General features: G+C 72.0%; 57 protein-coding genes and 8 pseudogenes (1 of these 65 cut by a window edge). 24 read left to right on the top strand and 41 right to left on the bottom strand.

Going from position 1 to position 54643, the window contains the following annotated elements; translation table 11 throughout:
* The 4 genes from ACFVWU_RS19245 to ACFVWU_RS19230 form a co-directional block, all read right to left on the bottom strand.
* Positions 1–254, bottom strand: partial view of an LLM class flavin-dependent oxidoreductase gene (locus tag ACFVWU_RS19245; protein WP_387622149.1) — the start only. 787 nt of this gene lie to the left of the window's left edge; the window shows 254 of its 1041 coding nt (coding positions 1–254); its start codon is at positions 252–254; its stop codon lies beyond the left edge, outside the window.
* A gap of 215 nt (positions 255–469) precedes the next feature.
* On the bottom strand, positions 470–859 hold the full coding sequence (locus ACFVWU_RS19240; RefSeq protein WP_387622146.1) for an SCO5389 family protein: 390 nt from the start codon (positions 857–859) through the stop codon (positions 470–472).
* Positions 860–961: 102 nt separating this feature from the next.
* The gene (locus ACFVWU_RS19235) at positions 962–2506 is read right to left on the bottom strand and encodes an MFS transporter (RefSeq protein WP_387622144.1); all 1545 of its coding nucleotides are present in this window, start codon (positions 2504–2506) and stop codon (positions 962–964) included.
* Positions 2507–2608: 102 nt separating this feature from the next.
* On the bottom strand, positions 2609–2773 hold the full coding sequence (locus ACFVWU_RS19230) for a DUF6328 family protein (protein ID WP_387622196.1): 165 nt from the start codon (positions 2771–2773) through the stop codon (positions 2609–2611).
* 915 nt (positions 2774–3688) lie between these two features.
* On the opposite strand from ACFVWU_RS19230, the gene ACFVWU_RS19225 reads away from it, so the two are divergent.
* The 3 genes and pseudogenes from ACFVWU_RS19225 to ACFVWU_RS19215 form a co-directional block, all read left to right on the top strand.
* The gene (locus ACFVWU_RS19225) at positions 3689–8296 is read left to right on the top strand and encodes an HAD-IC family P-type ATPase (protein WP_387622142.1); all 4608 of its coding nucleotides are present in this window, start codon (positions 3689–3691) and stop codon (positions 8294–8296) included.
* Positions 8293–8901: a DNA polymerase ligase N-terminal domain-containing protein gene (locus ACFVWU_RS19220; RefSeq protein WP_387622140.1), complete on the top strand. Its 609-nt coding sequence runs from the start codon at positions 8293–8295 to the stop codon at positions 8899–8901. The genes ACFVWU_RS19225 and ACFVWU_RS19220 overlap by 4 nt, the downstream gene beginning before the upstream one ends.
* Positions 8902–9245: 344 nt before the next feature.
* Positions 9246–9881 (top strand): annotated as a pseudogene (locus tag ACFVWU_RS19215) (DNA primase small subunit domain-containing protein); the annotation flags it as partial.
* A 664-nt stretch (positions 9882–10545) separates the two neighbouring features.
* Here ACFVWU_RS19215 and ACFVWU_RS19210 read toward each other — a convergent pair.
* The 13 genes from ACFVWU_RS19210 to ACFVWU_RS19150 all read right to left on the bottom strand — a co-directional run bounded on the left by ACFVWU_RS19210 (position 10546) and on the right by ACFVWU_RS19150 (position 19831).
* Positions 10546–11325, bottom strand: a complete 780-nt coding sequence (locus ACFVWU_RS19210) for an HAD-IIA family hydrolase (RefSeq protein ID WP_387622137.1) — start codon at positions 11323–11325, stop codon at positions 10546–10548.
* Positions 11326–11849: 524 nt separating this feature from the next.
* A complete protein-coding gene (locus tag ACFVWU_RS19205) occupies positions 11850–13079 on the bottom strand; it encodes an AI-2E family transporter (protein WP_387622135.1) in 1230 nt (409 codons plus the stop codon).
* A 79-nt stretch (positions 13080–13158) separates the two neighbouring features.
* Entirely contained in the window at positions 13159–15003 is a 1845-nt protein-coding gene (locus ACFVWU_RS19200; RefSeq protein WP_387622193.1) for a complex I subunit 5 family protein, read from the bottom strand.
* A gap of 5 nt (positions 15004–15008) precedes the next feature.
* Entirely contained in the window at positions 15009–15350 is a 342-nt protein-coding gene (locus ACFVWU_RS19195) for a sodium:proton antiporter (RefSeq protein ID WP_387622132.1), read from the bottom strand.
* Between the two features lie 64 nt (positions 15351–15414).
* A complete protein-coding gene (locus tag ACFVWU_RS19190) occupies positions 15415–16161 on the bottom strand; it encodes an MnhB domain-containing protein (RefSeq protein ID WP_387622130.1) in 747 nt (248 codons plus the stop codon).
* Positions 16158–16427: a Na(+)/H(+) antiporter subunit B gene (locus tag ACFVWU_RS19185; RefSeq protein ID WP_387622128.1), complete on the bottom strand. Its 270-nt coding sequence runs from the start codon at positions 16425–16427 to the stop codon at positions 16158–16160. The genes ACFVWU_RS19190 and ACFVWU_RS19185 overlap by 4 nt, the downstream gene beginning before the upstream one ends.
* Positions 16424–16720 (bottom strand): monovalent cation/H(+) antiporter subunit G, encoded by a 297-nt coding sequence (locus tag ACFVWU_RS19180; RefSeq protein ID WP_387622125.1) that lies wholly within the window; start codon positions 16718–16720, stop codon positions 16424–16426. The genes ACFVWU_RS19185 and ACFVWU_RS19180 overlap by 4 nt, the downstream gene beginning before the upstream one ends.
* Positions 16717–16974 carry a monovalent cation/H+ antiporter complex subunit F gene (locus ACFVWU_RS19175; protein WP_387622122.1) on the bottom strand — a complete coding sequence of 86 codons (258 nt, stop codon included), beginning with the start codon at positions 16972–16974 and terminating at the stop codon, positions 16717–16719. Before ACFVWU_RS19175 ends, ACFVWU_RS19180 begins: the two co-directional genes overlap by 4 nt.
* Positions 16971–17435, bottom strand: coding sequence for a hypothetical protein (locus ACFVWU_RS19170; RefSeq protein WP_387622119.1), 465 nt, complete (start codon positions 17433–17435; stop codon positions 16971–16973). Before ACFVWU_RS19170 ends, ACFVWU_RS19175 begins: the two co-directional genes overlap by 4 nt.
* A 176-nt stretch (positions 17436–17611) precedes the next feature.
* Entirely contained in the window at positions 17612–17863 is a 252-nt protein-coding gene (locus ACFVWU_RS19165; RefSeq protein ID WP_387622116.1) for a hypothetical protein, read from the bottom strand.
* A gap of 74 nt (positions 17864–17937) precedes the next feature.
* Complete coding sequence (locus tag ACFVWU_RS19160) at positions 17938–18111, bottom strand: CsbD family protein (protein WP_387622113.1); 174 nt, start codon at positions 18109–18111, stop codon at positions 17938–17940.
* 93 nt (positions 18112–18204) lie between these two features.
* Complete coding sequence (locus ACFVWU_RS19155; RefSeq protein WP_387622111.1) at positions 18205–19221, bottom strand: SDR family oxidoreductase; 1017 nt, start codon at positions 19219–19221, stop codon at positions 18205–18207.
* Positions 19222–19276: 55 nt separating this feature from the next.
* Entirely contained in the window at positions 19277–19831 is a 555-nt protein-coding gene (locus ACFVWU_RS19150; protein ID WP_387622109.1) for a DUF6328 family protein, read from the bottom strand.
* A gap of 61 nt (positions 19832–19892) precedes the next feature.
* Here ACFVWU_RS19150 and ACFVWU_RS19145 point away from each other — a divergent pair, with 61 nt between their 5' ends.
* Positions 19893–20180 carry a hypothetical protein gene (locus ACFVWU_RS19145; RefSeq protein WP_387622107.1) on the top strand — a complete coding sequence of 96 codons (288 nt, stop codon included), beginning with the start codon at positions 19893–19895 and terminating at the stop codon, positions 20178–20180.
* Positions 20181–20434: 254 nt separating this feature from the next.
* Positions 20435–20914 carry an ATP-binding protein gene (locus ACFVWU_RS19140; protein ID WP_387622104.1) on the top strand — a complete coding sequence of 160 codons (480 nt, stop codon included), beginning with the start codon at positions 20435–20437 and terminating at the stop codon, positions 20912–20914.
* A 224-nt stretch (positions 20915–21138) separates the two neighbouring features.
* Here ACFVWU_RS19140 and ACFVWU_RS19135 read toward each other — a convergent pair.
* Positions 21139–21507, bottom strand: a pseudogene (locus tag ACFVWU_RS19135) (plasmid stabilization protein).
* A 190-nt stretch (positions 21508–21697) separates the two neighbouring features.
* Between ACFVWU_RS19135 and ACFVWU_RS19130 the strand changes: the two are divergent.
* The gene (locus tag ACFVWU_RS19130) at positions 21698–22621 is read left to right on the top strand and encodes a SigB/SigF/SigG family RNA polymerase sigma factor (protein ID WP_387622102.1); all 924 of its coding nucleotides are present in this window, start codon (positions 21698–21700) and stop codon (positions 22619–22621) included.
* Positions 22622–22918: 297 nt separating this feature from the next.
* On the opposite strand, the gene ACFVWU_RS19125 is transcribed toward ACFVWU_RS19130, so the two are convergent.
* Positions 22919–23074: a DUF6131 family protein gene (locus ACFVWU_RS19125; protein WP_387622099.1), complete on the bottom strand. Its 156-nt coding sequence runs from the start codon at positions 23072–23074 to the stop codon at positions 22919–22921.
* A gap of 526 nt (positions 23075–23600) precedes the next feature.
* Here ACFVWU_RS19125 and ACFVWU_RS19120 point away from each other — a divergent pair.
* Positions 23601–23903 (top strand): helix-turn-helix transcriptional regulator, encoded by a 303-nt coding sequence (locus ACFVWU_RS19120; RefSeq protein ID WP_387622098.1) that lies wholly within the window; start codon positions 23601–23603, stop codon positions 23901–23903.
* Between the two features lie 35 nt (positions 23904–23938).
* Here ACFVWU_RS19120 and ACFVWU_RS19115 read toward each other — a convergent pair whose 3' ends face one another.
* The gene (locus ACFVWU_RS19115) at positions 23939–24715 is read right to left on the bottom strand and encodes a YihY/virulence factor BrkB family protein (RefSeq protein WP_387622095.1); all 777 of its coding nucleotides are present in this window, start codon (positions 24713–24715) and stop codon (positions 23939–23941) included.
* Here ACFVWU_RS19115 and ACFVWU_RS19110 point away from each other — a divergent pair.
* The 5 genes and pseudogenes from ACFVWU_RS19110 to ACFVWU_RS19090 all read left to right on the top strand — a co-directional run.
* Positions 24716–25201: pseudogene (locus ACFVWU_RS19110) on the top strand (metallophosphoesterase); the annotation flags it as partial. It abuts the gene before it with no gap.
* Between the two features lie 67 nt (positions 25202–25268).
* On the top strand, positions 25269–25676 hold the full coding sequence (locus tag ACFVWU_RS19105; protein WP_387622092.1) for a hypothetical protein: 408 nt from the start codon (positions 25269–25271) through the stop codon (positions 25674–25676).
* 191 nt (positions 25677–25867) lie between these two features.
* A complete protein-coding gene (locus tag ACFVWU_RS19100; protein ID WP_387622089.1) occupies positions 25868–25993 on the top strand; it encodes a hypothetical protein in 126 nt (41 codons plus the stop codon).
* Positions 25994–26251: 258 nt separating this feature from the next.
* Complete coding sequence (locus ACFVWU_RS19095) at positions 26252–26443, top strand: hypothetical protein (protein WP_387622086.1); 192 nt, start codon at positions 26252–26254, stop codon at positions 26441–26443.
* A 129-nt stretch (positions 26444–26572) separates the two neighbouring features.
* A complete protein-coding gene (locus ACFVWU_RS19090; protein ID WP_387622083.1) occupies positions 26573–26866 on the top strand; it encodes a hypothetical protein in 294 nt (97 codons plus the stop codon).
* Between the two features lie 349 nt (positions 26867–27215).
* On the opposite strand, the gene ACFVWU_RS19085 is transcribed toward ACFVWU_RS19090, so the two are convergent.
* From ACFVWU_RS19085 to ACFVWU_RS19075, 3 genes and pseudogenes are all read right to left on the bottom strand, one after another.
* Positions 27216–27539 (bottom strand): plasmid stabilization protein, encoded by a 324-nt coding sequence (locus ACFVWU_RS19085; protein ID WP_387622190.1) that lies wholly within the window; start codon positions 27537–27539, stop codon positions 27216–27218.
* Positions 27540–27830: 291 nt separating this feature from the next.
* Positions 27831–28294: pseudogene (locus tag ACFVWU_RS19080) on the bottom strand (SDR family NAD(P)-dependent oxidoreductase); the annotation flags it as partial.
* Positions 28295–28843: 549 nt separating this feature from the next.
* Positions 28844–29230, bottom strand: coding sequence for a hypothetical protein (locus ACFVWU_RS19075; protein ID WP_387622080.1), 387 nt, complete (start codon positions 29228–29230; stop codon positions 28844–28846).
* A gap of 327 nt (positions 29231–29557) precedes the next feature.
* Here ACFVWU_RS19075 and ACFVWU_RS19070 point away from each other — a divergent pair, with 327 nt between their 5' ends.
* Both ACFVWU_RS19070 and ACFVWU_RS19065 read left to right on the top strand, forming a co-directional pair.
* A complete protein-coding gene (locus tag ACFVWU_RS19070) occupies positions 29558–30118 on the top strand; it encodes a hemerythrin domain-containing protein (RefSeq protein WP_387622078.1) in 561 nt (186 codons plus the stop codon).
* 236 nt (positions 30119–30354) lie between these two features.
* Positions 30355–30870, top strand: coding sequence for a hypothetical protein (locus tag ACFVWU_RS19065; RefSeq protein WP_387622075.1), 516 nt, complete (start codon positions 30355–30357; stop codon positions 30868–30870).
* 162 nt (positions 30871–31032) lie between these two features.
* Here ACFVWU_RS19065 and ACFVWU_RS19060 read toward each other — a convergent pair whose 3' ends face one another.
* The 8 genes and pseudogenes from ACFVWU_RS19060 to ACFVWU_RS19025 all read right to left on the bottom strand — a co-directional run bounded on the left by ACFVWU_RS19060 (position 31033) and on the right by ACFVWU_RS19025 (position 41142).
* Entirely contained in the window at positions 31033–31425 is a 393-nt protein-coding gene (locus ACFVWU_RS19060) for an STAS domain-containing protein (RefSeq protein WP_387622072.1), read from the bottom strand.
* Positions 31426–31792: 367 nt separating this feature from the next.
* The gene (locus tag ACFVWU_RS19055; RefSeq protein WP_387622069.1) at positions 31793–33547 is read right to left on the bottom strand and encodes a glycoside hydrolase family 15 protein; all 1755 of its coding nucleotides are present in this window, start codon (positions 33545–33547) and stop codon (positions 31793–31795) included.
* Positions 33548–33768: 221 nt separating this feature from the next.
* Complete coding sequence (locus ACFVWU_RS19050; protein ID WP_387622067.1) at positions 33769–34878, bottom strand: enolase C-terminal domain-like protein; 1110 nt, start codon at positions 34876–34878, stop codon at positions 33769–33771.
* Positions 34875–35393: a DUF1360 domain-containing protein gene (locus tag ACFVWU_RS19045; protein ID WP_387622064.1), complete on the bottom strand. Its 519-nt coding sequence runs from the start codon at positions 35391–35393 to the stop codon at positions 34875–34877. The genes ACFVWU_RS19050 and ACFVWU_RS19045 overlap by 4 nt, the downstream gene beginning before the upstream one ends.
* Entirely contained in the window at positions 35390–38479 is a 3090-nt protein-coding gene (locus ACFVWU_RS19040) for an FAD-binding and (Fe-S)-binding domain-containing protein (protein WP_387622061.1), read from the bottom strand. Before ACFVWU_RS19040 ends, ACFVWU_RS19045 begins: the two co-directional genes overlap by 4 nt.
* A 3-nt stretch (positions 38480–38482) precedes the next feature.
* The gene (locus ACFVWU_RS19035) at positions 38483–40270 is read right to left on the bottom strand and encodes a thiamine pyrophosphate-requiring protein (protein WP_387622188.1); all 1788 of its coding nucleotides are present in this window, start codon (positions 40268–40270) and stop codon (positions 38483–38485) included.
* 360 nt (positions 40271–40630) lie between these two features.
* Positions 40631–40741, bottom strand: a pseudogene (locus ACFVWU_RS19030) (DUF6296 family protein); the annotation flags it as partial.
* A complete protein-coding gene (locus ACFVWU_RS19025) occupies positions 40738–41142 on the bottom strand; it encodes an STAS domain-containing protein (protein WP_387622059.1) in 405 nt (134 codons plus the stop codon). The gene ACFVWU_RS19025 and the pseudogene ACFVWU_RS19030, both read right to left, overlap by 4 nt.
* Before the next feature lie 681 nt (positions 41143–41823).
* Between ACFVWU_RS19025 and ACFVWU_RS19020 the strand changes: the two genes are divergently transcribed.
* Both ACFVWU_RS19020 and ACFVWU_RS19015 read left to right on the top strand, forming a co-directional pair.
* The gene (locus ACFVWU_RS19020) at positions 41824–42396 is read left to right on the top strand and encodes a hypothetical protein (RefSeq protein WP_387622056.1); all 573 of its coding nucleotides are present in this window, start codon (positions 41824–41826) and stop codon (positions 42394–42396) included.
* Between the two features lie 62 nt (positions 42397–42458).
* Entirely contained in the window at positions 42459–43016 is a 558-nt protein-coding gene (locus ACFVWU_RS19015) for a hypothetical protein (RefSeq protein ID WP_387622054.1), read from the top strand.
* 199 nt (positions 43017–43215) lie between these two features.
* On the opposite strand, the gene ACFVWU_RS19010 is transcribed toward ACFVWU_RS19015, so the two are convergent.
* A complete protein-coding gene (locus ACFVWU_RS19010; RefSeq protein WP_387622052.1) occupies positions 43216–43401 on the bottom strand; it encodes a hypothetical protein in 186 nt (61 codons plus the stop codon).
* A gap of 85 nt (positions 43402–43486) precedes the next feature.
* Positions 43487–44086, bottom strand: coding sequence for a hypothetical protein (locus tag ACFVWU_RS19005; protein ID WP_387622049.1), 600 nt, complete (start codon positions 44084–44086; stop codon positions 43487–43489).
* A 187-nt stretch (positions 44087–44273) separates the two neighbouring features.
* Between ACFVWU_RS19005 and ACFVWU_RS19000 the strand changes: the two are divergent.
* Positions 44274–44489, top strand: a pseudogene (locus ACFVWU_RS19000) (DUF6328 family protein); the annotation flags it as partial.
* Here ACFVWU_RS19000 and ACFVWU_RS18995 read toward each other — a convergent pair.
* Together ACFVWU_RS18995 and ACFVWU_RS18990 are read right to left on the bottom strand one after the other, a co-directional pair.
* Positions 44489–44971 carry a hypothetical protein gene (locus tag ACFVWU_RS18995; protein ID WP_387622202.1) on the bottom strand — a complete coding sequence of 161 codons (483 nt, stop codon included), beginning with the start codon at positions 44969–44971 and terminating at the stop codon, positions 44489–44491. The pseudogene ACFVWU_RS19000 and the gene ACFVWU_RS18995 sit on opposite strands and share 1 nt — an antisense overlap.
* Positions 44959–45138 carry a hypothetical protein gene (locus ACFVWU_RS18990; RefSeq protein ID WP_387622199.1) on the bottom strand — a complete coding sequence of 60 codons (180 nt, stop codon included), beginning with the start codon at positions 45136–45138 and terminating at the stop codon, positions 44959–44961. Before ACFVWU_RS18990 ends, ACFVWU_RS18995 begins: the two co-directional genes overlap by 13 nt.
* Here ACFVWU_RS18990 and ACFVWU_RS18985 point away from each other — a divergent pair.
* Complete coding sequence (locus ACFVWU_RS18985; protein ID WP_387622047.1) at positions 45053–45433, top strand: hypothetical protein; 381 nt, start codon at positions 45053–45055, stop codon at positions 45431–45433. The genes ACFVWU_RS18990 and ACFVWU_RS18985 overlap by 86 nt on opposite strands.
* Positions 45434–45462: 29 nt before the next feature.
* On the opposite strand, the gene ACFVWU_RS18980 is transcribed toward ACFVWU_RS18985, so the two are convergent.
* From ACFVWU_RS18980 to ACFVWU_RS18970, 3 genes and pseudogenes are all read right to left on the bottom strand, one after another.
* The gene (locus ACFVWU_RS18980; protein WP_387622044.1) at positions 45463–45921 is read right to left on the bottom strand and encodes an SRPBCC family protein; all 459 of its coding nucleotides are present in this window, start codon (positions 45919–45921) and stop codon (positions 45463–45465) included.
* 119 nt (positions 45922–46040) lie between these two features.
* Positions 46041–46199: pseudogene (locus ACFVWU_RS18975) on the bottom strand (CsbD family protein); the annotation flags it as partial.
* Positions 46200–46307: 108 nt separating this feature from the next.
* Positions 46308–46463: a hydrophobic protein gene (locus ACFVWU_RS18970; protein WP_380616291.1), complete on the bottom strand. Its 156-nt coding sequence runs from the start codon at positions 46461–46463 to the stop codon at positions 46308–46310.
* A gap of 290 nt (positions 46464–46753) precedes the next feature.
* Between ACFVWU_RS18970 and ACFVWU_RS18965 the strand changes: the two genes are divergently transcribed.
* The 3 genes and pseudogenes from ACFVWU_RS18965 to ACFVWU_RS18955 form a co-directional block, all read left to right on the top strand.
* Positions 46754–47671 carry a polyphosphate kinase 2 family protein gene (locus tag ACFVWU_RS18965; protein WP_387622041.1) on the top strand — a complete coding sequence of 306 codons (918 nt, stop codon included), beginning with the start codon at positions 46754–46756 and terminating at the stop codon, positions 47669–47671.
* Positions 47672–47816: 145 nt separating this feature from the next.
* Positions 47817–48056: a DUF6296 family protein gene (locus ACFVWU_RS18960; protein WP_387622038.1), complete on the top strand. Its 240-nt coding sequence runs from the start codon at positions 47817–47819 to the stop codon at positions 48054–48056.
* 124 nt (positions 48057–48180) lie between these two features.
* A pseudogene (locus ACFVWU_RS18955) lies at positions 48181–48589 on the top strand (hypothetical protein); the annotation flags it as partial.
* A gap of 139 nt (positions 48590–48728) precedes the next feature.
* Here ACFVWU_RS18955 and ACFVWU_RS18950 read toward each other — a convergent pair.
* Together ACFVWU_RS18950 and ACFVWU_RS18945 are read right to left on the bottom strand one after the other, a co-directional pair.
* Entirely contained in the window at positions 48729–49151 is a 423-nt protein-coding gene (locus tag ACFVWU_RS18950) for a RidA family protein (RefSeq protein ID WP_387622036.1), read from the bottom strand.
* A 47-nt stretch (positions 49152–49198) separates the two neighbouring features.
* Positions 49199–49873 carry an HD domain-containing protein gene (locus ACFVWU_RS18945; RefSeq protein ID WP_387622033.1) on the bottom strand — a complete coding sequence of 225 codons (675 nt, stop codon included), beginning with the start codon at positions 49871–49873 and terminating at the stop codon, positions 49199–49201.
* A gap of 71 nt (positions 49874–49944) precedes the next feature.
* On the opposite strand from ACFVWU_RS18945, the gene ACFVWU_RS18940 reads away from it, so the two are divergent.
* Both ACFVWU_RS18940 and ACFVWU_RS18935 read left to right on the top strand, forming a co-directional pair.
* Positions 49945–50925, top strand: a complete 981-nt coding sequence (locus ACFVWU_RS18940) for a GlxA family transcriptional regulator (RefSeq protein WP_387622030.1) — start codon at positions 49945–49947, stop codon at positions 50923–50925.
* Positions 50926–51118: 193 nt separating this feature from the next.
* The gene (locus ACFVWU_RS18935; protein WP_387622027.1) at positions 51119–52156 is read left to right on the top strand and encodes a GDP-mannose 4,6-dehydratase; all 1038 of its coding nucleotides are present in this window, start codon (positions 51119–51121) and stop codon (positions 52154–52156) included.
* Positions 52157–52207: 51 nt separating this feature from the next.
* Here the strand turns inward: ACFVWU_RS18935 and ACFVWU_RS18930 are convergent, their stop codons facing one another.
* On the bottom strand, positions 52208–52531 hold the full coding sequence (locus ACFVWU_RS18930) for a hypothetical protein (RefSeq protein ID WP_387622024.1): 324 nt from the start codon (positions 52529–52531) through the stop codon (positions 52208–52210).
* A 272-nt stretch (positions 52532–52803) separates the two neighbouring features.
* On the opposite strand from ACFVWU_RS18930, the gene ACFVWU_RS18925 reads away from it, so the two are divergent.
* The coding region (locus tag ACFVWU_RS18925) for a type I polyketide synthase (protein WP_387622021.1) at positions 52804–54643 on the top strand (1840 nt) is incomplete at its 3' end.

Genomic DNA, 54643 nt, shown 5'->3' with positions numbered 1-54643 from the left:
CAACCGAGCGGGGTGACGGCGGTGCCGAGCTGGATGCGGCTGGTGCGCTGGGTGGCGGCGGCGAGGACGGCGACGGGGGAGGAGATCCCGTACTGGAGGTGGCGGTGGCGCAGCCAGGCGCTGTCGAGGCCGAGCTGCTCGCCGAGGGTGATCAGTTCCAGGGTGGTCTCGTGGCCGCGGCGCGGGTCGGCCTCGTCGAAGAGCCCGATGGTCAGGAAGCCGAGTTTCCGCAGCGGGCGGGGGGAGGGCGGCATGGTGGCGGCTCCGCGTGGGATCGGGCGGCCCCGGGAGGGCCGGTCGGGGGTGGTGCCCGTCGACGGTACGCAGACGGCGCGCGGTGCCACAAGATCGACGCGCGATCCGGCCACCGGACCGCAATGGTCCGCAATCGACCGCAACGGGGCGTAACAGCCGGCCGGCCGCCCCCGGGCGGGCCCCCGCCCGGGGGCCCGCCGGGACCGCCTCGGGTTCAGCAGCTGCGCAGCTCCGGGCTCTGGTTGCGGATCTGGTTGTGCAGCGAGGTGAACTCGCGGTACGCCTCGCTGTCCTCGGCGCCGGGCCGGAAGGCGCCGACGCGGTGGCAGTTGACGAAGGCGAGCTTCACGCCGAAGTGGTCCTCCAGGCTGCCCCGGATGGCGTTGCTGGCCAGCGCGCGCAGCAGCTGGGCGCGCTGCTCGTCACTGGGGGTGGTGTTGTCGGTCGTGAACTCGGCCTCGGTGGCGGCGAGTTCGGTGCTCAGCCCGGCGACGACCTGGTAGGCGTACGGGAGTGAGCTGCGGACGGTGTCGAGGAAGTCGGCCTCGTCCACGCGGCCGTTGCGGGCCTGGTCGAGGAGGGCGGGGGAGACGTCGAGCGACATGGGTGTCCTCTTTCGCGGGGCGCGCGGGTACGCACTCGGGAACGGTTGGCGAAGATGAAAACCATTTGCGTGAAGGACTGTCCTGGACGCCCCGACGATCTGTCAAGTACCGCCCCTCGAAGGACTGACGTGCGGCGGCTCCGGCGGTCGGCGGACCTTGATGACGAGCACCGCGATCACCACCGCGAGCGCCACGAACACCAGCCCCATCTGGAAGGCGCCGGCGATGCCGTGCACCAGCACCCGTGAGGAGTACGGCGCCGGCAGCTTGCCGCTCGCCCTGAACTGGGCGGCCTGCTGCGGGGTGGCGTGCTGGAGGAACGTCCCGACCTGCCGCCGGGCCTCGTGGTGGCCGGCCGTGCCGTACACCGTGACCAGGATCGACAGGCCGAGCGAACCGCCCACCTGCTGGGCGGTGTTGAGCATGCCGGTGGCCGCGCCGGTCTCGTGCGGGGCCACCTGCGAGACGACGGTGAGCAGCACCGGCACGAAGATCGAACCCATCCCGAAGCCGAACAGCAGCGTCGGCCCGAGGATCCCGGCCGCGTAGCCGGTGTGGATGTCGATCCGGGTCGCCCAGAACACGCCGCCGAGCACCAGCGCCGACCCGGTGACCAGGAACGGCTTCGGGCCCCACCGCAGCTGGTTGCGGGCGGCGAACTGGGAGGCCGCGACGGTGGCCGCGCTGATCGGGAGGAAGGCGAAGCCGGCCCGCAGCGGGCTGAAGCCGAGGATCTCCTGGACGAACAGGGTGATGAAGAAGAAGATGCCGAACATCGTCGCGCTCACGCAGAGCATCAGCCCGTACGCGCCGGAGCGGTTGCGCTCGCGCAGGAGGTGCAGGGGCGTGATCGGCTGTTGCGCGCGCTGCTCGTTCACTGCGAACGCCGCCAGCAGCACCACCGCGAGGCTGAACGCGGTCACGGTGACGGCGCCGGTCCAGCCGTGGTCGGAGGCGCGGATGAAGCCGTACACCAGCGAGACCATGCCCGCCGTGGCGGTGAACGCGCCGGTCAGGTCGAAGCGCCCGGGGTGGCGTTCGGACTCGTTGATGTAGAGCGGCGCCAGCAGCACGATCGCGATGCCGATCGGCACGTTGACGAAGAACACCCAACGCCAGGACAGCCAGGAGGTCAGCATGCCGCCGAGCAGCAGGCCGATGGCGCCGCCCGCGCCGGCCACGGCGGAGAACACCCCGAAGGCCCGGTTGCGCTCGGAGCCCTCCTTGAAGTTGGTGGCGATCAGTGCGAGCGCCGTCGGCGAGGCGATCGAGCCGCCGAGGCCCTGCAGGGCCCGCGCGGCCAGCAGCCAGCCGGAGGACTGCGCGACCCCGCCGAGGAGGGAGGCGAGGCTGAAGACCAGGACGCCTAGGACGAACACCCGCCGGCGCCCGAGGATGTCGCCTGCCCGCCCGCCGAGCAGCAGCAGTCCGCCGAAGGTGAGGGCGTAGGCATTGATGACCCAAGACAAGTTGGTGGTGTTGAACTTCAGCGCCTGCTGGATGTGGGGCAGCGCGATGTTCACGATCGTGATGTCGAGAACGACCATGAGCTGGGTGGCCGCAATGACGGTGAGGGCTATCCTCGGGCGCCGGCCGCGTCGTGCAGTCGCGGGCGGTGCGAGCGCCAGGGTGCGCGAGCTTGCCAAGGCAGGTCCCCCAATGGCGTGGGGTCGAACGACGGTGAGTGAACGGAATCCATTCGCTACCACGGACCGTAGTCCCGGGGAGATAAGGAACACAAGCGTTCATTACCGACAACCATCTGTTTTCGGACGATGGCGGGCGGTTGGCGCCTCTGCAACGGGAGGACCGGCGCGCCGATCGTGTCGTTCGCGGGGCATGAAGACCACGCTCAGCAGGAAGCCGAAGAGGATCTGGGAGCCGGTCCGGGCGACCCGTACTTCCTGGAGCAGGTTGCTCCAGCGCCGGTCCGCCGCTCCTCGGGCGACTCTCGTCGGCCGCTACGGCATCGCCTCGCGGAGGCTGTCCTGCCTGGTCATCGTGATCGCCGCCCGCTCCTCATCGGCGCGTGCAGCAGCCGCAGGGCCGGGCAATCGCGGAGCATGGACGCCCGGCCGCTCCGGGGACGGAGCTGCTGACAGCCGTCCGTGCGGGCCGGCGCCGTACGGCACAAACCGCCCACCGTCACCATCCCTGCGCAGTTCCTGACCAGCGCCCGTGTGCTCGCCCGCTTCGTCGAGGAACCGCAGGTCCAGACGGAGCCGAACGTGCCTGCCCGGCCCGGGCCAGGCTTAACGGCCGGTGCGGGATCCGCCTGTTTATCCGGGTCCCGTTGGGTAGACGCTGGCAGGACAAACGTGCCGGTAGGCCTCCAGGGTCGGCCTGTGCGTTCGAGCGCTGATCGGATAACCACCATGAACGAGCACGCATCCACCTCAGCCGGATCATCCGCTTCTTCGCCCGGTACGGCGTTGTTGCTCCGGCCGGTCGACACGGCGGCGTCCGTCGTGCGCCGAGTACCGGGCGCCAGGACCGTCGGCGGAGTGGTCGACGGTGTGCTCGACACTGTGGGACTCGTGTCGCCGCGGGCACGCCGCGTCGCCGCCTACACCGGCGCCGGGTTGCTCGGGGCACTGGGCGCGGTCGACTGGCGGTGGCGGCGGCCGGTGCGGCTGCCGTGTGGCTGACCCAGTCGCGGTCGGCGCGTACCGTGGCTCCGACGCGGGCGCCGAAGGCCGCGCGGCGTAAGCCGGCCGGCAAACCGAGCGCCGGTACGAGTCGCAAGACGGCGGGCAGCCGCCGTACGACTGCCTCCGCCAAGTCCTCTAAACGGAAGGCCGCGTGACGCGGTCGCCCGAGGGTGAGTCATGGTCCTGCGTCTCCTGGCCCGACTGCCGGCGGCTGGTCTCGGACTGACCCTGGCCGTGCCGGTGGTCGTCGCGCGCGCCGCGGTCCCTACGGCCCGTGCCGCCGCCCGGGTGGCGGTCGAGGCCGCCGGGGCCGGCGTCCGCACCACCGCGCACACCGCCACCGCAGCCGCCGTCACGGCACGCCGCGTGGGGCGGGTGACCCGTAACGCGGCTGAGGCGGGCCGGGGCTACTGGCAGGCCGGCTCCCGGGTCCAGCTGTCGCTGCGCCCGCGCGCGGGCACCACCGCCGGCAGAGCGCGGAACCTTGAGGTGGCGGCGCGGAAGGTGGCGCTCGGGCTGGCCAAGCGGCCGGACGTGGTCGCCGCCTACTGGGACGGCGGGCTCGCCCGGCTGGTGGTACAGCTGACCCAGGACGCCGTCACCGAGCGCGTCGTGGACCGCGCCACCGAGCTCGCCGACGATCAGCGCCTGGAGCGGGTGGACGAGGAGGTTCTGGAGACCGCGCACCCCGGCCGGACCGGCAGTGTGCGCGCACAGGCGATCGCCCTCGGCTGTGACGCGGTGGGTTTCGCGACCGCTCTTGGAGCGCGGGCGATCCCGCTGCGGACCGCGCCCCGGCTGGCCACCGCCGTAACCGCTCTGGTCCGCGAGGACCCGGAGGTCCGCACACGGCTCCGCCGCCGCCTCGGCGACACAGGCTCCGACCTGGTGCTGGCAGCGGCCGGGGCGGCGGCGTACGGCGTCGGGCAGTCGCCCACCGCGCTGGCCCTGGACGCGGTACTGCGCACCGGCAGGCTGATGGAGACTATCGCCGGCGCCGCCGCCTTCGACTCCGCGCACGACACGGTCTGCGCGCCCGGACGGCTGAGCGTGGCGGGCGAGGGCACCGCCCGCCCGGCGCTGCGTCCGCTGCCCTGCGACGAGTACGCGGACCAGGCCGTGGGCGGAACCCTGCTCGGCTCCGCCGCGGCCCTGCTGTTCACTCGCGACATCGTGGAGGCGGCCGAGGGGCTGGTGGCGGGCAATCCGAAGGCCGCGCGCTACGGTCCGGCCGCGTTCACCGCCGCGCTGGGCACCGAGCTCGCCCGTGAAGGCGTCCTGGTCCGCAACCCGGAGCGGCTGCGCCGCCTGGAACTGGTCGATACCGTCCTCCTGCACCCCGACTCCCTGCGCGGCAGGGCGAGAACGGTCCTGGAGGTCCACCCCAGCGCACCCGGCTGGGATCACGACCGGCTGTGGCAGGCCGCCGCCGCTGCCCTGGAACCGTCGGCGGTCGAACCGGACCTCGAACTCCGCCCGGTGCCAGACCAGTTGGGCTCCTCGGGCTCCTCGGGCTCCTCGGGCGCCGAGACTGGCCTGATGATCGCTGTCGTCGACGGTGCGGACATCGGCACGGTCCTGGTCAGCCGGGAGATCGCCCCGCTCGCCGAGGCCGCGCTGGACGCCGCCCGTCGCGCCGGACTGCACGTCGTGGTGGCCGACGACGGCACGCTCGGCGACTTCGGTGCTCTCGCCGATGAACGAGTCGGCGCTGAGCGGCCGTTGATTGAGGTCGTGCGTCAACTCCAGCGCAACGGACGGGTGGTGCTCACCATGGCGCGCGTTCCAGCCGGCGATGATTCCGAGTTGACGGACAGCGCCCGGGACCTGCTCGCCGGATTGCTGCGCAGCGACCTCGCGGTCGCGGTCACCGACGAGGACAGCGCGGTGGTGTGGGGCGCGGACCTCCTCCTGCTGAGCGGTCTCGAATCCGCCTGGCGGCTGCTGGCCGCGATTCCCGCCGCGCGCACCGTCGCCCGGCACTCCAGGACCCTGGCCGAGGCGAGCGCCGCGCTGTCCGGGCTCCTGGTCGTCACCCGCGGCCGACGGCCACACGGCACCCTCCCGGTCGGCATCCGCCTCTCGCCCGTCAACGCCGCGACCGCCGCGGCCCTCGTCTCGGGCTGGCGGGCCGCCCTGCGCGTCGGCACCCGCAGCGCCCCCCACCCGCCGCCGCGCGTCCCCTGGCACGCCCTCGCGCCCCGGGAGGCGCTGGCCCGACTCAAGGCCGTCCGCCGCCCGGCGCGCCCCGAGGGCCTGCGGGTCCTGTCGGGCGCCGTCCGGCGGGTGCAGGGGCTGCCGGCGTTCGCCCCGGTGCGTCTGACGGGCCGCCTGATCGGCGCGATGCGCTCCGAGCTCGACGATCCGCTGACACCGGTCCTGCTGGTCGGGGCGACCGCCTCCGCCCTGTTGGGCTCGACCGTGGACGCGCTGCTGGTCACCGGAGCTCTGGCGATGAACGCGCTGATCGGCGCGGTGCAGCGGATGTGCGCCGAACAGGCGCTCTCCGCACTTGAAGTGACTCAGCATCAGAAAATCAAGGTGGTCGACGGGAGCCGGTCCCGCAGGGTCAAGCCCTCCGATCTGGCGCCCGGTCAGGTGATCGAGCTGAACACCGGCGATGTGGTGCCCGCCGACGCCCGGCTGCTCGACGTCGACGACCTGGAGGTCGACGAGTCCTCGCTGACCGGCGAGTCCCTCCCCATCGCGAAGCAGGTGGACGCGACCCCGGAGGCAGCCGTCGCCGACCGCCGCTGCATGGTTTTCGAGGGCACCACCGTCGTGGCCGGCCACGCCCGGGCCGCCGTCGTCGGCACCGGGGACGACACCGAGGCCGGACGGGCCGCGCACCTCGCCGCCCGCACCCCGCCGGCGGCCGGCGTCCAGGCCCGGCTGCGCGAACTGACCAACCGCAGCCTGCCGTTCACCCTGCTCGGCGGAGCCGCCGTCGCGGGCCTGGCCGTGCTGCGCGGGCGCCCGGTGCGCCAGGCCGTCCGGGGCGGGCTCGCGGTCGCGGTGGCCGCCGTGCCGGAGGGCCTGCCGCTGGTGGCGACGGTCGCCCAGCTGGCCGCGGCCCGCCGGCTCAGCCGGCACGGCGTCCTGGTCCGCACCCCGCGCGCCCTGGAGGCGCTCGGCCGGATGGACACCGTTTGCTTCGACAAGACCGGCACCCTGACCGAGAACCGCCTGCGGGTGACCCGTGTCGGCACGACCGACGGCGCTCTGCACCCCGCCGACGACCCAGCCGCGACGCCCGTCCTGCGGATGGCGGCCCGGGCCTGCCCGCCCGCCGACGACACGGCCGTCCACGCCCACTCCACCGACGAGGCGATCCTCGCGGCTGCGCCGGACGAGCTCGGCTGGACGCCCGACCAGGCGCTGCCGTTCGAGGCCAGCCGCGGCTACGCCGCCGCGACCGGGGCCGACGAGGAGGGCCGCGAACTGCTCGTGGTGAAGGGCGCACCCGAGAGCGTCCTGCCGGCCTGCACCGGCGCCGGGAAGGAGGAGGCCGAGACCGTGGCCGTCCTCGGCGCGGAGGGCCTGAGAGTCCTCGCCGTCGCCACCCGGTCCCTCGCCGACGGTGCGGAGGCGGTCGACCTGCCGCTGGAGCGGCTGGAGCTGGTCGGCTTCGTCGCCTTGGCGGACACCCCGCGCGCCAGGTCCGCCGCGCTGATCGAAGGACTGCGGCGGGCCGGGGTGCGGCCGGTCATGCTCACCGGCGACCACCCGGCCACGGCCCGTGCGGTGGCTGTCGCGCTGGGCTGGCCCGAGGAGCTCGAACTGGCCATCGGCGACGACCTGGCCAGCCTCGATCGGACCGGCCGTGCCCGCCGGCTGCGGGGCTGCGACGTCGTCGCCAGGGTCGCACCGGAGCAGAAGGTACTGGTCGTCGAGGCGCTTCGGGAGGCGGGACGGGTCGTGGCGATGGTGGGCGACGGGGCCAACGACGCCGCCGCCATCCGCTCCGCCGACATCGGGATAGGCATCGCCGCCCGCGGCTCGGCGGCGGCCCGCAACGCAGCGGACCTGGTGATCACCGACGACCAGCTGACCGTCCTGACCGACGCCGTCGACGAGGGCCGCGCGCTGTGGCGCAGCGTGGCGGACGCGATCACCATTCTGATCGGCGGCAACGCCGGCGAGATCGGCTTCTCCCTGCTCGGCACCCTGCTGTCGGGACGCGCCCCGATGTCCACCCGCCAGATCCTGCTCGTCAACCTGCTCACCGACATGTTCCCGGCGATGGCCGTCGCCGTCACGCCACGGGACGACCAGCCGGCCGGGGAGAGCGCCCCGCGCGCGGGCACCGCGGCCCTCGACGCGCCGCTGGCCCGCCAGATCCGGCACCGGGGCCTGGTGACCGCCATCGGCGCGACCACCGCCTGGCTCATCGGCACCGCCACCCCCGGCTCCGCCCGGCGCACCAGCACCATGGCCCTGTGCGGCGTCGTCGGCGCCCAGCTCGCCCAGACCCTGACCGGACGGCGGCGCAGCCCCCTGGTCCTGGCGACCGTCCTGGGCTCCGCCGCCGCGCTCGCGGCCGTCATCCAGACGCCGGGCGTCAGCGGGTTCTTCGGGTGCGTCCCGCTCGGCCCGGTGGCCTGGGCGGGCGTCGCCGCGTCGATCGCCGTCGCTGTGGCGGCCCCACCGCTGATCCCGCAGGTCGAGCGCCTCCTGCTGCTGGCCCTCGCCCGGGCCTTGGCAGCCGTGCGGACGGCCGGTCAGCGGTCGTCCGGTCCAGGGTCGTCCGGTCCAGGGTCGTTCGGTCAAAGCAGCACGCCATGAAGGACACCCTCGCCGAGTACCACCGTCGGCGGGACTTCTCGAAGACCGCCGAGCCCGAGGGCGGCCGGACCGATCCCCGCGCGCGCCCCTCGTTCGTCGTGCAGATCCACGACGCGACGGCGATGCACTTCGACGTCCGCCTGGAGATCGACGGCGTCCTCAAGTCCTGGGCCGTGCCCAAGGGCCCATCCCGCGACCCGCACGACAAGCGCCTCGCCATGCCCACCGAGGACCACCCGCTGGAGTACCGCGAGTTCGAGGGCGTCATCGCCGACGGCGAGTACGGCGCGGGCACCGTGATCGTCTGGGACGAGGGCACCTACCGCAACCTCTCCACCGACCGCGCCGGCCACGACCTCCCGCTCGCCGACGGGCTGGAGCACGGGCACGCCTCCTTCCACCTCTACGGGCACAAGCTTCACGGCGGCTACTCCCTCACCCGCATCTGCACGAAGCGTTCGGACGGCCGGGAGGCCTGGCTCCTGGTCAAGCACGCGGACCGCAGCGCCACCACCGACGGCACTCCCGACCCGACCAGGGCACGCTCGGCGCGCACCGGGCACACCCTGAAGCAGATCGCCGAGACAGGCGGCGGCGCGCCATGACGGTCCTCCTCGACCGCCTGCCGGACCGAGAGCAGCACCTGCTCCGCCCGGCCCCGGCCTCACCCGGCACCCCCATGCTCGCCGTGCTCACCGACCGCCGGGACTTCGACGACGACTGGCTCTTCGAACGCAAACTGGACGGGCTCCCGCGCCCTCGCCGCCCACCACGGCCAGGACACCACCCGCCTTCCGCTGCGCACCCGCAAGGCCCTGCTGCGCGACGCCCTCGACTTCCGTGCGCCCCTGCGTTTCACGCCGCACCGCAACCACAACGGCTACGGCCTGCTGGAAGAGGCGTGCGCCCGCGGCTGGGAGGGGCTGATCGCCAAACGCCGCCGACGGCCTGTGACGACACCGCCACCCTGCTCTACCTGGCCGACCAGGCGTGCATCACCCCGCACCGGTTCCTCTCCCGCGCCGACGAGCCGGACCACCCCGACCGGCTGGTCTTCGACCTCGACCCTCCCGAGGAGGACTTCGCCCCGGTTCGCGAGGCCGCCCGCCTGCTCCACGAACTCCTCGACGAGCTCCGGCTGCCGTCCACCGTCATGACGACCGGCTCCCGCGGTCTGCACGTCCTCGTGTCCCTGGACCGGCGCGCCGCCTTCGACGACGTCCGCGCCTTCGCCCGCGACCTGGCCGATCTCCTGGTCGCCCGCCACCCCGACCGATTCACCGCCGAGACCAGGAAGCAGGCCCGCCGAGGCCGGCTCTACCTGGACGTCCAGCGCAACGCCTACGCGCAGACCGCCGTCACGCCCTACGCCGTACGGGCCCGGCCGGGCGCCCCTGTCGCCGCGCCGGTGGCCTGGGCCGAGGTGGACGACCCGGACCTCACCTCGCAGCGCTGGACCCTGGCCACCGTCGACAGGCTCCTCAAGGACGACCCCTGGCGGGACGCCCCGCGCCGGGGCCGCTCGCTCAACCCGGCCCGCCGCCGCCTCGCCGCCCTGCGGCCAGGCGTCGCGAGACCGCCATGAGGTCGAGCCCGGCGATGCCGGTGGACCCCGCGCATACGGCGGCGAAGAGGGCGTACGGGCCCTGGTTCGGCGCCGGACCCGGGTCGGCCGGGGCTGCGAACACCGGGGCTCCGCATACTGCGGCTCACCCGAGCCGCAGGCGTACCGCCAGCTGCGGGCCCTGCTCCTCCCGGTTCTCCTGGCGCCGAGCAGAGGCCGGCGATCGTGTGCACCATCGTCTCGACGTCCTCTGGCGTGCCGAGAAGGTCCGCGGTGATCCCACCGGCTGGTGGGAGGCGGTTCTCCGGCGTCGACGCGCTGTGAACGTCGAACGTCTGCGAGGAGCTCACCCCCGGGCCCGGTACGGGGATCGCCGAGGCGCCGTCGGGGCCCGGCTCGGCCACGGTCCAGATGCCCTCCGATGTCACCGTGGGCGGGTCCTCCCACACATTGCCGATCCGGGTTCGCCCACGGCCGGTGTGCGTCGGAAAGACGGCTTCGAGCGCGTCGAGGAGCGCGTCCGCGGCTTCCCGCGTGCCGTCCGAGAGACGCACGAGCACGTGGCCGGCGGAAAGGGGCAGGCCCATCCGTTCTCCTCCGCCGATCGTTTCCTATCGTTTCCTGTGGTTCGAAGACCAGGGACTCACGATGAGCCGGCCGTCGCATCTCCGGACCGGCCGTGGGCTCACCCCTGCCGGAGCTGGGAGAGCAGCTCCGGCAGGGAAGCCACGGAGTCGAGCTCGTGGTCCGGTTCGGCGCTCCCGCGTTTCGGAGCGCCCGGGGCCGCCTTGCCGGTGTGGACCAGCACGCCGGTGATCCCGTACCTCTGTGCCGCGAGCACGTCGGATTCGATGTCGTCACCGACCATCACGGCTTCGGCCGCGGCGACGCCCAGGCGCGCGAGGGCGCCGGCGAAGAACGCCTCGGCCGGTTTGCCGAGCACCTCGGCCCGCACGCCGGCCGCGTACTCCAATCCGGCGACGAAGGCGCCGCTGTCGAGCTGCAGCCCCTCCGACGTCCGCCAGTAGGCGTTCCGGTGCATCGCGACCAGTCGTGCCCCGCCCCGGAGCGCGGCGAAGGCCCGGTTGAGCGCCGGGTAGTCGAGCTCGGGCCCTGCTCCACCGATCAGGACGATCTCGGCGTCGTCCGGATCATCGACCAGTTCGATTCCGGCCAGGTCCTCTCGGATGTCTCCGCTGTTGAGCAGCAGGCACCGGGACCCCGCGAGGCGGTCGGCGGTCGCGGCGGGCGCGGTGAGTACGCACTCGACGCCGACCGGGAACCCCGCCTCGGCAAGGGTTCCGGCGATTGAACGCCTGGTGCGCGAGGTGGTGTTGGTCAGTAGCACGTACCGCACGTCGTCGGCGCGGAGCTCACGTACGGCCGCCACGGCGCCCGGGATCGGCTTCCAGTCCATCGTGAGCACGCCGTCGATGTCGAGCAGCACCGCTTCGCCCTGTCCCATGCCCTGACGATAGCTCCGACCGTTCCCTCTCCGCCGCCCAGCGGCACACGGGGCGGGTCACCGGCGATACCGGGCCCTGTCGAGCACCAGGAAGAACTCGTCGGTGTCGTCGAACTCTGATGCGCCGGGAGACGGGGCTCGCCCCGTCGGAGTAGCGGCGCCGGTTCGGCCCGGAGCAGGGCTAGTGACCCGGCGCGGCCAGGTACCGGGCTCTCAGCCCGTGTTCGTGCAGAGGTAGAGCTGCTGGGCGCCGGGCGCGTCATCGGCTCGTGCGTCGACGGCCGGTGCCTTTGCGACGGTTGTGCCGCCGTACTCGGTGGCCGTACCTCGGTGCAGGCGGTCCGCACCCGGGACTGGATCGGCGCCGTCGTCGGGTTGCCGAGGTCGAGGACCTGGGCGGCGATTACCGGACGGTGAGGTGTGAGGGGATGACGTTTCAGCATCCGGCGCGCAAGCGCGCAGACGGCCGTCGGGGCCGGTGGCCATCTCGGCGGGGCCTGCTGCCGGTCAGTCCCGACGCGCACTCACCCGCCGTGCTGGCCGCCTTCGGCCTGGTGTGGGTGCCGCCGTTCGTCCTGGCGGGCGCGCGGCTGATCGCCCGCTGGAGCGGAATCCGACGGTGACCGGCCGTGGTCCCGCAGCTCGCCGAGGACCGCCCAGGCGACCGACACCACCGGCACGGCCACCACCGCGCCCAGCACCCCGGCCAGGACGGCGCCGCCGATCACCGACAGGGCGATGACCACCGGGTGGATCCGTACGGACCAGCCGAGCACCAGTGGGTGCAGCAGATGGCCCTCGATCTGGCCGATGACCACGATCAGGGCGAGTACGAGCAGGGCGACCACCGGTCCGCGGGCGGCCAGGGCGACCAGGGCGGCGACGGCCAGCGCGATCGGGGAGCCGACCAGTGGGACGAGGGCGGCGACGAACTCCAGCACCATCAGCGGCAGGACCAGCGGCACCCGCAGGACGGCGAGCGCGATGCCCACCAGCGCGGCGTTGGCCGCCGCCACGATCAGCACCCCGCGCGTGTAACCGGCGAACGTACGCCAGGCGGCGCGCCCCGCCAGGTCGCACACCGGACGCGCCCGGGCCGGGAGTTGGCGCTGCGCCCAGCACCACATCCGGTCGCCGGAGTGCAGGAAGAACACCGAGCAGAAGATCGCGAGGGCCAACGCGGTGAGCAGTTCGACGGCCCGGCTCGCCTCATTGAACGCGGTGCTGAGCAGCGCCGAGCGATGGCTGCTGACGAACTCCCCGATCTTCGCCCGGAGGCCGGTGACGGTGCCGGCCCGCAGGTGGAAGGGCGCGCCGGTCAGCCAGTGGTCGATCCGGCCGAGGCCACCGCGCAGCTCGGCGCCCAGCCCGTTCCACTCGCCGGCGACGGTCGTCCCCACCAGTGTGAGGACCCCGCCGAGGACCACGACGGCGAGAACGAAGGCGAGCAGGACGGCGAGCGAGCGGGGCAGCGCCAGGGCCAGCAGGTCGACGAGCGGCCGCAGGACGGAGGTGATGACCAGCGCCAGGAACACCGCGATGACCGGCAGTTCGAGCCGGGCGAGCACGGTGACGGTCAGGTAGGCGGCCACGCCGAGCAGGAGCAGGCGCCACGTGTACCCGGCGGCCGTCCGCAGCCCGCGCGGCACCCGGTCCCCAGGTACCGCAGGCCGGGTCCGAGGCGAGGCCACCCGGGGGCGGCGGCTGCCGAGCGGCGGGGGACGCCGGTTCGGTCCGGTGCCGTTCACTCGCACGGGCCGCCTCCTCGGGCTCGGCCGGATTCCGTCCGGTGTCCTGCGGCTACCCGGGTGGGTGTGCGGGAAACGGATGCGCTCACAGCTGCGCCGTCACCGCGACCAGCAGCGCGGCCAGTCCCACGGCCAGCCAGGCCGCGTAGTCGCCGAGCAGCCCGGAGTGGAGGCGGCGCAGCGGCAGGACGGCCGCCCGGTACAGCCCGCCGGTGTCGCGTCGGGGGACGCGGCGGACGGCGGCGGTGGCGAAGCCGGCGGCCAGCAGCGCGGACAGCAGACCCAGTGCGACCCCGGAGGCGGTCCACCACGCGTCGGGAGCGGCGGCGACGGGTGCTCCCGGCTGTCCGAGGACATCGGCGAGGTAGCCCGCACGGTCGGCGAAGGCCGCCGCTCCCGCAGCGAGCGCCCGTCCGACCCCCGGCAGGACACCGACGGCCAGGCAGCCGGCCAGCAGCAGCCCCGGCACGGCGAGCATGGGCGTCGGCAGTCGGCGGTCAGCTGAACGGATCTCCGGCTCCTCGCCCTCGCCGGTGGTCGCGGCCACCTCCGGGTGTTCGGAGGGCGGCGCACCGACTCCGCCGAAGACGCGCAGGCCCGCGCGCAGCACCGCGCCGCCGGTGAGTGCGGACACGAGGACGAACACGGCTGGCAGCCAGCCGAGTTCGCGTCCGGCAGCCTCCTCGGTGACGGCCTTGCCGAGTCCGGTGCCGAACGGTGGCAGCCCGGCCAACGCGAGCGCGCCGAGGGCGAACAGCACTCCGGGCACCCGGAGTTCGCGGGCCCGGCCGTGCAGTCCGTGTTCGTCCACCGAGCCGTAGCGGTCAAGCAGGACGCCGGTGAGGCCGAACAGGGCGGCCTTGGCGCCTGCGTGGCCGGCCATGTACACCGCTGCTCCGGCCAGTCCGGCCGGGGTCAGCAGCGCCGCGCCGACCAGGAACAGACCGACGTGCCCGACCGTGGAGAAGGCCAGCATCCGCTTCAGGTGCCGCTGCTGCCAGCACATGACGGAGCCGACCAGCGCGGTCAGCACACCGGCGGCGAGCAGCGTGTCCCGGACGACGGCCTCCGGAAGCCCGCCGACGCCGCCGAACACCACCCGGTGGATCCTCGCGACGCCGTAGACGCCGAGTTCGACCATCACCCCGGACAGCAGCATGCACACCGGACTGGGCGCCACCGCGTGCGCGTCCGGCAGCCAGAAGTGGAACGGCGCCGTCGCGGCCTTCACCAGCGGACCGGCCAGCACCAGGACGAACGCTACGACAACCAGGGTGTCCCTGCCGTGCCCCGCCGCGGCCCGTTCGTCCAAGGCCGTCCCGATCTGGGCGAGACCGAGTTCCCCGGTGCGGGCGTAGAGCAGACCGATGCCGAGCAGCGAGAGGTACGCGGCGGCCGAGTTGACCAGGCCGAAGGCGAGGGCGCCGTGCAGCGGGCGCGGATCCTCGATCCGGTAGCCGGTCAGCGCGTAGGCGACGGCGCCCATCAGCTCGAAGAACACGAAGGCGTCGAAGAGGTCGCCGGTGAGCGCGAATCCGCACATCCCGGCCTCGAAGAGGAGCAGCAGGGCGGGGAACATCCCGCCGTGCTCGCCGGAGGGTTCGTCGAAGTACCGCCAGGCGTAGCAGATCACGGCGAGCACCAGGACGGCGACGAGGAGCGCCAGTCCGCTGCCGAGCCGGTCGGCGACCAGGACGATGCCGACGCTGTGGCCGCCGCGCGGGCTCCAGCCGCCGAGCCAGGACACCTCCCGCCCGTCCGGGCTCGTCCGGGCCCACAGCAAGGAGAGGCAGACCACGTCGGCGGCGGCCCAAGTGGTGGCGAGCACGTCGCGGCCCAGGCGCGGCAGCCATCGGCCGGCCACGGCCAGGACGGCGGCGCCCAGCAGTGGGATGGCGACGGCCAGCGGGAGGAGGTCGGAGACGTTCAGGCCTGTCACCCCCGCAGCCCGGTGAGTTCCTCAGGGTCCACCGTGCCGTGCCGCTTGCGCAGTTGGATCACCAGGGCCAGCAGCAGGGCGGTGACCGTCGCGCCGACCACGATGTCGGTGAGCGCGAGCGCCTGGACCACCGGGTCCACCACCGGAGCATCGGTGGGCAGGTCGGAGAAGACGGGGGCGGTGGCGCCCCGGCGGTAGCCGACCGCGAGCAGCAGCACGTAGGTCGAGGACTGCGCGACGGCCAGGCAGCCGACCGCCTGCACCAGGTTGCGGCTGGTGACGAGGCCGTACAGGCCGGCGAGCAGGATCCACCCGGCGACCAGATAGGGGAAACTCATGCGCCCACCTCGCTCCGCTCGGCGGTCGCTTCGCGAAACGCGCGCCTCTTCATGGTTCGCTCGCTCACAGGTCCCTCCTCGGGCTCCGGGGGACGACCTCCACCGCCTGGTCCAGGAAGTGCGCCAGTAGCACCACCACGCCCGAGCCGACCTCCACGCCCACGACGGCGTTCACCACGGCCACCAGCCCGCTGGAGGAGAGCTGATTGAAGGTCCCGAGCGGCAGGGTGTTGGCGAGGTAGCCGACACCGTTCGCCAGGCCGATCAGACCGAGCGCGGCGAAGGCCCCGGCGGCCAGGGCGTCCGCCACGTCCAGCACCGCGAGCGGGCGGATCCGCTTGAGCACCAGGTAGTCGGCGGCGACGTACGCCAGGTGGAGTGCGGTGGCCAGTACCACACCTCCCTGGAAGCCGCCGCCGGGGCTCAACTGGCCGTGCGCGACCAGGTATCCGCCGGTCAGCAGGGTGACCGGCAGCAGGGCGGCGCCGAACAGCCGGGTCGTGGGCAGGACGGGTTCGGCGGCGGCGCGGCGCTTGCGCTCGTCCCGGGCGAGACGCAGCAGTATGCCGGCGCCGAGCACCGAGCCGAACAGGATCGACTCCTCGCCGAGGGTGTCGAAGGCTCGCTGGTCGAAGTTGACCGAGGAGACGATGTTGGCCGTGCGCTGGGTCAGTCCGGCGGCCACCGCCCGCTCACCGTACGGGTGTCGGACACCGCCGAAGCCTGGCAGCTCGGTCGCGGCGGCGATCAGGGCGGCGGCGAGGACGGCGGCGGCGGTCAGGAAGAGCCGCAGCCGGGCGGTGCGGCTCACTCGGTGCGGTCCTGGCGGTCGTCGGGGTGTTCCTCGCGGCGCACCTTGCGGACGGTCAGCAGGATCAGCAGCGGGGTGATGGCGCTGCCGACGCCGAGCTGGGAGAGCGCGACGTCCGGGGCCTGGAGCACGGTGAACAGCACGGCGAGGCAGAGCCCGAGCAGGGCGAGGACGACGGCCTGCCGGACCGGGTCGCGGGTGAGCGCGGCGGCGGTCGCGGTGACGGCGGTGAGCAGCAGCGTGATCACGATCAGGGCGTTGTTCACCGCTTCGCCTCCTGCTCGGCGAGGACGGTCGTCCGGGCGAGGGCCATCGTCGTGACGGTGCCGCCGACCGTCAGCAGCAGGCCGATGACCAGCAACTTGGCGGCCGCCCGGCCCGGCCCGGTGTCCACCGCGAGGGCGAGGGCGACCAGCGGTGCACCCAGGGCGGCGGCGGGGGAGAGGGCGTGCAGCCGCAGGTACGGGCCCGGGAGCACGATGAGGGCGAGGGCGGAGAGCAGCAGGGCGGCGGTGCCCGCACACAGCAGGACCAGCGCGACGGTGTGCCGGCCCGTCACCGCTGCCTCCCGGCCAGGAGGCGGGTGAACACCAGCGTCCCGGCGGGGGCGAGTACGGCGAGGTCCAGCGCCAGGTCGGTGTACGAGGTGCGGCTGAACCCCTGGGCGAGCAGCAGCAGGACGACGGACGTCACCGTCGCGGCGAGGTTGAGCGCGGCCAGCCGCTGCTGCGGCGCGCCGCGCAGCCCGAGCAACAGGCAGGGGCCGATCCCGCCGGCGGCGAGGAGGGCGGCCGCCAGCAGCCAGGCGTTCATCGGGCGTCTCCGGTCAACGCCCGCTCCAGCACGGAGATTTCACCGCCGAGCGCGTGCACGGTCAGGCTGCCGGCCGCGCCCTTCTTGGCGTCCGCGACGTCCACGACGTACGCGCCGGGCGTCGCGGACAGGAGCGCCGCGGCCCAGGCCGGTCCGGTGCCGGGGGCGAGCCGGACGGTCCGGAACCCGTCCCGCCGGTGCTGCGGCGAGAACACGGCGAGCGTGAGCCGGCCGGTGTCGGCCAGCAGGGTCCACGGAAAAGCCCAGAGCGCCTGGGCCAGCCGCGTCGGTCCGCCCGGTGCTGCCCCCGAGGCATGCCGGACCGCGACGGCGCCGACGGCCGCGAGGAGCGCGATGCCGCCGCCGACCGCCATTTCCAGTGGCGTCACCGAGCTGATCAGCACGGTGTTCAGCAGCAGCAACACCCCCCACCAGAGCAGGAGTTCGACCGCCGTCCGCATCGCACCACCCTCAAGACAGGCCCTGGGGCACCCGCCGCCGTGGCGGGCGCCCCAGGTCTACCGCCCGGTCGGCGCACGCGTGCCGCGCGCAACGCCGCCGGACGCGCGATCGCCGTACCGGTCCACCCGTTCGCCGGACGGTGGAGCCGAAACCTCTGATGATCGGCCCGGCCGGTTCAGTCGGGCGGCTCGTGCGGCTCCGGTTCGTGGGCGGGCCCGGTCGCCTCCGGCTCCTGAGACGACTCCGTCACCTCCTGCGGCTCCAGCATGTGGGCTGTCTCCGTGGCGTCGTACTCCGGGCCGCCCTGCGGCCTCTTCCCCTCCTCCGGCACGGGTGGCGGTCGGCCCTCACCCGTCATCCGGGACGATTCCGGCGTTTCGACCGGTACCGGCGGGTCCTTCGGGACGGGCTTCCCCGGGTCGCTCATCGCAGTTACCTCCTGGGGCGGCCGGTCAGGGCCGGAAGCGCACCTTGACCGTGCCGTCCTGTTCGCTCGCGGGTTCAGTCCTTCCCGGCGTCCTTGACCTTCTCGGCGGCCTGCTTCAGGTCGCTCTTGATCTGCTTGCCACGGCCCTCGGCCTCGACGACCCGGTCGCCCATGGCCTTTCCGGCGGCCTCCTTGGCCTTGCCGTGGGCCTTCTGCGCCGCGTTGCGCAGCTTCTCCTCGGTACCCATGGCGGGCACTCCTCTCGTGACGGGGGCGATGTCCGCCCCACGCCGCGCCTGCCCAGGACCGGCGGTTCCACACCACGTCACGGGCACCGCCGCTCACCGCCCCCGGGCGAGCGCGCGGGCGGCGGCCCCGAGGAGCACCACCCCGCCGGTGGCGAGCAGGCCGTGGTGCTGGGAGGCCCACAGCTGGGCACTGTGCTCGCGGGCCTCGTCGTCGAAGCGGCCGTGGGCGCCGTGGTCCTCGACGGCGTCGCCCGGTGTCCAGAGGTTGGCCCGGTCCTGCGCGCTGCGCGGCCCGGCCTCCTGCTGGGCGTCGATCCCGGTCCGGGCGAGGTAGCGGTCGAGCAGGCCGGGGGCGATCGCATTGGCGAGCAGGGTGGCCGCTGTGCTGGCGCCCACCCAGTACTCCCGGCGCCCGGGGTGGTCGGCGGCGTAGCGGACGGCGCGGGCCGCCAGCTCGGGCTGGTGGACCGGTGGGACGGGCCGGGCGCGGCCGCGTAGCCGGTTGAGCACCCAGTCGAACTGCGGGGTGTTGACGGCGGGCAGTTGCACCATGGTCACACGCACGCCCGATCCGCTCGCCAGCAGTTCGCAGCGCAGCGCCTCGTGCCAGCCCTGGAGGGCGTGCTTGGCGCCGCTGTAGGCGGTCTGCAGCGGGATTCCCCGGTAGGCGATGGCCGAGCCGACCTGCACGATGGTGCCGTGGTCGCGCGGCAGCATCCGGCGCAGCGCGGCCCGGGTGGCGTTGACGTAGCCGAGGTAGGTGACCTCGGTGACCCGGCGGAACTCGTCCGCGCTGATCTCGGTGAAGGGCGCGAACACCGAGACGAAGGCGTCGTTGACCCAGATGTCGATCGGGCCGAACTCCGCCTCGGCCCGGGCGGCCGCCGCTTCACAGGCCCCCGGGTCGGCCACGTCCGCCAGAATGGTGCGCACCGGCGAGCCGGCGGCCTCAGCCTCGGCGGATGCGGCGCGCAGCCCGGCCGCGCCCCGGGCGACCAGCACCAGGCGGTCGCCCCTGGCGGCGAAGGCCCGTACACAGGCCCGGCCGACTCCCGCGGTGGCGCCGGTGATGACCACGGTGCGAGGCTTCGAACGCAGGTTGATCGTCATGGCGGGCGTCTTGCCGGGCGGGCGCCGCCGAAACGTCACGCAGGGGCCCGGACCGTCACGCGCGGGGGCGCGGATCGGGGTCGTCCGGTGGCCGCGTGCACTTGCCGTTGTTCCGGTGCAGGCGCCAGATGGGTAGCAGCAGCCAGCAGGACACGAACCAGAGCATGACGGCCGCGGTGATCCAGCCGGAGACCGCCGATCCGACGGCCACCCGCAGCAGGAGCAGCAGGGCCGAGCCTACGGTGAGCGCCAGCAGCACGAGGCCGGTGGCCACCAACCTGGCTGCCGCGTCGACCAGTTGGGGCTTGAGGCGGTGCCCGGCGAAGATCCGGTGGTAGGCGACCGGGGAGGTCAGCGCTCCGGTGGCGAGTGCTCCGAGGACGACCGTGGCCACGTACAGTCCCCGGTCGAAGCCGCCGAGTTCGGCGAAGCGCGGCATGAAGACCACGCTCAGCAGGAACCCGAAAAGGATCTGCGAGCCGGTCTGCGCGACCCGCACCTCCTGAAGCAGGTCGCCCCAGCGCCGGTCCGCCCGCTCCTCGGGCGACTCCCGTCGGCCGGTCCGGGGCACGGAACCGTCGCGCCCGGTGTCCGGCCTCGTCATGGTCATCGCCTCCGCCTTCCGCTCCGTCCGTGCGTGTAGCCGCACTGGGGGTGGGCAAACGCGCGGCATGGACGACCAGCAGGCGGAGTGCCGGGCCGGGATGATGGCCGGACGCCCCCTGCCGTCCCGATCGGAGCGTGCCATGCCGCGGCCAACCGAGGAACCCCATCCGGACGGGGGCGCAGCGGCCGGCGGTCTGGGTGTCGCCGTGGCGGACGAATGGGTGGTGCGGATCGTCACCGTGGCGGGCGAGCTGGACCACGACAGGGCGGACGGATTGCGCACCGCGCTCGGCCGGTTCGGGAAAGAAGGCACCGAGCGGATCATGGTAGGTCTCGCGGAGCTGCGGTTCTGAGACCCGACGGGACTGAACCTCCTCGGCACGCCCGCCTGGACGCCGAGACGGCCGGGATCCGGTCGGAACTCGCGGGTCTGCGACCGATCGTGGCCCGGCTGTTCGCGATCACCGGTGGTCGACAGCGTCCTGCGGAGCCACCCCGATCTCGGATCGGCGCTGAAGCCGTTGGGCCCGGCACCGGACTCCGGGGCGACGTTCCTCCAGCCGCCGGCTGTGGTCCTTCGTCCGAGTCGGAATTGAGGAGGCCGGTCATGCGCCGCTCCGGAGACGGCCCGCTGCCGGGCCCCGCCCGGACGTCGGGGGCCGGACAGACCAGACGGCTCGCGCTCAGCGGCAGCGAGCGCCCCGTGCAGCGCAGCCGTGAGTTCAGCCGGCAGGCCCTGGAACGCTGGCATTGGCTGCCCGCCGTGGACGACCATCAGCAGGCCGTCACCGAGGACGTCCTGCTGATGGTCTCGGAACTGGTCACCAACGCCTGCCTGCACGCCCCCGGAGGCCCCCGCGAGCTGCGGCTGAACTGGAACGGCACTCGACTGCGGGTGGAAGTCTCGGATTCCAGCCCCGTGCCGCCACAGCTGCGCCCGCACACCGACCCGGCCCGGCCGGGCGGGCACGGCCTGCATGTGGTGGACTGGCTCGCCCGCGCCTGGGGCTCGCTGCCAGAGGGGGACGGGAAGCTGGTCTGGCTGGAGGTTCCGTCCCCACTGGACAGTCCCGTCCGCCGGGACTGACGGCCGGCCGCGTCACTGCTGTCCGGGGTGCGGCTCCGGAGGCGGCGCCGGATCGGGATCCGGGTACGGCTCCGGAGACGGGAACGGAGGAATGGGCGGCGGTGCCGGTTTGGGTTCGCCCGGCCGCGGTGCGGGATTGGGGTGCGGGATCGGCCCGGTGTCCGGGTCGGGGGGTGTCGGAATCGTCATGGTGGCACCTTCCATCGGAGGTGCGGAGAGCACGCTCAGCGACCGAGCACATTCGCCGGATCGCACTTGTTCATCTTTGAACGGCCTTTGATATTGCGCTACTTGGCCTCGTTGTACAGCTGGTCGCGGGTCGGTCCCCGGGCGCCCTGGTGCGAGCGCTGTCCGCCGCGCCGACCAGACATCCTTCATCGACGTGCGGCTCGCGATCTTTGACTCGCCGTACCGGGCATGTTCTCCTCCACCGCCGCCGGGCGGCGATCTCCTTGGCCCGCTTCCCGCTCTCCCTGGTGGAGCGCGCTCTGCTTGATGTCGTACTGGCGCTCCCGCTCGGGGCTGGATCCCACTGCTGCTCGCTTCTCCCGCGGGCGTCGTTGCACGGGCGCGTGTACCCGGCGAAAGCTCATGAATCACCCGAAATATGATTCATGTATCGGATGACGGGTAAAACGCCCGATGGAGCGGTTGCTCTCGATCGGCCGCTTCGGCATCCATCGGGTGCCACCGGGACCGCCGCTCGAAGAAGCCGGGCACAGGTCCCAGGGGGAAGAAGCCGGCGGATGACGCCGGGCGTTCACCCGAGCCCAGGAGAAGCAAGTGTCCACCCCCCCGCTCGAAACCGCCGGCTGTGCCGAGCGCACGGTCGGCCCGCCCTTCGGCCTCCCGTCCGATCTCCCGCCGCGCCTCACCGAGGCCGAGCTGCGGACGATGAGCAAGGCCGAGGCGCGCGAACTCAGCGACACGCTGTTCGAGCGCCTGCACGGCCTCGCCCGCGAGACCCACGCCTACAGCTACGTCCGCAGCACGATCATCGAACTCAACATGCCGCTGGTCCGCTTCATCGCGGCCCGCTTCCGGCACCGCGCCGAGGACATGGACGACATCCTCCAGGTCGGTACGATCGGCCTGATCAAGGCCGTCGACGGCTACGACCCGGACCGCGGGGTCGAGTTCGTCACCTACGCCATCCCCACCATCACCGGTGAGATCAAGCGCTTCTTCCGCGACACCTCGTGGCCCGTCCGCGTCCCGCGCAGCATGCAGGAGCTCTACCTGACGGTGGCCCGCGGCTCCGACCGGTTGGAACAGGAACTCGCCCGTCTCCCAGACCCCGAGGAGATCGCCGAGGACCTCCACATCACCGTCGAGCAGGCCACCGAGGGACTGGTCGCCGGCCGCGTCTACCGGCCGGGCTCCCTGGACGCGCTGCGCGACCAGGACACCGATGGGACCGGCACCGCGATGCTCGACCGCCTCGGCGGCTGCGATCCCGGCATTGAGCTGGCCGACTTCCGCACCGCCGTCCGCCCGCTGCTGGCGGAACTGCCGGAGCGCGAGCAGACCGTGCTCAAGCTCCGCTTCTGGGACGGCTGGACGCAATCGGAGATCGCCGCGCGGATCGGTGTCTCCCAGATGCACGTCTCCCGCCTGCTCAGCGCCACTCTGGCCCGGCTGCGCATGCGACTGGAGGATCGCGAGGCCCGCGGCTGGAACGACGACGGTCCAGAGGGATCGGGCTGACACGCGTGCGCCGCCCCTCGGACTGCGGCTCTGCCAGACCGGACCGCAGTCCGAGGGCGCAGCGTGCAGCAGGACGCGGCAGGACGGCGCGCAACCGGTTCCACTGCGACAGGGGCGCCTCGGCGACTGCTGTGCGGACGAGAACCTGCGTGGGAACTCGTCGACGTCGGCGTCCCGTTTTCCGCCCCGCAGCGGCCGACCCCGCGCTCGACGATCTCGTGCGCTGGGTCGGCCGCTGCGCCCGCTGTACTGCTGTGCGGGGCAAGGTCGAGGCGGAGGGATTGGTCGACCGGGCCGCTACCAGTAGTGCCGTCGTCCGGCGATTCCGTGGCCCACCGCGCCGAGGAGCCAGAGGATCAGGCCGAGAACAACCAGAATGATGCCGATGGTCCACAGCACCGAGATGCCGGTGACGAATCCGATGATGAGGAGGATCACTCCAACGACGATCACGATGGCCTCCGAAGGTTCAGATCTGTTGTGCGAATGCCCGCAGATTCGGGTGGTGTGCTCAACTGCTCGGCAAGGACCCGGCGATCAGGAGCAGCACGACCACGACGGGCACGATGATTTGTGATGAGGGTCCCTGTCGATATCGGGTCCTCCTTGGTCCTTCCGTCTTACCGGCAACCGACGTATCGAAACGTCCTCGCGCCTGCGCGGGCCGCAGCGCGCGACCGGTAAGTCGTCCACGACCGCTCGGAGATGAACAAGAAGCAGCTCGTCAACTCTGGAGGATCTTGCACACCGTCGTGCCTGCGGGTTGGGTGTCGTGAGGACGAGGGGCTCGCCCAGGGCCGGTGTGGCGCGGCGGGCGGTGCGTGGAGGGCGTGGCTTCACGCGGTGCGCAGTGTTCGTGGCCGACGAGGCGGCCTGGCCCGCCCGTCAACCATTCGTCCCCGATCGATCTGTGTCGACGGTTACATGGGTTGCTTTTCGTGTTTACGGCTTCGTGAATCGGCGGTCATAAACTGGTGTCATGGACGATGGCTCCCCGACGGCGCGGCAGTGGACCTTCTTGACCAACCACGCCCGCGTGCTGGTCCAGATCGCGCGTGATCCCGGCATCAGGGTGCGTGACATCGCGGCGTGCTGCCTGCTGACCGAGCGGGCCGTCCAACGGATCATCGTCGACCTCGAAGAAGCCGGCTATCTGACCCACGAACGCACCGGGCGAAGCAATCACTACCACGTCCAGGCCTCCAAGCAACTGCGCCACCCGGCCGACGCCGGCCCGAGTCTCGCCGAACTCCTGTCCGTTCTCCTGCGCCGAGTCACCTGACCACGCGCCCTGATGTGGCGCGCTGCGCGTGCGAATCAGGGGCGGTGACTGTCCGGGGTGGTCCCGCAGCACGTCGTGGTCCGTGAGGCCCACGGCCGTTCACGGGCGTGAATGCCATACGGCGTCCGGTGCGCCGCGCGCCTACCCAGCCCGGCGGTCAAAACCGCTGAGATCGCTGCTGGCGCCGCCCGCGCTCGGAAGGTGGAGGGCTGAGGACGACAGCCTGGAAGGCGCCGACCTGAGCCGGACTGCGAGGTGTCCGAGCAGGGCGGTGAGCCGGTCGGCGGCTTGGGCCGGCTCTCGGTCGATTCGGTGCCCGCCTTCGGCGAGGACGGCGCCGACGGGGCTGAGGGTTGCTCCGCGTGGTCCGCGCCGGTCGTGTCCCCGGGCCCGTCCGGGTCGTGGAAGGAGACGTCGACGTGCTGTTCGGGGCGCCGTTCCTCCTGCCGGGCGACGGACGTCAGGACCTTCTCGTCGGCATCCGTGAGCGGTGGTTGCAGCAGGCTGCGCGGCCAGAGCCGACGGGCGAGCACGGCGTTGGTCTCGGCCGCGTACACGGTGACCTGCGCGGCCAGGTAGAGCCAGGCCAGCAGGCCGATCACGGTCGCGAAGAAACCGTAGACCTGGCTCGCGTGCCGCAGTTCGTGGGTTACCAGGAGCGAGCCGCAGGCCTGGAGGACGGTGAACAGCGGGCCGGCGACCGCGCATCCGGGCCACAGGGCCCGGGTGGCGACATCGCGCGGCGTGAGGGAACGCTGGACGCATCGTGGCCGACGCCTTGGCGGACCTGACGGTGCACAGCGACATCCCACGGCGTCCGGGTGCTGGAACGCACCGCGACCGTGGTCCGGGTGGACCGGCGGCTGGTCGGCGTGGCCGGTACGAAGGGCTTCGGCGGCGGCTTCGCCGGCGGCGGCGAGTTCGGCGAGCCCGAGATGAAGGCCTTCATCCGGCACCACCCGGCGGTGTGCGGACGGTCTGCGGAGCGCGCTGGAACGGCTGGCGGCCGAGGGCTGCGACATAAGGATCGCGCTGACACACTTCGCCCCGTCCCGGACACGCTGGCCAGGGAGCCGCCCGAGATCTACCCGTTCCCCGGCAGCTACCTCCTCGCCGAGGCGATCGACGAGGCCGGGGCCGATCTGGTCGTGCACGGCCACGCGCCCTTCGGTGCGGAGCACGGCCTCACCGCGTGCGGCGTGCGCGTGCGCAAAATGGCCCAGCCGGTCATCGGCCGCGCATTCGCGGCTTACCGGCTGCACGGACCGGACAAGCGGTCCGGCAGCGGAAGGCGTTAGGGGCGGACCGGTCCGGGTACGCGCGAGACGGCGGGGGCGACCGAACCGGAACGGAAAGGACTCCACCATGTTGCTGCTAGGACTCCTGCTGATGGCGGCATCCGGGGCCTTCGTCGGGCTGCTGATCGCGGACAACCTCGCCGGCGGGCCCGAGTACCAGGTGACGATCCTGGGCAACCACCTGGTGACGCTCAACACCCTGGGCGTCTTCCTGTCCGGTGTGGCACTCGCGCTGATCTTCTGCCTGGGCGTGGCCCTGATTTCGCTGGCCCGGCGGGCCCGGCTCGTGGGCACGCGACCGGCCTACCGCGAGGCCGGAACCGTGCCGCCGCCGGTGTCCGCACGACCCGCCGCGCCGGAGGCCAGGGAGACGTCGCCAAAGGAGGAACGAGCCGCCCAACAAGGCGACCGGACCGTCGGAGCACCGGTCCAGCCCCCGCGGAGCGGCCGGATCCGGCACCTGTTCGGACACTGACGGCGCCACGTGCGGGCCGTAGGACGATCATGAACACCCAGGAGGGGAGGGAGGCGCAAACACATGACCGGGGCCCAGAGCTCCTTCGTGCAGCCGCCCCCGCTCGGCCCCGGGCGTGTTGGCTGCCACTCTCGGCCGGGCCCGGAGCCGTCGTCGAGGCTCGCACGTTCGCAGCGGATTTCCTGGTCGAGGTGGCGGACCCGTTCGTGGTCGCCGACGCGGTCCTGCTGGTCTCCGAACTCGTCGGTAACGCCCTCCGCCACGCCGGCCAGCCCGCGGCGCTGCTTCTCCTCCAGCCCCGGCCTCCTGCGGATTGAGGTCAGCGGCTCCAGTCCGCGCGCCCTGCTGCCGAGGCCGCCGCGGGGCCCGGATGAACCGGGTGGCCTCGGCCTGTTCCTGCTGAGCCGGCTCGCCTTCCAGTGGGGCTGGCGCCGGCTGGGGCCGGGCAAGACGGTCTGGTGCGACGTACGGCTGCCCGCCAGCTGAGCGGCGCTTCCGGCAGGCGCGCCACGCACTCCAACCTCATGGAGTGGACGAACGCGTGCGGCAGGTTGCCCCGTTGCTGGCACTGCTCGATGTTGTACTCCTCTGACAACAGCCCCGCCAACCCGCACCGCCCCAGGACGGCCTCCCCGAACCTGGTCGCGAGCGCGGCCGGCGGCGGTCCGCCGCCAGCCGTCATCGCCCTGTCCCTCGGCCTGACCGCCGCTCTGCGCGAGGCCGCCAAGATGCTGGAGGCCGCCGACGACACAGCCGACAAAGGATGAGAGCCACTCGACCGAAGGGGGCTCGCGTCCTTCGTGTCGCCGAACATCCCGGACGCCACGAAGACGTCCGGGATTTCTGCTCTACGTGCGCACCACGCGAATTCAGCAAAAGAAACCGGAGGAATCAACTTGGGCGAGTACTTCCAGCCCTTGGACGAGGACGGCCAGCACTTCCAGACGCCCGTGTACCGGATGGACGACCGGTTGGTGATCCCGGCCGCCTCCGTCACCGCCATGCTGCGCGGCATCGCCGCGATGTGGCAGACCTGGCGACGCAACGGCGCGCCCCTGGACCTGGAGACCACCGCGACGCTCTGCACCGCCCTGGACACCTTCGTCGACCAGCTGGAGGCCGAGTGCATCGCGGCCGCCGGCATGCCCCCACAGGACACGCCGGACGGGCCGACCCCCTCGGACCGGTGACCCCCCGACGAGTCGAACGAGTCGAACGCTTAGGCTCCCACGGGAGCCGAAGCGGCCCGGCGACTGGCCGACGAACTGCTCGCCCATCACCTGCCCTGTCGGCGCCACCTGGGCCAGCGAAGCACTTGGTGTTGGCGGTCCCGGCCCCGCTGGAGCGGACAGCCCGGGCGTCCGTCTGTATCTGCGCCTCAGCCAGGTGCAGCCGGGGGAGGCGCGTGGCACGCTCCGGCTCCGGACCGGGTTCAGTCCGGGGGCTCCGGCGGCCCCGGGGGCGTGGGTGGCTCGGGCGCAGGGATGGCGGTGACGTCGGGGTCTGGCGGCACGGGAACGGTGCCCACGGTCTGGCCGCCTATCGGTCGAGTGCGTGTTCGAGTTCCTTCTTGTTCATCTTCGAGCGGCCGTGGATGTTGCGCTTCTTGGCTTCGTTGTAGAGCTGCTCCTTGGTGGGGCCCTGGGAGCCGCTGTGGGAGCGCTGCCCGCCGCGCTTGGAGGAGGAGATGTCCTTGACCGAGCTGCGGCTGGCGGTCTTCGACTCCCCGTGCCGGGCCCGTTCCTTGTTCACCGTGCGGGCGGCGATCTCCTTGGCACGCTTCTCGCTCTCACCGCGCTCCAGCGCGCTGTCCTTGATGTGCTCGTACTGCCGTTCCCGCTTCGGGCTCGATCCGCGAGGCATGGTCATCACTCCTGTCGCTGTGATCGTGGGGCGCGTGTGCCCCGCATCCGTGAAACGAACCAGGCCGAGGCCGCGGGCAAACCCGCCCTCACCCGTCCGGTTGCCCGCCGCATTCCGACCGCGAGGACGCCGAGTCCGTGGGCGGCCGGCTGCTGGAGACTGCGGGCACAGGCCCGATCGGCCGGCATCTGCACCATCGTGGTGCGCATCCGGCAGCCGGAGGCCAGCAGCTCGCAGCGCAGCGCCTCGTTGAAGCCCTGGATGGCGTTGCTTGGCGCCGCTGTAGGCGCTCTGCAACGGGATGCCGCGGTAGGCGATCGCGGAGCCCGCCTGCACGACCACGCCGCGGTTGCGCGGGAGCATGCGGCGCAGTGCTGCCTGGGTGACGTAGACGTAGCCGAGGTAGCTGACCTCGGTGGCGCGCCGGAACTCCTCGGGGGTGATCTCGGTGAACGGGGCGAAGACGGAGGTGAAGGCGTCATTGACCCACACGTCGATCGGCCCGACCTCGCCCTCGACCCGCTGGGCGGCGGCCTCCACCGCGTCCGGTCGGCGGCGTCCGCCTGGATGGCGATCACTTTGGCGGCGTCGGCCTGCTCCGTGTCGTGCTCCGTCGCGTCGAGGCCGGCGCGGCCGCGGGCGATCATCGTGAGGTTCTCCTCGCGGGCGGCGAACGCCACCGCGCAGGTGCGTCCGATGCCGCCGCTGGCCCCGGTGACCAACACGGTCCGGGCAGCGGGTTCGTTAAGTGTCATACGGTGCGGGTTTCCCCGGGGAGCGGTGGCAAACGGGGCCGATCGGGCCTGCAGCAGGCGCTGTTTCGTCGGCGAGATCCCTGGGACGTGCAGGCCGCGACCCAGGCCAAGGTTCCCTGTATCGCGGTGCTCTCCGGCGGCTTCGGCGAGCGGGCGCTGCGCGCAGCCGGTGCCCTCGAGGTTCACACGACGGTGGCCGAGCTTCTCGCCGGCCTGGACGGCAGTGCGCTCGCCGACCCGGCCCGCTACGCGTCCGGCCCCGGACAGTCGCAGCAGCGTGGACGACGAGCCCGGCGGCAGGCACGGCACCGTCGAGTTCTACGGCCTGCGGCAGGCCGAGACCGACCACCGCCAGGCCAAGCGGCGCTTCACCGAGGCGGCTCGCCGCGCCCGGCACGGATTCCGCATGTCGGCGCAGGCACCGGCATCGTCACCGACGTCCTGCTCGCCGTGGGTGCCGCGCCGGTTCGCGCCGTCGAGCGTCGGGCGCGATGTGCGTCGCTCTGCTGACACGCCTGGCCGGTCTGGGCGCCGATCGGGGCGCCCGGCTCACACCGCTGACCCAGGGCACGCATCCGCGACGTCGCCCGTCCAATCCGCCGTCGTCGGCTTCGCGCAGCGCCTGGGCGGCACCCGGTCAACGTGCACCACGTCGACGGCTTTCTCGCGGTTGCTGCTCCAGCACACCTTCACCCCGCCCGCCACCTTCTTGCCCTCCCCGCCGCCGTCAGGGAAGGCTCCCACCAGGTCCGCGTCCGGGGTCATGGTGACGAACCCGTCCCCGATCCGGCCGGCCAGCTCGGCCGCCTTCGGACCGAAGTCGGAGACGAGGATCGGCAGGGGCTCATCGGGTGCGGTGGAGGGGCGGGCGATGTCGACGGTGTAGTGCCGTCCGCGATCCCAGTCGATGCGCGACGGCTCCGCGCCGTCGGGCACCGACTGTTTGGTCTCGGCGGGGAAACCGGGCCAGGTCAGCGATGGGCACGCTCAGGAGCGCCATGCTGGCCCGTCCGCGCAGCGCGATGAACACCTCGCCGCCGTTATGTGGCTCGATGTGGAACATCGCCGTCCCTCACAGGCCCGCGCAGCTCGGCCGCCAGCATCTCGCAGGACACGACCACTCACACCCCGCCGCTGTGCCGTGCGCGGCAGGGCCGATCGGGTGAGGCCACTGTGGGCTCGGCAGGCGCCGTGCGCCAGGCCGGGATATCTCTGGGCTGGGCGGGATGGACCCGACCCGGCAGGACGAGAGGCGGATGTGCGATGGGGCACGGCCGGAACGTGATCGACGAGCTGATGACCGACCACCGCGAGGTCGAGGAGATGTTCGCCCGTATCCAGGCGATGACCGCAGGCGGCCAGCAGCTGCGTGACATGGTGGACGAGGTCACCATCGAGCTGGTGCGGCACTCGGTCGCCGAGGAGCAGTACCTGTACCCGGCGGTGCGCGAGCACATCCAGGGCGGTGACCGGCTTGCTGACAAGGAGATCGCCGACCACGGCCGGGTCGAGAAGATCCTCAAGCAGCTGGAGAAGACGGACATCGACGACGCGCAGATGAGCCCGCTTCTGCAGCGGCTCATGGACGAGGTCGCCGCCCACGTCCAGGACGAGGAGAACAAGCTCTTCCCCATGCTGCGCCAGGCCTGCACCCCGCAGCAGCTGGACGACCTCGGCGACAAGATCCGTCGCGCCAAGTCCATGGCCCCCACCCGCCCGCACCCCTCCGCGCCCAGCACTCCGACGGCCAGCAAGCTCCTCGCCCCGGGCGTCGGCCTGGTCGACCGGGCTCGCGACTTCGTCACCGGCCGCGGCAAGTCCTGAACCTCCTCGCCGAGCAGTATCAGGCATGACCGCGGTCCTGCCTGATACTGCTCGGCCACAGACCGCGCGGACCGATCGGAGGTCCGCCCGGACCAGGCGTGACGCCGGTCATGTCGACCCCTGCCAGGCCCGGCCTACACTGGTCGCCTACGAAGCGGTGGCAGTGTCGCCCCCGCGCACCAGCTCGCGCACCCGATCACCGGGCAGGCGAGCACGCTTCCGAGGGACCGACTGCCGTGCCCGCCGATCTGACACCCGTCATAGCCGCCTGCACCCGCTGGCTCTTGGCCGCCTACCCGCCGCCCGCAGGCGCGGTCAACTACGCCCTGGCCGAGGCCCAGGCCCGCCAGGCCGCCACCCTCGCCGCCCACCTGCGCCACCCCACCGCCCTGGACGTGCAACTGCTCCACCTCCTCGGCCCGGGCGGCACCGGCCGGCTCGACTGGCTCACCGCGGCCGAATCCGGTGACACCGATGGCATGGCGTGGCGTACCTGGGTCGACGAGACCGTGGTCAGCTGGGCGGCGTGCCTCCTGGCCGACCCCTCCCTGAGCGGTCGCGCCCGCCAGGCGCTCGAGCGCACCGAGCACCGCGACGAGGCCGACGGCCTTCGCCGCCTGATCGTCCCCGGCCCCCGCGACAGCGAAGCCGCCGCCCTGCTGCGCCATCCCGACCTCCTCGAAGGCATCGCCGACCTCCACCGGGACACACTCCTCGCGCTCCTGGACGCCGACAGCGCCGCGCTGCCCTGACACACCTGCCGTCCGTGATACGCCATCCACTGGCCGGGTCTGCCGCGCCCTGGTTCGCCGCCGGACCCAGGTACGGCTCCGGCTCGGCGGCTGCCTCAGAGCTCGCGGAAAATCCAGGCGGGTGCCGCTGGTCGGTGGCATCAGGTGGTGTCGGCGCCCCCCTCAGGTGTCGCCGGACAGCAGACGACAGGTGTGGGTCAGGGCGAGGAGCCGGGCGACGCGCGGCACGGCGGTGTCGGTACGGACCGCTAGGCCCGGCGCGCTGTGGCGGGTCCTCTGGCAGGCGTGGATCAGCGCGGCCAGGCCGGTGCAGTCACAGAACGCCACCTCGGACAGGTCGACCTCAACCCCGGCCGGGAAGCCACGGGCGGTGCGTACGAGCGTGTGGGTCAGTTCGGCGGCCACGCTCACGTCGATCTCCCCTGCCAGGTGGACCGTGGCGTGCCCGCCGGGCCGCGGCTCGCAGCGGACCGTGAGCTGGCCCGCGGCCAGCGACATGCCGCCCGCGGCCGCGGGCGTGCGGCGCTGTCGATTCGCTCGCTGATGTCGTCGCATCACAGGGCCCTCCCACCATTAGTTGAGGAAGGTCACCCCATCGTCGTCCCGCGACACCGGCCCGCGCAACACCCGACCACGACATGCCGTCGCCGACCGCCGCGGCGTTCGCCGCCCGTTCCCGGCCAGAGGCTCGGGAGCGGGCCCCCACGCCCTGAGGCGTCAGGCGCGGGCGGATCGCCCCAGCCGCACTCACCGAAGTGGCGGCACGGCGCCGCTCCTCCAGTTCCCGCCCAGCTGCACCGAGCCGTTCGTCTCGGGAGCGGCTGCGGCTGCGCCGCAGTCGTCGTGGTGTCATGCCACACAACATGCCGCCCTGATGGTCTGCCAGCGGGCGACACGGCCGGGCGGTAACGCGGCGCCTTGGTCACCGGGTGCGGGCCAGCGTGGTGGCTGCTTCCAATAGAAGGGCGTGGACGAAGGCCTGGGGCAGGTTGCCGCGCAGCTGGCGCTGGGCGACGTCGAACTCCTCGGCGTACAGGCCGGGCGGTCCGCAGGCGGCGCGGTTGCGTTCGAACCAGCGCACCGCCTCGGCTTGGTTGCCCTGCTGGTGGTGGGCGAGGGCGACCAGGAATCCGCACAGCAGGAACGCGCCTTCGGCGTCTTCCAGGGGGCGGCGGTCGTGGCGGAAGCGGTAGCAGTAGTGGTCCTGGGCGAGGTCGGTCAGGACGGCGTCCAGGGTGGCGCGGCTGCGCGGGTCGTCGGCGGGCAGGGCGCCGCGCACGGTGGGCAGCAGCAGCGACGCGTCCACCCCCGGATCGGTGGGTGAGCGCTGCCAGCGGCCGCTGGGGTGCAGGCAGTCGGCGGCGGTGTCGGCGATGAGGCGGTCGGCGAGCGCCTCCCAGCGGGCCGCGAGGCCCCGGCCCTGTGCGGGGTGGGCGATGGCGATGGCGCGCAGCCCGGCCGCGCAGGTCAGCCGGCTGTGCGCCCACCGGTCCGGATGGAGTTCCCAGATCCCGGCGTCCTCATCGCCATGGCGGGCGGTGATCGCGTCGGCGGCGATCTGGGCGGCGCGCCACCCGTCGACATCCAGCAGGTCGTGGCGGGCGGCCGCGGCGAGCAGCAGCAGGCTCTCGCCGAACACGTCGAGCTGGAACTGGCGGTTGACTCGGTTGCCGACCACGTCGAAGCCGCCCGGGTAACCGGGAAGGTCCAGCCTCCGCGGGTCGGGAACCGGGCCGCCCGCGACTGTGTAGGCGGGGGCGAGGTCGGGGCCGTGGTCGAGGAGGCGGGCGGTGACGAACCGCAGCGAGTCCACGAGCAACGGGCACAGGCCGTTCGCGGCGGCGGCCTGGCCGATGTAGGCCTGATCGCGGATCCACACGTACCGGTAGTCGTAGTTGCGGCCCTGCTCCGCCCGCTCCGGCAGGCTGGTGGTGGCCGCGGCGACCGTCCCGCCGCCAGGGCCGGTCAGGCCCGTGAGGACCGCGTAGGCGTGCCGGGCGTCGCGCTGCCCCAGCACGCCGTGCAGGCCGGGGACGCGCGCGGCCCACTCGGCCTCGGTGGACCGCCACAGCCCTCCGGCAGGCTCGGGGCTCGGCAGCGGCCGGTCGGAGACCTCCAGCACCAGGTCGCGAGACCTGCCGGCCTCCACACGCACACCGCTGCGCAACAGCGAGCCGCAGGCCCGGGCGTCAGGGCAACCCCGCAGGCGCACGTGCAGATCGCCGGCCCGCGCCGTCCAGTAGCCGGCCTCGTCGCGCCTGATCTTCCGCAGCGGGTGCGCGCCGAAGCCCGCGGCGAGGTTCAGCTGTACGTCGAGGTCGGCGTCGCCGTCGACGGCCATGAGCCTGCGCAGCACCACTGCCCGGTGCGCGTCCCCGGGGTAGGCGAGGGCCTCGCGGCACTCGACGATGCCGCCGGTGGTGGTCCACCGGCTGCGCCAGATCAGGCTGCCCGGTTCGTAGTAGCCGCCCCACACGTACGACTGGGTGGGGGTGACGGTGTACCAGCCGTCACCGCCGATCAGGGCGGCGAAGACGGCGTCGCTGTCCCAGCCGGGTACGCACATCCACGCGATGTCGCCCCGTGGTCCCACCAGGGCTCCGCGCTGGCCGTCGGCGAGCAGCGCGTAGTCGCGCAGGACATGGGGAGCGGGCGGGCCTGCGGTGGGGGCGGTCAACGGCTCATCTCCCTCGAAGGCGGCGGACGGTCGGTGGGAGGCATGGAATTGGTTTCGGGTGGGCACACGCCGGGTGGTCAAGGAGGTGACGGAGATGACCGGGATCAGGGTGGTCAAGCGTCCCGCCCCGCAGCGCCCGCGGCCTCCGCTCGACCTGCGGACCCCCTCGGGGCGTCCGTTGCCGTACTGAGCGAGCCCGTTCCAGGACACGCCGGTCCGCGTCAGCGCGGGGCACGGTATCGCTCGGCAACGTTGCCGCGCAGGCTCAGCCCGAGGCCGGGTCGGCCTTCCTGTCCCGGGCGCAGGATGCCTCCGTCGGGGCTGAGGGCGCCGTCGAACAGCAGGTGCTCGATGCGGACGTGGTCGTGGAACCATTCCAGGTGGCGCAGGTTCGGCACCGCGGTGGCGGCATGGGCGTGGACGTGCGGGGCGCAGTGCCCCGACAGCTGGAGATTGTGGGCCTGGGCGAGGGCGGCGGCGCGCAGCCACACGGTGATGCCGCCGCAGCGGGTGGCGTCGGCCTGCAGGCAGTCCACGACCGGGGCCAAGCGGGCGAAGTAGGGCAGGTCGTAGCCGTACTCGCCGGCCGCGACGTCGGTGCTGACCGCGTCGCGGACGAGGGCGAGACCGGCCAGGTCGTCGGATGAGACGGGCTCCTCGAACCAGCTCACCCCGCACCCGGCGAGCGAGCGTGCGAGGCGGACTGCCTGCTTACGGGTGTAGGCCCCGTTGGCGTCCACGTAGAGATCGGCGTCGTCGCCGATCAGCTGTCGGGCCTGCTCGGTACGCTCCAGGTCCCGCCGTTCCCGGGCGCCCCACCCCTCACCGATTTTGATCTTGAAGCGGGTGAGACCCTGCCCGGCCCAGCCCCGCAGCTGGTCGGCCAGCTGGCGGTGGTCGTAGGTGGTGAAACCGCCGCTGCCGTAGACGGGCACCTCGCGTCGGGCGGCGCCGAGCAGGTCGACCAGCGGCATGTCGAGGAGGCGGGCCTTGAGGTCCCACAGGGCGATGTCGACGGCGGAGATGGCGGCGGCGACCAGGCCGGGGCGGCCGGTGTTGCGCACGGCGCGGCTCATCGCTTCGTTGGCGGCCGGGATGTCGAAGACCGGACGGCCGACGACGAGATCGCGCAGCTGACCGGTGATCACCTGGGCGGTGGCGGGAGCGCCGTAGGTCCAGCCCAGGCCGGCGGTGTCCCCACTGCGGGCGTGGACCAGCACCATGGTGGTCGATTCCCAGGCGAGGGTGCCGTCGGCCTCCGGGGCGTCGGTGGGGAATTCGAGGACCTGCGCGCGCAGGTCCTCGACGGTCGCGGCGGCATCGGTGGTCATGACGCGTCGTCGGCTACGTGTTGGGCCGCCGTGCGGGCGAACTGCAGGAAGTCGGCCGCCGCCAGGGCGGCGAGTGTGGCGGTGACGAGTCTGGTGGCGCGCGGCGCGAAGATCGACCCGGCGGTGCAGGCAGTGGCGACCCACAGGCCGGTGCAGAACGGGCAGGTCACCAGCTCGCCGACCGCTTTGCGGGCGCCGGTGCCGCGCACGTCCTCCGCCAGTTCGGCCGGCCCGGTGGTGCCTTCGAAACGGGTGAACGGTGCGCGCAGCGGGCTGGTGACCGGATCCTTGGCGATCAGACGGGACAGCTGGTGCGTGGCCAGCGCGGTGAGCGTGACGTCCCACGGGGTCGGATCGGGCAGTGCACGGCCGGTGGCCCGGGCGGCAGCGGCGACGCCGGCGGTGGCGGTGGCGTAGACGCCCATGAGACCGGCGTAGGAGGCGAGGGGGCGGTCGTCATCGCCGCTGTAGGTGCGGGCCTCGCGATGCAGCCGCTGGTGCAGGGATCTCATCATGTCGCCCTCCGGGTGTGGCGGCGGTGGCGAGCCGCAAGCACTCCTCCCGCGGCCAGGCCGGCCAAGGCGCCGGCGACGCCTGCGCTCAGCAGGCGGGCTGCTGCAGGATGAGGCTGCGGGCGGGGAACCGTCTGTTCGGGGTGGTCGTCGGGCAGCTCTCCGTCCAGGGCCAGGGCGAGGGCTTCGGCCAGATGCAGGGCCTGGCGTCCGGTGTCGGCCTGGTCGATCTGGGTGCGGCAGCTGAAGCCGTCGGCCAGGACGAGGGCGTCGGAGGCGGTGTCGCGCACTGCGGGCAGGACGCCCTGTTCGGCGATGGCCTGGGAGAGGTCGTAGTGTCCTTGTTCGAAGCCGAAGTTCCCGGCCAGGCCGCAGCAGCCCTCGTCGAGCACGGTGGCGTCGACGCCGGCGCGGCGCATCAGTTCGCGGTCCGCATCGGTGCCGAGGACGGCGTGCTGGTGGCAGTGCGTCTGCACGGTCGCCGCCCTGCCGGCTTGCGGGGGATGCCAGCCGTCCGGGGCGTGGTGGACGAGGTGTTCGGCGAAGGTGCGCATCTGCGCGGCCAGGCGCTGAATGTCCTGGTCGCCGGCCAGCAGGTCGGGGGCGTCGTCGCGGAAGACCGCGGTGCACGAGGGTTCGAGGCCGACGATCGGCGTGCCGGCTTCCAGCCACGGTCGCAGGATCCGGGTGGTGCGTTTCAGGACGCGGCGGGCGGTGACGAGCTGGCCGGTGGAGATCCAGGTCAGGCCGCAGCACACCGGCCCGTCAGGGACGGCGACCTGGAAGCCGGCGTCCTCCAGTACCCGGACGGCCGCCTGGGCGATGTGCGGGTGGAAGTTGTTGGTGAAGGTGTCCGGCCACAGCAGTACCGCGCGTGGATCCCGTGGATCCGGCTGCGGCCTGCCCGAGCGGCGCCAGTCCTGCTGGAACGACCGGTCGGCGAACGGCGGTGCGGTGCGGCGCGGGTCGACGCCAGCGAGCATCTTCCCGATACGCCCCAGGCCGGGGGCCTGTAGGGCGGCATTCGCCAGGCCCGGCGCCGTGCGCGCCAGCCGTGCCCACAGGGGAAGCCAGCCCATCGCGTAGTGAGCGGCCGGGCGCAGCCGGCCCCCGTAGTGGTGGGCGAGGAATTCGGCCTTGTACGCGGCCATGTCGACGCCGACCGGACAGTCGGACTTGCAGCCCTTGCAGGCCAGGCACAGGTCGAGGGCGTCGCGGACCTCGGGGGAGCGCCACCCGGCGGTGACCGGGGAGTCGTCGTGGCCGCCGAGCATCTCGAACAGCAGCCTGGCCCGGCCGCGGGTGGAGTGTTCCTCCTCCCCGGTGGCGCGGTAGGAGGGACACATCACTCCGCCCCGGTGGGTGCGGCAGTTGCCGATGCCCACACAGCGCAGCACCGCCTGGGAGAAGTCGTGCCGGTCGTCGGCGAACGCGAAGTGCGTCTGCCGGGGTGCGGGGCGCCAGTCGGGGCCCAGGCGCAGATCGTCGTCGACGCGGTGGGGGTGGACGACCTTGCCGGGGTTCATCCGGTTGCCCGGGTCGAACAGCGCCTTGACCTCGCCCATCGCCTCGACCAGCTGGGGGGTGAACATGCGGGGCAGCAGTTCGCCGCGGGCCTGCCCGTCGCCGTGCTCGCCCGACAACGAGCCGCCGTAGGAGGCGACCAGGTCGGCCGCGTCGAACAGGAACGCCCTGAACGCCTCGATGCCCTTGCCCTCGCGCAGGGCGAACGGGATACGGGTGTGCACGCAGCCCTGCCCGAAGTGCCCGTACAGGGAAGCCTGCTGGTAGCCGTAGCGGTCGAAGAGCCGCTCCAGATCGCGCAGGTAGACGCCCAGCTTCTCCGGAGCCACCGCGGAGTCCTCCCAGCCCTCCCACGTCTCGGACCCGTCGGGCGGCCGTGCGGTCACCCCCAGGCCCGCCTCGCGGGCCTTGAGCATCTCGTGCTCGCGCGGGGGATCGTCGGACAGCGCCACCGACGCATCGTCCTCGTCCCGGCCGATCGCGCGCAGCAGCTCGTACGCCTGGGCGTCCGCCTGCTCCTTCGTGTCGCCGGTGAACTGCACCATCAGCCAGCTGTCGCCCGCGGGCAGGCGTTCCAGGGAGTCCAGGTAGGCGTGCTCCTCGCGCATCAGCTGCGCCATGCGCCCATCGATGGCCTCCAGCTGTGTGGGGCTGCTGTGGTCGAGCAGGGTGGGGACGGCGTCGGCGGCGGCGTAGATGTCGTCGAAGCCGAGGACGAGAAGCGCCTCGGCGGCGGGCACGTCGACCAGTTCCAGTTCGGCGTGCAGGAAGGTCACCAGGGTGCCTTCGCTGCCGACGAGGGCGCGGGCCACGTCGAAGCCGTTCTCGGGCAGCAGAGCGTCGAGGTTGTAGCCGGAGACGCGGCGCGGGATCTTGGGATAGCCGCGGCGGATCTCCGCCAGGTGACGGGCGGTGAGGTCGCGCAGTCCCTGGTACAGGCGTGCCTGTGGTCCGCCTGTGGCGACGATCCGTGCGTACTCCTCCCCGGTCGTGGGACCGGCCCAGAACCGGGCGCCCTCGTAGGTGAGGACCTCCAGGCGGCGGACGTTGTCGGCGGTCTTGCCGTAGGCCTGGGCGGAGGCGCCGCAGCTGTTGTTGCCGATCATCCCGCCCAACGCGCAGTGGCTGTGCGTGGAGGGCTTCGGCCCGAACGTGAGGCCGTGGGGGGCGAGCTGGCGGTTGAGCTCGTCGAGGACGATGCCCGGTTCGACCACGCAGGTCCGTGCCTGCGGGTCGACCGAGACCAGCCGGTTGCAGTACTTGGTCCAGTCGATGACCACCGCGGTGTTGGTGCACTGCCCGCCCAGGCTGGTGCCCCCGCCGCGCGAGAGCACCGGGGCGGCGAACCGGGAGCACACGGTGACCGCGACGGCTCCGGCCTCCACCGTGCGGGGCACGACCACACCGAGCGGGACCTGGCGATAGTTCGAGCCGTCGGTCGCGTACGCGCCGCGGCTGCCCGCGTCGAACCGGACCTCGCCGTCCACCTCCGCGCGCAGCGCGCGCTCCAGTACGGCGAGGTTCACCTCCAGACCGGCGAGGTCTCCCTTCCGACGGTCGGGCATCGCTCAGCTCCGCCCGCTGCCGGGCAGGAAATCCTGGATCTTGGCTTTCACACCCTGCTGGACCACGGAGGCCCGGTCGCTGTCGCCGTGCAGAACGGCGGAGGCGGCGGCCTTGATCTGGTCCCAGGTGGCGTGGGGCGGGATGGGCGGCACCGCAGGGTCGGTGCGGAAGTCGATGACGAACGGCCGGTCCGCGGCGAGCGCCTGACGCCACGCCGCTTCCACCTCGTCGGGCGTCTCGACCCGGACCCCGTCCAAGCCGAACATGCGGGCGACGTCGGCATAGCGCACGTCGGGCAGGCTCTGCGAGGGCTCGAACTGCGGTGCGCCCTGCATGGCGCGCATCTCCCAGGTGACCTGGTTCAGGTCGTGGTTGTTCAGCACCGCCACGACCATGCGTGGATCGGACCACTCCTGGTAGTACTTGGCGGCGGTGATCAGTTCGGCGAGGCCGTTCATCTGCATGGCGCCGTCGCCGACGATCGCGATCGCCGGCCGGTCGGGGTGGGCGAACTTCGCGCCGATCACGTACGGCACCCCAGGCCCCATGGTCGCGAGGGTGCCGGAGAGGGAGCCGCGCATGCCGTCGCGGAAGCGCAGGTGGCGGGCGTACCAGTTGGCGGCCGAGCCGGAGTCCGCGGCCACGATCGCGTTCTCGGGCAGCAGCGCGTCCAGCGCGTGGACGACGTACTCGGGGTTTACCGGGTCCGCGGTGACCTCGGCGCGGCGCTGCATGACCTCCCACCAGCGCGCCGCGTTGTCCTCCACCGTCTTGCGCCAGCTGCCGTCCGCCTTCGGCTCCAGGAGGGGGATCAGACGGCGCAGCGCCTCGGTGGCGTCGCCGACGAGGTTGACCTCGAACGGGTAGCGCAGGCCGACCATGGACGGGTCCAGGTCGATCTGCACCGCCCGCGCCTGGTCGAACTCGGGCAGGAACTGGGTGTAGGGGAAGCTGGAGCCCACCACGAGGAGGGTGTCGCAGTCGCGCATCATCTCGTAGGAGGCCCGGGTGCCGAGCAGGCCGATCGAGCCGGTCACGTACGGCAGGGTGTCGGGCAGCGCGTCCTTGCCGAGCAGGGCCTTCGCCACGCCGGCGCCGAGCAGGTCGGCGACCTGCTCGACCTCGGGGCGGGCGTGCCGGGCGCCCTGCCCGATCAGCATCGCCACCTTCTCGCCCGCATTGAGGATCTCCGCCGCCTTCGCCAGATCCTCGTCGGTGGGGACGGGGGCGTAGTGCGGGATGCCGAGGCTGGAGGGGACCTGCTTGAAGGCGTGCGCCGGCGGTTCGTAGTCGAGTTCCTGCACGTCGGCGGGGATGATCACCGCGGTGACCGTGCGGCGTGTCGCGGCGATGCGCATGGCCCGGTCGAGGACGTTGGGCAGCTGGGCGGGGACGGTGACCATCTCGCAGAACTCCGAGGCCACGTCCTTGTACAGGGCGAGCAGGTCGACTTCCTGCTGGTAGGAGCCACCCATGGCACTGCGGTCGGTCTGCCCGACGATCGCGACCACCGGGACGTGGTCGAGCTTGGCGTCGTACAGGCCGTTGAGGAGGTGGATCGCACCCGGACCGGAGGTCGCGGCGCAGACGCCCGTGCGGCCGGAGAACTTGGCGTACCCGACGGCCTGGAAGGCGGCCATCTCCTCGTGCCTCGCTTGGATGAACCGGGGCCGGTCCTCGGCGCGACCCCACGCGGCCAGCAGCCCGTTGATGCCGTCGCCAGGGTAGGCGAAGACGTACTCGACATCCCAGTCGCGCAGCCGCTCGAGCACGTAGTCGGAAACCTTCATCACCCAACTCCTCCACAGCGCGGTTCTGGCCCTGGGCACCGGGGCGGGGCCCGTGTGCGCGGGTAACCCGTCGGCGCCGGTGTGAAACCCGCCCGGCGAGAAGCGGGGTGGCAGAGCGTCAGGGTTGCCAGGGTCCTGGGCAGTATCACCGCAGCGGGCACTCGACCCAGAGAGACTTGCCGAACGGCCGCAGGTCGGTGCCCCACCCGGTGGAAAGGCGTGAGATTGCCGGGGCGAGCCGCGAGTTCGACACCGAGATCGTCGACCAGCTCCCGGACGAGCGGCTCGCCTGGTGCGCGGGCGGGCGATTCCGGCCACGATGTCGACGCGGAAGACGCCGGCGGCGTCCGCGAACACCAACTGGCCGTCTCGGGTGGTCTGGCCGGTGGCGTGGACGAAGACGACTTCCGGCGGGGCGTGACCGCCGGGGACGCCAGGCAGGGTGATCGCGTAGCGTGACGGGAGGTTCATGGCCGGCCCCGCTGATGCGGACGGTCGGTGTGGAGGGCCGCGTGGACGTTGTCACGGATGGTGAACAGTTCGTCGGTGCTGGTGATCTCCAGTAGTCGGCGGATCTGCGGTGAGAGGGCTGCCAGGACGAGTCGGGTGCCGGCCAGTGTGGTGTCCTGGAGGGTCTGGAGAAAGGTGTTCAGGCCGGAGGAGTCGCAGAAGGTGACACCGGCCAGATCGACGACCAGCTGGGGCGGGCGATCCCTGACGGCGCGCGCGAGGGCGTTCTCCAGCTTCGCTTGCTGGGCCTGGTCGATCTCGCCTTCCACGCGGCAGACGACGGCCTCGTCGGTCGCCAGTGTGGTGATCCGCAGGATGGGCCAGACGGCGTTGCCGGTGTTCGCGGGGGTCTGCTCGGACATGAGTGGGCTCCCTCCTGGTGAGGAAAGCTGTCCGCCTTCGAGCTTGCCCCGCCGCCCGCGTCGAAACCACCCCCTGCGCTGCCGAAGCCGACCGCTCAAACCAAGCCCGGCAACGTCTGGTGGACGGCCCAGTCCCGCCCAAGCGGTCCACCTTCCAGGTCGCACCTCGGCGTAACGGTACGTCACCTCGTGAGGGAGCATCCGGACGAGGCCGCAGTGGTTCATGCACGGCAGATTGGGGCCCGGCCACAGCCGGGACAGGGGATGACCGGCTGGCCGGTGGCCGGACACCGGTTGCGACTGAATCTCCGGCCGTGTACTACAGCCCCAGGCGGTGCCAGGATCCGGCGGCTCGCGTGGCGACCGCCGGACGACGGCCGGTCGACGCAGCCACTATGCGGCACCCGCACACACCATGGCCTGGGCGACGATCTCCAGGCAGGGGGCGCAGTAGTCTCAGGCCCCTTCGACGACCACCACGACTACGCCGCCGCCCTGCGCGAGAACGCGCTGCTCCTGCTCGTCGTCCCGCTCATCTGAGGAACAGCCGCAGCTGCCCGCCCCCCTGAAACGGGAAACGTCGACGGAACGGCAGAGCAGGCAGTCTCGATCCCGTTACCGAGTTTTGAGTCGCCGATTCCGGGCACCCGCTCTGGCCATCAGAGCCTCAGGGAGGACCCGATGTCCACAGGAACGCTTATTGCGATCATCGTTCCCATTGCGGTTGTTCTCATTCTGTTGGCCGTTGCAACGTGGTACCTCATCCGGCGCCGCCGGCTCCAGGAGCGCTTCGGACCCGAATACGACCGGACCGTCCAGCGCTCAAAGAGCAGGTTCGCCGCAGATCGGGAACTGCGTGCCCGCGAGCAGCGCCACGACCACCTTGATATCAAGCCGCTGCCGGAGACGATGCGGGACCGGTATGCCAAGGACTGGACACAGGTCCAGCGGCAGTTCGTGGACCGGCCAGGCGAGGCGGTGCAGCAGGCCGACCGGCTCGTGACCGTGCTCATGCATGAGCGCGGCTACCCGACGGAGGGCTACGAGCAGAAGGTCCGGGACCTGTCCGTGGAGCATGGACGCACTTTGGAGCACTTCCGGGCGGCCCACGCGGTAAACGAGCACGTCCGTGACCACGACGCGACCACCGAGGAGCTCCGCGGCGCGATGGTGCACTACCGCGAGCTCTTCGACGAATTGCTCGGTAACGGTCATCGCGGGTCGACCGGCGGTCGGAGGGGCGACCGGAGGTGAGACGGCGTCCGGAACGCGCGAAGCGGTAGTGGCCACCAATACGATGAAAGCGAATCAAGCAGATGAAGTACGAAGGCAGCACCAAGAATGACGAAGAGCGCCTGACCACCGAGGATCTGGCCCGTTCCCCCGAGACGGAGAAGGAACCCGTGGGCCAGGACCGGCAGGAGACGGAAACGGCGGAGGAGAGGCCGGTGTACCCGGGCGAGGCCACCGGTGGACTCGCCGAGGAGGAAGCCGGACGGGCGGAGAAGGGAGAGCCCGAGAGCCGGGAGAGCGCCGACGAGGGCGGAACCCCTAGGGAGCAGGAGACCGCAGAACAGCCGAGCGAGCCCCCCCGGGGCGCTGGTGAGGAGCCGCTGTTCGCCCCGGAGGACGAGCATGAGCTCAGGTCCCGCTGGCAGGAGATCCAGAGCAAGTTCGTCGACGATCCCCAGGAAGCGGTGCGCTCGGCGGATGTATTGGTCGCTGACCTGATGCAGCGCCTGGCTGCCTCCTTCTCGGGCCACAAACGAGGCTTGGAGCAGCAGTGGAACCGTGGGGGTGAGGTGCAGACCGAAGACCTGCGGCTGGCACTCCAGCAGTATCGGTCCTTCTTCAACCGGCTGCTCAGCAGCTGAGTCCGGTCGCCGGTGCAGTGGCGGGGTCGATCCAGCGGCTGCTCGTGCCACCGCGCGCAGGGGGCGGTGAGCCGGTCCCAGCCGATGACGAAGTCGGGAGATCCTCAAATTCCACTGGCGGCACCCCGCTGCTGCCCTGACCGACATCGGCCAGGGCAGCGGTTTGCGCCCGGTGGGTAGGCTGCCGTCCGGCTGGCGGTCACGGTGCCTGGGTGTCGGCTGGCGGCGGCTCGGGGGTCTCGTCGTCCTCGGCCTTGGCTCGGACGTCCTTCGGTGTGGGGGCGACGATGTGGCGTTCCTCTGCGGACCGCTCCCGTGTCTTCTCGTCGGACTGCGGGGTGTTTTCGTCAGGCTGCGGGGTGTCGTTCTTCTTTCGGGCGCTCATGGCCCCGTCCTCTCGTGAGGTCTGGCGGATTTCGGTGCGCACGCGGTGGCGCGCGTCTGTCCATCCGCAGGCAAGCAATTCGCCGTCACGCCCGCGGCGGCGGGCAGGAAGGCAGCGGAGGAGCTCCTCTCCGTGCAGGGCGGCGAGCACGGCGGTTGCGGCGCTGACGCCGGGGAGGCAGCGGGAGGGCGGCGGCGGCCGCCGCCAGGTTGGCCGGAGCCTCAACGGTCGGCGGCCCGTCATGCCCTCGCGCAGTGCCCGCGGCTCGTCGGGGTGCAGGCAGCCGAGGATCGACAGTGCCGTCGGCGGCAGGGCCTCCTCCAGGAAGCCTGTGGACGTGCTGCTCGGCCACCGACACCTCACGGTGGGCGTCCTGCGCGGTGCGCACGTTCCTCAGTCCCGGCAGCTCGTGCGCGCCCGCGCCCGCCGTGAGCAGCAGCGGCACCGCCGGATCGACCTCGCACAGCAGGATGGTGACCGCCGGGAGGCCGACCCCAGCCATCATCGTCAGATGGATCGCCGATTCGCGCAACGCGGTGTCCTGGACGCGGCGGTGCAGTACCCGGTCCGCCGCGGCCGGCACGATCAACGCGGGCAGCAGCCCGTACATGAGGTAGCGCGTGGAGGCATCCCGCACGTCCCGTCCTGGGCCGGTCGGCTGCCGCAGCGCGGCTGCCGTGGTCACCGGAGGATACTGCCCGTGCCCGGCGCAGTTGGCTGAGGCCCACACGACCGCTCCCCTTCGTCGGCTCCCCGGTTCGCGGATGCCACCCGGGTGTGGCTCATGCACCCCAGGACAACTGGGCGAATTGCATGACACCGATAGCCAGGAGGGGGCGGGGTTGCCTAGGGGCTCCGGGTGATTCCGGATCATGAGGATGGCGGCGAGGGCAGCGCGAAGTGACGAACGGTGGGAGACAACGACGACGAGGGGGCAAGAATCGGAGGAGAAGGCGGACCACAAGGGGGGCGAGATACTCCAGGAGGTGAGAGTCGCCCAGACCGACGCGCAGATCCTCTTCGGCTTCCTGATCAGCGTGCTGTTCACCCCTAGGTTCATCCAGATCAGTCCGGCAGACCGGACGCTCTACAACGTCACGGTGGTCCTCGGCGCTGTCGCCACCGGCACGCTGATCGCCGTAGCCGAGCTCCGGCCGGCCCATCCGGAAACGAAGCACCGCGCGGCTCGGTCGGCCACAACCACGGGCCGCGCTGTCGCCGCCAGGCCGAACCGCTTTCCCACTCCTCGTGGCCACCACGTCAGCCAGGACTGGACCACCAGGACGGTCCCGACCGCCGCGTACGAGATAGCGTTGGAAACCAGCGGCGGCGCGAAGACCAGCCAGGAGAAGAACCGCAAGCCGACCAGCGTGGCCACAGTGAAGGCCGCGCCCGGCAGCAGGCCGCGCCACGGTACCCGCCTGCCGAGCAGGAGGTGCGGAAGCCACCAGAACTGCAGCAGGCCTCCGATCAGGGTCGCGAGGATCCGCGGGACGGGCTGGGCGGCCGTGCGACGCCACGGCACGCCGCTCCAGGCAGCGATGACGAGATACGCGGTCACGCCGCCCACTGCCACCGCTCGCCGCCACATCTGGTGCCCCCACCGGCGTGAAGCCGCCAGATCCGCTCGTAGACGGTCTGGATCACGCCGGTGAGCGAGATCCCGAACGCGGCGACGGCGGCAAGGCTGAAGGCGGTGGTGGTGCTGAGGATCTGCCCGCGAGAGCTGAACAGCATGCTGACCGCCCGGCTGCCGCGCGGCGACAGTCCGAGGCCGTCGGCGATCCAGTCCGTGATGCCGCGGGCCGTGGGCCGGGGCCGCGGCGATCACCATGAGCAACCGCGCCAGGGTCAGGAATATCAGCGTGGCGAACGCCAGCGACCGGTGCAGCAACTCGATCTCCCGGCCGCGCCGCCAAGCCCTCCGGGAGACCTCCGTCAGCCGATGGCCACGCAGCAGAGGGCCGGATCCATGCCGACCGCGCAGCCTCCGCCCCGCGGTGCGTGGCCGGCATCGTCTCCAGGGGAATGATTTTCGGCCGTCTGCCCGTGATCCACCGCTCATCCCGGAGAGATCCGGCCGCGCCACCCGCCGCTCTCGAGGCCGCGTTCCTCGATGAACCCCTTGAAGCGCTTCAGGTCGCCCTTCACCCGCCGATCGAGCACACCGAGCGCGTCCGCACTCCGTTCCGCCATCCCCTCCGGCTCGAAGTCCATGGCCACCTTGACCCGCGTGTGATCCGCGTCCAGGCGCTGGAACGTCACCACGCCCATCTGCGTGACCTCACCGGACACGGTGCGCCACGCCACCCGCTCGTCGGGCAGCTGGTCGACGATCTCGGTGTCGAACTCGCGCTCCACACCGGCGATGCTCGTCTTCCAGTGGTTGTGGCGGTCGTCGATCTGACGGACCTCCTCCACGCCTTCCATGAACTGCGGAAACTCCTCGAACTGGGTCCACTGGTTGTACGCCGTGTGCAGCGGCACCTCGACGTCGATCGACTGCGTCACCATGCTCATGGGACACCTCCGGGAAACGGGGACCGCCACCTCGGCGGTCCGGTGGAAGCTGGCGCGGCCCGGCCCGGCCCGAGCACCCCTGCCGGGCGCTCGGATGACCCGGGCCGCGCTGCTCGGTGTCAATGCCTTGCGGCATCCTTGATCTTCTCCAGCGCATGCTTGGCGTCGGCCTTGGTCTGCTGGCCCTTTCCCTCGGCGGTCATCCGTCGGTCACCGACGGCCTTGCCAACGGTTTCCTTCGCCTTCCCCTTCAGCGCTTCGGTGGCGTTCTCCGCCTTGCGTTACGTGCCCATGAGCACCGCCTTCCTCGTCCTCGCGCAGCCGCACGGCTTGCGGGTCCCGGCGTGAACGTATCCGTGTCAACCAGTCGATCTCACAGCCGCTCGTCACCAGCGATACCAACGGCCGTCGGCCCCGTGCAGTGCAAAGCCCAGGATCCACAGCACCAGTACGGCGAGGGCGACCCACCACAGCACATGGACTGCGAATCCCGCACCCCCGAGCACGAGTGCCAGCAGCAGGACCAGAACGAGGAGCAACATGATCCACAACCTCCTTCATCACCCACCGCGCCTGCCCCGTTCAACGGGGTGTACACCCCCGAACTTCGCGCATGTTGACGGGGGCAGCCTGGCGCTGGCTCGGAGTGGTTCGGACGGACCTGGCGGGACGGGGCACGTACGCGATCCGAAATCTCCCCGATCGGTTCTGGCGGCCGCCGTTTGACGGATATGCAGGCCGGGTCGAAGGTGAACAGATACCAGTTGGGAAGCGATCCGGGCCGAGCGCTGGCCGACGCTGCGCGCCCTGACTGGAGAGGGACTGATCGACGATGTCGGACAAGACAGCCAAACAGATCGCCGAGTTCATCAAGCCGCTGCAGGTGAAGCCGGGGTCGGAGATCGATGTGGCCGAGGACTTCGATCCTCGCTACAGCGCTGGTATGAAGAAGCGCGATTGCGTCGAACTCGTGCGCACCGGCGTGGCGCTGCTGGCCGAGTACCAGAATCGGCTGGCCGCCGAGGCCAGGTACGGCGTCCTGCTCTGTCTGCAGGGGATCGACGCCGGAGGCAAGGACAGCACCATTCGTCACGTCATGAGCGGAGTGAATCCGCAGGGCGTCAGGGTGAGCAGCTTCAAGGTTCCCTCGGCCGAGGAGCTCGAGCATGACTACCTTTGGCGTTACGCCCAAAGGCTGCCGGCCCGCGGGGAGATCGGGGTCTTCAATCGCTCCCACTACGAGGAAGTCTTGGTGGTGCGGGTCCACCCCGAGTACCTGGACCGGCAGAAGCTCCCTGCCGAGGCGAAGAGCCCCGGGGTCTGGGAGCGCCGCTATCGGGAGATCAATGACTGGGAGCGCTACCTCACCGACAACGGCTTCAAGGTGGTGAAGATCTTCCTCAACCTCTCGAAGGAGGAGCAGCGGCTCCGGTTTCTGAAGCGAATCAAGCGGTCGGAGAAGAACTGGAAGTTCTCCGCCGCCGACGTCCGAGAACGGCAGTGGTGGGACGACTACCAGCAGGCGTTCTCCGCGATGCTGTCGGCGACGAGCACCGCGTGGGCTCCCTGGTACGTTGTCCCGGCCGACCGGAAGTGGTTCGCGCGTATGTGCGCGGTCGGAATCCTCATCCACGCCCTGATGGAAGTCGACCCGCACTACCCCGCGGTGGACGAGAAGACCCGGAAGGAACTGCGTACCACCAAACGCCTGCTGGAGACGGAGGCTGCCGAGGGCGTCGAGCCTCGATGACAGTCAGTAGGTGTCCCGTGGGATGCGGTGGCCTGGGTGATGGCAGTGTGGCGGTGCCGTTCTGAAACGGTCGGTCTCGCCGTGCACCCCGAGCTTGGCAACACCCACGAATGCGCGTCCTCCACCCAAGGCGGATCGTGGAGGGATGGACGAGATCCCTAAGCGCTGGGTGCTGACGTTTCCCGGGCCCCAAGGCGCGCACGATGAGCAGCCAGTCATCGCGGTGCACGTGCGAGCCGGTGAGACCGGTCCGCACGGCCACCCCCTCTACACGGACGACCGGGGGGTCCTGGCGGAGATCACAGCGGACGGCGTGGTATTCCTCCTGGACAGCGACGGCCTGCCCGAGCCAGGGACACCACCGCACGCACACCCGCTGCCCTGAGCTGGTGGCCGCGCCGGACTGAGCCTTCCCCCGGGACATGGACACCGGAGTTTCATGCGGCGAGGGTGATCCTACGGGACGCCGCTGTCCTGAATCGACAAGATCCAAGTGTCAGGGCGTCCACATCACGGGGCAAAGCTCAGCCGCCGGGATGCACCTGGGCCCCGACGCCCTGGCGGCCCTGGAGAAGGCCGCCGACGAGGCGGAGAAGGCCCGGTAAAAAGGGGGCAGCCCAGAGGAACAAACCAGGCAGACCGCCGGAGACGGCCCGGAACGGGAGGAACGGCGGCGCACCCGACGCCGACGGAAGCCACGGCTGAAGGCCGCCATGCTCGGACGCTCCAGGGGCGGCCGGACCAGCAAGGTCCACGTCGCTGGCGACCGAAAGTGCCGCCCACTGGCGCTCGTCCTGACCGAGGGGCAGACCGCCGACAGCCCGACGTTCATCCCCGTGCTGAAAAGGTCCGGGTCCGCGGGCCCCTCGGCCGCCTTCGCACACCCGCCCCGACGCGGTCGCCGCAGATAAGGCTTACTGAATTCGGCGCTTCGAGGTGACGGAGCCGGCAGATCGAGCGGGCGTCCGGCCGCTGTGACGGCCCGTTGGTACGGTAACGAACCTCACGTCCGTCGCGACGGGCTCCTGGACCCGGGCGCTGGCCCAGGAGCGGCGGTCTACCGGGATGCGGCGGGATACGCGGCGGTCGCGCGGATTTCGACGAGGAGTCCCGGGCTGGCGAGGCCGCTGACCCCGATGATCGTCCAGCTCGGGTAGGGCGCCTTGACGAGGCGCTGTTTGGCCGCGATGAAGCCGGGCAAGTGCCGGCGGATGTCGACGTGGTAGCTGGTGACGTCGACGAGGGCGGACGGGTCGAGGTTCTCCAGTCGAAGGATCTCTTCGATCTTCCGGATGGCGATCTCGGTCTGCTCTTCGATGGTGTCCGGGATGGTTCCGTCGGCGCGGCGACCGATCGTTCCGGCGATGAACAAGAGGCCGTGCGCGCGGACCGCGGCGGAATAGCCGAAGCTTGCGAAGGCGCTGGTGGTTTGCCCGAAGACTGTGTTGTCCTCGGGGATCGCGACGGTGTGGACGGTCATTGCGGTGCTTCCTTTTCTTTGGTGACGCGGTCGTGGAGTCCGTGGAGTCAGTTGCCCCAGCGGGACGAACGGCAGGCGTGCTCCAGCCGGGTCCGGCCGAAGGTCTCGCGTTCACGGAGGAATTCGCCGGGGATCGTGTACCGGGGTGCGTTCTTCGGGTCTTTCGCGGCCTGCGCGACGATCGCGTCGGTGAGTGAGCGGATCATGTCCAGCCGTGGATAGGCGGCGTGCACGGCGTCGGCCTGCTCGTCCGTGACGGCGTCGACGTGGTCGGCGCCGGTTGGGCCACCGAAGTCGAGTGCGACGCCCTCGCGGACGAGCACGCACAGCGTGCCACGGCGTTCTGCGATACCCGGGGAGGTGTGGAGGGCGATGGCCTGCCAGACCTGGTCGGCATCGATTGCGGGTACTCCGCGGTCGATGAGGAATGAGGCGGCCCGGTCGGCGCCTTCGACCTCGAACCGTTGGTTGTGCGGGCCGTCCGACGCCACGCCGAGGTCGTGCATCGCGCACGCGGCGAACAACAGGTCGTCCTGGTAGTCGTGGCCGACGACCAGGCCGAGGCGGTCGGCAACCAGCCGGGCGAACAGGTAGCTGCGGATGCTGTGGTTGAAGACGGACGGCGTTTCCACCGGTCGGATGAGGTTCATGACGGCGTCGGCAAGCGGTGTGCCGGGCAGCGTGATCAGGTCGGCGGTCGCCTCGTGGGTAGGTCCGGTCATGTCTTCAGCCTGGCCGGGACCGCCCTGACCTGGTGAGAGGCAAAATTTCCTCACTTCGCTAGAATCTTGCCATGGCAGTGCATCGAGTCGCAGTCCTGGCGCTGGACGGGGTCACCCCACTCGACCTGGCGATCCCGACACAGATCTTCACCACCCGGCCGGAAACCCCCTACGAGATGACCCTGTGCGCGCTGCAGCCGAAGGTGGCCACCAGCGCGGGTTTCGCCCTGGTCGCCGACGAGGGCCTGGAGCGGGTGAGCACCGCCGACACCGTGATCGTGCCGGGATTCGACCCGATCCTCCCGTTGCCGGACGCCGTGCTCGAGACACTGGCCGGAGCCCGCGACCTAGGCAAGCGTGTGGTGTCGATCTGCACGGGCGCCTTCGCGCTGGCCGCGGCGGGCGTCCTGGACGGGCTGCACGCCACGACCCACTGGAAGCACATCGACGAGTTCGAGCGGAGCTTCCCGGCCGTCTCGGTCGACCGCGACGTGCTCTACGTCGACGAGGGCGACGTGCTCACCTCGGCCGGGGTGTGCTGCGGCATCGACCTGTGCCTGCATATCGTGCGCCGCGACCTGGGCGCGGAAATGGCCAACCAGATCGCCCGCGGTCTGGTCGCCGCCCCGCACCGAGACGGTGGGCAGGCCCAATACGTGCCGGCTCCCGTCGCGGTGGCCGGCGAGGCGTCGCTGTCCGGTACCCGTGGATGGGCCCTGCAGCGGCTCGGCGAGCCGCTCACGCTGCGCGTGCTCGCCCGGCACGCGGGCCTCTCGCAGCGCACCTTCATGCGCCGCTTCACCGAGGAGACGGGCACGACCCCGTTGCAGTGGATGCTCAACGCCCGGCTGGGCAGGGCGCGGGAGCTGCTGGAATCCACGGACCGCTCGGTGGAACAGGTGGCGCGGGACTGCGGGCTGGGCACGGCGGCCAACCTGCGGCTGCACTTCCGGCGCGCACTGGACACCACCCCCACCGCCTACCGCCGCACCTTCACACGCTCGACGTCGCGCAGTCCGGCCTGTTCACCAGCGGTCACGCCCTCGGACTGAGAACGTCCACCACGACACTGAAGGGTTTCACAGGCGGGTCGCTGCTGCATCGCTGTCGCCAGAGCGACGACCTGCCCGCGGACGGGACGTGCGGGGGCGGCGTGCGTCGGAAGTCTCGCAAATTCCTTAGCCTCACCTCTGGTTCGCTGGCCGTGCCGATAGCGCTCCGCGAGCAGTGGCTGAAGGGGAACGGATGTCCAAGCGTGCACTGATCACCGGGGTGACCGGTCAGGACGGGTCGTACCTGGCCGAGCACCTGATCTCCCTGGGATACGAGGTCTGGGGCCTGACCAGGGGGCAGGCCAACCCGAGGAAGGACCGGGTCAGCAGGCTGATCCCGGACCTGCGGTTCGTCGACGGCGACCTGATGGACCAGAGCAGCCTGGTCTCCGCGGTCGACACCATCCAGCCGGACGAGGTGTACAACCTCGGGGCGATCTCCTTCGTGCCGATGTCCTGGCGCCAGCCGGAACTCGTCACCGAGGTCAACGGCACCGGCGTGCTGCGGGTGCTGGAGGCGATCCGGATGGTCAGCGGGATCAACAAGCCGGCCGGTTCCGCCGGCGGTCCCGGGCGGATCCGGTTCTACCAGGCCTCCAGCTCCGAGATGTTCGGCATGGTGGCGGAGACCCCGCAGAACGAGCGGACCACCTTCCACCCGCGCAGCCCGTACGGCGTGGTGAAGACCTACGGTCACTACATCACCCGCAACTACCGCGAGTCCTACGGGATGTACGGGGTCTCGGGGATCCTGTTCAACCACGAGTCGCCGCGCCGCGGGGCCGAGTTCGTGACCCGGAAGATCTCCCTCGCGGTCGCGCAGATCAAGCTCGGCCTGCAGGACCGGCTGCTGCTCGGCAACCTCGACGCCGTCCGCGACTGGGGCTTCGCCGGGGACTACGTCCGGGCGATGCACCTGATGCTCCAGCAGGACGAGCCGGGCGACTACGTCATCGGCACCGGGCGGATGCACTCGGTGCGGGACGCGGCCCGGATCGCCTTCGAGTGCGTCGGGCTCGACTGGGAGCGGTACGTCGAGGTCGACCCGGGGCTCGTGCGGCCCGCCGAGGTGGAGACGCTCTGCGCCGACGCCGGCAACGCGCGGGAGACGCTGGGCTGGGAGCCGAAGGTCGACTTCCCCGAGCTCATGCGGATGATGGTCGAGTCCGACCTGGAACAGGCGCGCGTGGCCCGCGACTACGACGAGGTGCTGGCCGGCGCCCGCTGGTGACACCGGCCGGGCACAACGGAAGGGCGGTGGGGACGCGAAATCCCCACCGCCCTACCGTTGTTCGACGGCCCGCCCGCTCGGCGGCCGGGAGAGCTCCAGGATCGCCAGCGCGATCCCGGCGCCCTGGTCGCCGAGCCGGGAGGCGTAGCGGCGCAGCATCGCGTTCTCCTGCGCGAGGCTGGTGGTCGGCAATCCGGCGGCGCGGCGGCTGAGTTGCTGGCCGCGGGCCAGCCGGATGCGGTGGACCAGTTGGGCGATCAGCTGTTCGTCGAGCTCGCTGAGCTCGCTGAGCTCGGCCGCGGCCGGGTCCGTGGTGCCCTCGGTGGAGGGCAGCGGCACTCTCGGTGCGTCGCCGTGCGGGAAGGGTTCGGGCATGGCGGTGATCCTCGTCGACGTCGGGGCGCTCGGCCCGGTCGGGCCGCACCCATGGCTCGCGCAACTGACGATCCAGCCGAACGGCCCGGCAAATCCCTAGAGTCCGAGGCCCGTTCGGACATGATCGACAGACCCTAGGGAAATTCGGCGCGGCCCCGATCGAGACTGGGCGCTGGAGTGCGGGAATGCGAGCGCCGCGCGTGCCGGGCACGCGGGCCGTCCTCAAGCGGATCCCTGCCGTTCGCCGGTCTTCCAGATGGGTTGCGTCGATGATGGACAAGGAACAGAAGCTCCGGGACTACCTCAAGCGGGCCAGCGCGGACCTCCAGCGCTCCCGGCAGCGGGTGGACGAGCTGGAGGCGGCCGCCCGGGAGCCGATCGCCATCGTGGGGATGAGCTGCCGCTTCCCCGGCGGGGTCACGGCTCCCGAGGACCTCTGGGCGATGCTCGTCGCCGGCGAGGACGGCATCACCGGCCTGCCCGCCGACCGCGGCTGGGAGCTCGACCCGGCGGACGGGCCGGTCGACGTCCGGGGCGGGTTCCTGCAGGGCGCCGCCGACTTCGACCCGGGTTTCTTCGGCATCTCGCCGCGCGAGGCGCTGTCCATGGACCCGCAGCAGCGCGTCCTGCTGGAGGCGTCCTGGGAGGCCATCGAGCGCGCGGGCATCGACCCGAGCAGCGTCCGCGGCACCCGCACCGGCGTCTTCGTCGGCGCGATGCCGCAGGACTACCGCACCGGGCCGGACGACGACGTCCACGGCTTCGTGCTGACCGGCAACGCGACCAGCGTGATCTCCGGCCGCCTCTCCTACGTCCTCGGCGCCGTCGGCCCGGCCGTCACGGTCGACACCGCGTGCTCGTCGTCGCTCGTCGCGCTCCACCTGGCCGCGCAGTCGCTGCGCGCGGGGGAGTGCGGCATGGCGCTCGCCGCGGGCGTCACCGTCATGTCGACCCCCACCACCTTCGTCGAGTTCGCCCGCCAGGGCGGCCTGGCCTCGGACGGCCGCTGCCGCTCCTTCGCCGACTCCGCGGACGGCACCGGGTGGGCCGAGGGCGTCGGCGTGCTCGTCCTGGAGCGGCTGTCGGTGGCCCGGCGCAACGGGCACCGGGTGCTGGCCGTCGTGCGCGGCACCGCCGTCAACCAGGACGGCGCCTCCAACGGGCTCACCGCGCCCAACGGGCCGTCCCAGCAGCGCGTCATCGAGCAGGCGTTGCGCAACGCGCGGCTCTCCGCCGACCAAGTGGACGCGGTCGAGGCGCACGGCACCGGTACCGTCCTCGGCGACCCGGTCGAGGCCCAGGCGCTGCTCGCCACCTACGGACGCGGGCGGGACCCGCAGCGCCCGCTGCTGCTCGGCTCGGTGAAGTCGAACCTGAGCCACACCCAGGCCGCGGCGGGCATGGCCGGGGTGATCAAGACGGTGCTGGCGCTGCGGCACGGGCTGCTGCCGCGCACCCTGCACGTGGACGAGCCGTCGACGCACGTCGACTGGGCGTCCGGCGCCGTCCGGCTGCTGACCGAGGCGACGCCGTGGCCGCAGGGCGCCGAGCCGCGCCGGGCGGGCGTCTCGTCCTTCGGCCTCAGCGGCACCAACGCGCACGCCATCATCGAGGAGGCCCCGGCGGCGGAGGAGACGCCCGCGTCCGGGGCCGTCGAGGCCGGGATGCTGCCCTGGCTGGTCTCCGGCCGCACCCCCGAGGCGCTGCGGGCCCAGGCCCAGCGGCTGGTCGCGTTCCTGGCGACGGACGCCGAGGGCTCCGACGCCGACCTCGCCCACGCGCTCGCCACCACCCGCGCCGCCCTGGAACACCGCGCCGTCGTCACAGCGGCCGGCCGCGCCGAGGCCGTCGCGGCGCTCACCGCGCTCGCGGACGGCGAGGGCGACGGCCGGGGGGTGCTCGGCACCACCCAGGGGCGCGGCAAGCTCGCCTTCCTGTTCGCCGGCCAGGGCTCGCAGCGCCTCGGCATGGGCCGCGAACTGGCCGCCCGCTTCCCGGTGTTCGCCGCCGCGCTGGACGAGGTGCTCACCCGACTCGACGTCCAGCTCGAAGGCCGGCCGGGCGCGCCGCTGCGCGACGTGATCTGGGGTGCCGACGAGGACGCCCTGAACC

It is taken from the genome of Kitasatospora sp. NPDC058190 (assembly GCF_042883685.1).
Taxonomy (GTDB): Bacteria; Actinomycetota; Actinomycetes; order Streptomycetales; family Streptomycetaceae; genus Kitasatospora.
This window is presented reverse-complemented; position numbering and strand designations above follow the sequence as displayed.

Coding starts and splice junctions, on each gene's coding strand:
- ACFVWU_RS19240 (WP_387622146.1), bottom strand. CDS start 859: ATGTCGCTCGACGTCTCCCCCGCCCTCCTCGACCAGGCCCGCAACGGC.
- ACFVWU_RS19225 (WP_387622142.1), top strand. CDS start 3,689: ATGGTCCTGCGTCTCCTGGCCCGACTGCCGGCGGCTGGTCTCGGACTG.
- ACFVWU_RS19220 (WP_387622140.1), top strand. CDS start 8,293: ATGAAGGACACCCTCGCCGAGTACCACCGTCGGCGGGACTTCTCGAAG.
- ACFVWU_RS19210 (WP_387622137.1), bottom strand. CDS start 11,325: ATGGGACAGGGCGAAGCGGTGCTGCTCGACATCGACGGCGTGCTCACG.
- ACFVWU_RS19195 (WP_387622132.1), bottom strand. CDS start 15,350: ATGAGTTTCCCCTATCTGGTCGCCGGGTGGATCCTGCTCGCCGGCCTG.
- ACFVWU_RS19175 (WP_387622122.1), bottom strand. CDS start 16,974: ATGAACGCCTGGCTGCTGGCGGCCGCCCTCCTCGCCGCCGGCGGGATC.
- ACFVWU_RS19170 (WP_387622119.1), bottom strand. CDS start 17,435: ATGCGGACGGCGGTCGAACTCCTGCTCTGGTGGGGGGTGTTGCTGCTG.
- ACFVWU_RS19165 (WP_387622116.1), bottom strand. CDS start 17,863: ATGAGCGACCCGGGGAAGCCCGTCCCGAAGGACCCGCCGGTACCGGTC.
- ACFVWU_RS19160 (WP_387622113.1), bottom strand. CDS start 18,111: ATGGGTACCGAGGAGAAGCTGCGCAACGCGGCGCAGAAGGCCCACGGC.
- ACFVWU_RS19155 (WP_387622111.1), bottom strand. CDS start 19,221: ATGACGATCAACCTGCGTTCGAAGCCTCGCACCGTGGTCATCACCGGC.
- ACFVWU_RS19150 (WP_387622109.1), bottom strand. CDS start 19,831: ATGACCATGACGAGGCCGGACACCGGGCGCGACGGTTCCGTGCCCCGG.
- ACFVWU_RS19145 (WP_387622107.1), top strand. CDS start 19,893: ATGGACGACCAGCAGGCGGAGTGCCGGGCCGGGATGATGGCCGGACGC.
- ACFVWU_RS19140 (WP_387622104.1), top strand. CDS start 20,435: ATGCGCCGCTCCGGAGACGGCCCGCTGCCGGGCCCCGCCCGGACGTCG.
- ACFVWU_RS19120 (WP_387622098.1), top strand. CDS start 23,601: ATGGACGATGGCTCCCCGACGGCGCGGCAGTGGACCTTCTTGACCAAC.
- ACFVWU_RS19105 (WP_387622092.1), top strand. CDS start 25,269: ATGTTGCTGCTAGGACTCCTGCTGATGGCGGCATCCGGGGCCTTCGTC.
- ACFVWU_RS19095 (WP_387622086.1), top strand. CDS start 26,252: ATGTTGTACTCCTCTGACAACAGCCCCGCCAACCCGCACCGCCCCAGG.
- ACFVWU_RS19085 (WP_387622190.1), bottom strand. CDS start 27,539: ATGCCTCGCGGATCGAGCCCGAAGCGGGAACGGCAGTACGAGCACATC.
- ACFVWU_RS19070 (WP_387622078.1), top strand. CDS start 29,558: ATGGGGCACGGCCGGAACGTGATCGACGAGCTGATGACCGACCACCGC.
- ACFVWU_RS19060 (WP_387622072.1), bottom strand. CDS start 31,425: ATGCGACGACATCAGCGAGCGAATCGACAGCGCCGCACGCCCGCGGCC.
- ACFVWU_RS19050 (WP_387622067.1), bottom strand. CDS start 34,878: ATGACCACCGATGCCGCCGCGACCGTCGAGGACCTGCGCGCGCAGGTC.
- ACFVWU_RS19045 (WP_387622064.1), bottom strand. CDS start 35,393: ATGATGAGATCCCTGCACCAGCGGCTGCATCGCGAGGCCCGCACCTAC.
- ACFVWU_RS19040 (WP_387622061.1), bottom strand. CDS start 38,479: ATGCCCGACCGTCGGAAGGGAGACCTCGCCGGTCTGGAGGTGAACCTC.
- ACFVWU_RS19035 (WP_387622188.1), bottom strand. CDS start 40,270: ATGAAGGTTTCCGACTACGTGCTCGAGCGGCTGCGCGACTGGGATGTC.
- ACFVWU_RS19025 (WP_387622059.1), bottom strand. CDS start 41,142: ATGTCCGAGCAGACCCCCGCGAACACCGGCAACGCCGTCTGGCCCATC.
- ACFVWU_RS19020 (WP_387622056.1), top strand. CDS start 41,824: ATGTCCACAGGAACGCTTATTGCGATCATCGTTCCCATTGCGGTTGTT.
- ACFVWU_RS19015 (WP_387622054.1), top strand. CDS start 42,459: ATGAAGTACGAAGGCAGCACCAAGAATGACGAAGAGCGCCTGACCACC.
- ACFVWU_RS19010 (WP_387622052.1), bottom strand. CDS start 43,401: ATGAGCGCCCGAAAGAAGAACGACACCCCGCAGCCTGACGAAAACACC.
- ACFVWU_RS18990 (WP_387622199.1), bottom strand. CDS start 45,138: ATGCTGTTCAGCTCTCGCGGGCAGATCCTCAGCACCACCACCGCCTTC.
- ACFVWU_RS18980 (WP_387622044.1), bottom strand. CDS start 45,921: ATGAGCATGGTGACGCAGTCGATCGACGTCGAGGTGCCGCTGCACACG.
- ACFVWU_RS18970 (WP_380616291.1), bottom strand. CDS start 46,463: ATGTTGCTCCTCGTTCTGGTCCTGCTGCTGGCACTCGTGCTCGGGGGT.
- ACFVWU_RS18965 (WP_387622041.1), top strand. CDS start 46,754: ATGTCGGACAAGACAGCCAAACAGATCGCCGAGTTCATCAAGCCGCTG.
- ACFVWU_RS18960 (WP_387622038.1), top strand. CDS start 47,817: ATGGACGAGATCCCTAAGCGCTGGGTGCTGACGTTTCCCGGGCCCCAA.
- ACFVWU_RS18950 (WP_387622036.1), bottom strand. CDS start 49,151: ATGACCGTCCACACCGTCGCGATCCCCGAGGACAACACAGTCTTCGGG.
- ACFVWU_RS18945 (WP_387622033.1), bottom strand. CDS start 49,873: ATGACCGGACCTACCCACGAGGCGACCGCCGACCTGATCACGCTGCCC.
- ACFVWU_RS18940 (WP_387622030.1), top strand. CDS start 49,945: ATGGCAGTGCATCGAGTCGCAGTCCTGGCGCTGGACGGGGTCACCCCA.
- ACFVWU_RS18935 (WP_387622027.1), top strand. CDS start 51,119: ATGTCCAAGCGTGCACTGATCACCGGGGTGACCGGTCAGGACGGGTCG.
- ACFVWU_RS18930 (WP_387622024.1), bottom strand. CDS start 52,531: ATGCCCGAACCCTTCCCGCACGGCGACGCACCGAGAGTGCCGCTGCCC.